The following is a 54116-nucleotide window of genomic DNA, read 5'->3' on the forward strand; positions in this document are numbered from 1 at the left end:
ATCCTGGTGATGGCGATCGTGGCCGTGTTGGCTTGCACCGTGGCAGTCGGGTTCTCGCTGGCGGCGATCTCGCCGTATGGCCTGGTGGTCTGCCTGATGCTGGGCGCCATCGTGGCGACGACGGATCCGGTGGCGGTGGTGGGGATCTTTCGCGAGGTGGGCGCGCCGCGCCGCCTGACTACGCTGGTCGAGGGCGAATCGCTTTTCAATGATGCGGCGTCCATCGCCCTGTATTCGGTGCTGCTCAGCATGCTGTTCGGGGGTGCCACCCTGTCGGTGACCGAGGTCGTGCGCAGCTTCCTGGTGAGCTTCCTGGGCGGCGGGCTGGCGGGGTTCGCCATGGGGCGGCTGACCGGGCTCCTGTTCCGCTGGCTGCGGGGCTGGCCGGCGGCCGAGATCACGCTCACCGTCGCGCTGGCTTACCTGACGTTCTTCGTGGCCGAACATTATCTGGGTGTCTCCGGTGTGGTGGCCACCGTGGTCGCCGGACTGGTGGTGGGTTCCACGGGCCGCACCCGCATGTCGCCCACGACGTTCGAACAGCTCGAGGGCACCTGGTCGCAATTCGGCTTCTGGGCCAATTCCCTGATTTTCCTGTTTGCGGCCATGCTGATTCCCCGCATGATGGCCGAGATCACCTGGATGGAGGTTCTGCTCATCCTGGTGGTTTTCATCGTGACCCTGTGTGCACGCGCCGTGATCGTCTATGGGCTGCTGCCGCTGCTGGGGCGGCTGCGGCTCAGCACCGAAGTCAGCCCTTCCTATCGCGTGGTGATGCTGGTGGGAGGGCTGCGGGGAGCCGTGTCGCTGGCGCTGGCGCTGGCGGTGACCGAGCAGCCGGCCGTGCCCCATGATGCGCGTCAGTTCATCGCGGTGGCGACCACGGGATTCGTGCTCATGACCCTGTTCGTCAATGGCCTGACGCTTCGGCCGCTGATCTACCGTCTGGGCCTGAATCAGCTGGCCCCAGTGGACCGGACGCTGCGGGATCAGGCCCAGGTCGTCGAGCTGGAGGCCTTGCGTCTGAAGATCGACGAGATTGCGCGCAACGAGCATATCGGCCAGGAGGTCATGGATCGCCTGCACGCCGTCTTCGATGCGGGCCAGGCGGGTGTGGGGGCGGGGCAGGTCCGCCTGCTCGCCGAAGAGCAGAAGGTGGCTGTCGGCATGGGCATTCTCGCCGGCCGCGAGGAAGAAATGTTCTTCGAGACGCTGAAGGCGCAGGTCGTGGACTGGCGCACGGCAGAGTCACTGCTGGCGCGCGCCGAGCGTCTAGGGGATGCTGTGCGGGTGGGTGGTTTGCCCGGTTTCGAGGCCGCCATCGAGCGGGATCTGCGCTATTCCCTGGGATTGCGGCTGGCGCTCCGGCTTCATGATCTGACTGGTTGGCAGTTCTGGCTGGGCCGTGAACTGACCCAGCGGTTCACGAACCTGATGTGCAAGTGGGCCGTGGCACGGCGCCTGATCCGCTTTGCCCGCAGCGACGTGCAGCCCTTGCTGGGGGCGGAGGTCACCGAGATCATCATCGAGGCCCACCAGCGGCGCCTGGACCGGCTCGAAGGCGCGCTGCAGGCGCTGGCGCTGCAATACCCCAGCTACGCCCAATATCTGCAGGAGGCCTATCTGGCGCGCATGGCGCGATCCATGGAGCGCATGCGGTACCGGGACATGCTGGCGCAGAACCTGATCAGCGGCGAGACCTACGCCGACCTGATCAACCAGGTCGACATGCGCTGGCAGTATCTGGAAAACCAGGGTGCGCTGGACATCACCCTGAGCGCCGAAACCCTGATCCAGCGGGTGTCGATGTTCGAGGGCGTGGACGAAACCACGCTGCATGCCATTCAGCAGGTGCTGAAGCCCAGGCTGGCCGTCCCGGGCCAGGAAATCCACACCAAGCTCGGGCGCAGCCACGCCATGTATTTCGTGGCTTCAGGCGCGGTGGTGCTGGATCTGCCGGACGGGACCACGGCGGAGTTGGGCAGCGGCCAGATCTTCGGTGAAATGGCGCTGGTGCTGGGGCATGATTTCCAGCCGCGGGTGCGGTCCCTGGGGTACAGCCGCCTGCTCATGCTGCACGAGCGCGACTTCAAGCGGCTGCTGCAGGATCTGCCGGTGCTGCGCGAGAAGATCGATGCCATCGTTGCCCAGCGCCTGCGCGCGGTCGAGGTCTGGCAGCAGTTCCAATCCGGCGAGCGGCAGCACGAGCCGCTGCCGTCATTGCGGCCTGATGCTCAGAGCAGCAGCTGAATGTCGTGCGCCATGGCCTGCGGCGTGGTGTTGGCGCTGATGAGTGCCCGGGCGTTGCCCGTGCGATCCAGCAGATAGAACGCCGACGAGTGGTTCATCGCGTATTGCTGCGGTGTCGGGCCTGGATCCTTTGAATAGGACGCCTTGAAGGAGCGTGCCGTGCGGGCCAGCTGTTCCTCCGAGCCTGTCAGGCCCATGAACGCGGGGTCGAAGGTCTGTACGTAGGCGCTCAGGATCTTCGGGGTGTCGCGCGCGGGGTCCACGGTGATCATGACGACCTGCACATCGTGTGCTTTCGCGCCCAGCAGCTGCATGGCCTGTGCCGCCATGGCCATGGAGGTGGGGCAGACGTCAGGGCACTGGGTATAGCCGAAATACACCAGCAGGACCTTGCCCTTGAAGTCGGCCAGCGTGCGGTGTCGGCCGGCCGTGTCGGTCATGTCCAGGTCGCTGCCCAGGTGGGTGCCGGTGATGTCGTTGCCGGCCTCGAAGGCCAGCGGCTGGTCGGATGCCTTGGACCCGCAGCCCGCCAGGGCAAAGGGCACGGCGGCGATGGCCGTGGCCAGGAGCGTCCTGCGGGTGCGGAAGAATGAATCGGTGGTGCAATGTGACGCGGTCATGCGGATCCTGCCAGGAACGCCGGGCCGCTCAGAACCAGACCGACCCAGTGATCCAACAACAGCGCCGCGAAAAGCAGCGCCAGATAAAGAATGGAATAGAAAAACAGCTTGCGCGCGCGCGCATCGCTGTAGTGACGATACAGCACCCAGGCCTTCCAGACAAAGCGGCCGCTCAACAGGCAGGCGGCAGCCAGATAGGCCGGGCCGCTCATGCGCACGGTATAGGGCAGGATGGACGCTGCGAACAACAGGATGGAGTAGAGCAGCACATGGAGCTGGGTGAAGTTCATGCCGTGGGTGACCGGCAGCATGGGCAGACCCGACTTTTCGTATTCATGGTGGCGGTAGAGCGCCAGGGCCCAGAAATGCGGCGGTGTCCAGATGAAGATGATGAGCACCAGTACCCAGGCCTCGGCGGGTACGGCGTTGGCCATGGCGGCCCATCCGAGCGCCGGCGGCATGGCGCCCGACAGGCCGCCGATCACGATGTTTTGCGGCGTGAGCGGTTTCAGGATGGCGGTGTAGATCAGGGCGTAGCCCACAAAGGTGGCAAACGTCAGCCACATGGTGAGCGCGTTCACCCAGACGTACAGGATCCACATGCCGGCCCCGCCCAGGATGCCCGCCATGAGCAGTACCTGTGGGGGTGTGATCTGGCCCGAGGCCGTGGCGCGGCGCGCCGTGCGCGCCATGCGGGCATCCGATTCCCGTTCGATCAGGCAGTTGATGGAAAAGGCGGCCGCCGCCAGCAGCCAGATGCCCAGCGTGGCTGTGGCCACGCGCCACAGATCTGGCAGTGCGGGCGTGGCCAGGAACATTCCGATGACGGCGCAGAACACGGCAAGCTGCGTCACGCGCGGTTTGGTCAGCACCAGGTATTGGTGCAGCAACGAGGGCGTGCGGGTGGCGGTTGTGCTCGTCATGGAGCGACTCCTGAGGGTTTGCCAGCTTGCGATAGGCGCCATAGCAGTGTGACGCTTACCAGGACCAGGCCTGCGGCTCCGCCATTATGCATGACGGCGATGAGAAGTGGCCATTGGAAGAAGATCGTGGTCAGCCCGGTGGCGAGCTGCAAGGCGAGCAGCGCCAGCAGCAGGCGCGCCGGTCCGGCCAGGCCCGGCGTATGGCGCCAATGCCAGCCGATGGCACCCAGCAGTGCGATGACGACCATGGCGAAATTGCGGTGTGTCCAGTGGATCGCCGTGAGCGCGTCCTGTGAAATGATGGCGCCGGACGACAGTTTGCCCAGGCCGCGCAGCAGCGCAAAGCCTTCGGAGAAGTCCATGTGCGGCAGCCACTGGCCGTGACAGGTCGGGAAGTCCATGCAGGCGAGCGCGGCGTAGTTGGTGCTGACCCAGCCGCCCAGGGCAATTTGCAGGAAGAGCACGGCCAGCCCCAGAATCATCCAGGCGCGGCCATGTCCGGCGGAGGCCGGCACCGGGTCGTGCGATTTTTCGCGGGCCGCCAGCCAGGTCATCAGGGCCAGCAGCGCGATGCCCAGCACCAGATGTGTGCTGACCACCAGCGGCATGAGCTTGTGGGTGACTGTCCACGCGCCGAAGGCCCCCTGCAGGCATACCATCGCAAGCAGCGTGGTCGCCAATGCCGGGCCGTGCGCCAGCGCGCGACGGTAGCGCCACGCCAGCACCGTGATCAGGATGATGAGCGTGCCCAGCGTCGCCCCCGCGTAGCGGTGGATCATCTCCATCCAGGCCTGGAAGACGCTGACCGGCCCATAGGGCATGGCGTGCAGCGCCTGCTGGATGCGGTCGCTGGCGCCCAGCGGGCTGAGGTGCCCGTAGCAGCCGGGCCAGTCCGGGCATCCCAGGCCTGAATCGGTCAGGCGCACGAAGGCACCGAACATGATGAGATCGAGCGTCAGGAACCAGGTCAGGAAGACCAGTTTCCGATAGCGTGGTACAGCGCGGGGCGTTTCAGACAGGCGGGACACGGGACTTATCCTATCCCCGAATTCTTCAGCAGGGTGCGAATGTCGTCGCGGACGCCTTCGGGATCATTGGTGTCCGGGAACTGCATCATCAGGTGGCCAAGTGGGTCGACGATCCACAGGCGCTGGTCCAGGGCGGCCATCGGGTCCGTGGCGTCGGGAGCCAGCCATGCGGCGAGTGCCTTTGGGTCGGCGCGCAGGATACGGGTGCCGACATAGGCATGGTGGACGACCGGCGCCACGGGGGCGTCATCGGTGACGAACCAGATGCGCTCGAGCCGCATGACATTCTTTCCCTGGCTCGCGTGCGAGTTACGCAGCACGAACAGGCCCTTTACGCAGGTGTCCGGACAAGCGCCCGGTCCGGCGCTGATGAGCAGCCATTTGCCCTTGAGTTGATTCAGATCGTAGGTCTGCCCCTGCTCGTCACGCGCATTGAGGTCGGTGGGGATGGGCCGCTGCGGTTCGATGATCTGGCCGTAGTGGGTCTGGACCGCTGAGCGCAGCCCCAGCGACGGCACGTAGTAGGCCAGGAACGCCAGGACCACCGGCGCCAGGCAGATGAACAGGATGGCGTAGACCTGGAAGAGGGAACGCCGGCGAGGAGCTGCAGTGGTCATGAATTCGTGGTGTCGGTGGATGGCGAAGAGGAGCGGCGCGGCCGCCAGATGCGCCAGGCCATGAAGCCCGCCGCCAGCAATGCAATGGTCGCGAAACTGAACCATTGTCCCGCATAGTTGTAATTCTGCCTGGCATTGAGCGATGGACCCGGCCATTCCTGGGTGAGTCCCGCGTCGTGGGTGGGATCCTGTTCCAGCACCACCGGCAGCAGGTTCAGTCCGGTGGCGTGCTGCAGATCCGATAATGCCAGATTCTGGACGCGCGGGGGCTGCCCGTCGGCGGGCGGCCAGGCGGACGGCAGCGCCGTGTCCAGGTGGCCTGTCAGGCTACCCAGGTCGAACATGCGGGGGACGTGGCCGAGCATGGTGCCCTGGACGGTGATCTCTCCGTGTGCCGCTTGCAGATCGGGCAGCGGCGCTCGCGTCAGCGGCCGGGCAATCCAGCCCCGCAATACCAGTAGAGCAGTGTGCGGTGCAGCCGTGAGCGCCAGCGGTGTCGCGACCCAGAATCCCGGCATCCCCTGGAGATTGCGATTGTCGAGGAGTACAGTGAATTGATTGAGCCAGTGACCGCTGGCGGTCGCCGGGTGCCAGTCGGGACCTTGGCGGTGTTCCGCGTCCAGCGTCATGCGTGGTGCGACCCGGCCTGCTGCGATAGCTGTCGACAGCGCCTCGCGTTCGCCCGCGCGCCGCAGCTGCCAGCGGCCCGCCTGGATGCAGACGGCGCCCAACAGGATCAGCAGGACGATAGCCACCATGGCTTTGGTGTGCGAGTGGGTCTGTGATTCGGTCATGGTGAGTCTGCGGATAGATTTCCAGGGAAAACCCATGAAAATCCTGATTATCGTGATGTTTCTGGCAGTGGTGGCCAGCCTGGCGTCTGCGTTGGTGTTCCTGATGGATGATCGTGGCGCCAGCGATCGCATGGTTTGGGCGCTGACCTGGAGGGTGGGTTTGTCGGTTCTGCTCGTCCTGTTTCTGCTGCTGGCGCACGGCCTGGGGTGGATTGATTCTACCGGGCTGCAGGTGGTGCGTTAGGCATCGTCAATACCGTGATGTCCATGGCGGGGCGCACGTGCCGCGGTCGCCCAAAAAGCCTGAATGGAACGGCCGGCGGTGAGCCGGCCGTGGCATGCCTTGCGTCGCTGCCTGTGCGCTACATCCAGTAGACGAAGACGTACAGACCCAGCCACACGACGTCCACGAAGTGCCAGTACCAGGCGGCACCCTCGAAGCCGAAGTGGTGGGTGGCGGTGAAGTCCCCACGCACAACGCGCCACCAGATGACCGACAGCACCGTGGCGCCGATGATGACGTGGAATCCATGGAATCCGGTCAGCATGAAGAACAGTGCGCCGAACGCGCCGGAGGTGAAGCGCAGGTTCAGTTCAGTATAGGCTTCGTGATATTCGTAGGCCTGACAGGCCACGAAGGCAAAGCCCAGCAGGATCCCCAGCCCCAGCCAGAAGATGGTGCGCGACCGATTGGCGGCGCGCAGGGCATGGTGGGCAACGGTGACTGCGGCCGCCGAAGACAGCAGCAAGGCCGTGTTGATCGTGGGCAGCCAGAAGGGGCTCACGGTCTTGAACGGCGCGATGGTGCCTGCCGGTCCCAGATTCGGCCAAGTGCCCGCGAAGCCCGGCCACAGCAGGGTTTGAGAGTCCAGCGTGCTGAGCCAGGGAGTGGAGACCTCGCGGGTGTACCAGAGCGCGCCGAAGAACGCGGAAAAGAACATGACCTCTGAGAAGATGAACCAGGTCATGCTCCAGCGGTACGAGACATCAATGCGCTTGCTGTTCAGCCCGCCCTCGGATTCGCCGATGGCATCGCCAAACCAGCCGTACAGCGTGACCAGCATGGAGATGATCCCGGCGATGCACAGGTAGGGGCCCACGGTGAAGTCGTTGACCCAAAGGGCCGCCCCCAGGAGCGTCGCCAGCATGCTCAGGCTACCCCGGATCGGGTAGATGGAATGCGGCGGGACGTAATAGTAGGGCGCCTCTGCGGCGCGTGCCATCTGGCCCGTGGTCATAAGTGTTCTCCTCATCATTATTTCAGCACTAGGCCGTCACCAGGTGCACAGCCAACATCAGCAACAATACGAAAACCAGACCGAGCAGCAGCCCTGCACAGATGACGTGGACCGGGCGGATGTGCGCCAGATCGTCGTCGTGGCCAGCGCGCTTGCGCAGCCCCAGAAATGCCCAAGCTGCGGTTCGGATCGAGCGCAAAAACGGGCTCGATCTCCTCAAGAACCGATCCCCCACAGATTGGCGCGCACGAAAGTCCATACGATGAGCGCGACCGCAACGAGCGCCAGAAGCCATCCGGTACGGCGATTGCGCCGACGCTGTTCGGGGGTCAATCTAGGGTCCATCAGTGGCTACCCTCTATCACGAGCGGCGTGCCGTCCAGGTCCGGCGGCGTAACGAAGGTGTGGTAGGGAGCGGGCGAGGGCACTGTCCATTCCAGGCCCTCGGCGCCTTCCCATGGGCAGGCCGGCGCCTTGGCACCCTGGCCGCGCACGGCTTTTACGACGATGTAGATGAGCAGCAGCTGCGAGAGCCCAAACCAGAAGGCGCCAATGGTCGCTATCTGGTGGAAGGTGGTGAACTGCGCGGGGTAGTCGGCGTAGCGACGCGGCATGCCGGCCAGACCCAGGAAGTGCATCGGGAAGAACGCGAGGTTGAACGAGAGCATGCTGGACCAGAAGTGAATCTTGCCCAGCCGTTCGTCGTACATGGTGCCGGTCCACTTGGGCATCCAGTAGTAGGCGGCGGCAAACATGCCGAACAGCGATCCAGCCACCATGACGTAGTGGAAGTGGGCCACGACGTAGTATGTGTCCTGAGCCTGGATGTCGATGGGGGCGGACGCCACGATCAAGCCCGTGAAGCCGCCGATGACGAACACGAAAATGAAGCCGATGGCGAACAGCATGGGTGTTTCAAAGGAGAGCGAGCCGCGCCATATGGTGGCCGTCCAGTTGAAGACCTTCACCCCCGTGGGGATGGAAATCAGCATCGTGGCGTACATGAAGAAGAGCTGCGCCGTCACCGGCATGCCCGTCGTGAACATGTGGTGGGCCCACACCAGGAACGACAGGATGCCGATGGCACAGATCGCGTACACCATAGAGGTGTAGCCGAAGAGCTTCTTGCGTGCGAAAGCCGGTATCACGTGCGAGATGATCCCGAACGCGGGCAGGATCATGATGTAGACCTCGGGGTGCCCGAAGAACCAGAACACGTGCTGGTACAGCACCGGGTCGCCGCCTGCGGCGGCGTTGAAGAAGTGGGTGCCGAAGTGGCGGTCGGTCAGCAGCATGGTGACGGCGGCGGCCAGCACCGGCATCACGGCCAGCAGCAGGTAAGCCGTGACCAGCCAGCCCCAGCAGAACAGCGGCATCTTCATCAGCGACATTTTCGGTGTGCGCATGTTCAGGATGGTGACGATGATGTTGATCGCCCCCATGATGGACGACGCACCCAGGATGTGGACGGCAAAGATCGCGAAGTCCATGCCTGGACCCATCTGGAGCGACAGGGGCGCGTACATGGTCCAGCCCGCCGCATTGGCGCCGCCCGGCACGAAGAACGACGCCGTCATCAGGATGGCGCCCACCGGCAGCAGCCAGAAGCTGAAGTTGTTCATGCGCGCGAAGGCCATGTCGGAGGCCCCGATCTGCAGCGGAATCATCCAGTTGGCGAAGCCCACGAAGGCCGGCATGATGGCCCCGAAGATCATGATCAGCCCGTGCATGGTGGTGAGCTGATTGAAGAACTGCGGCTGGAAGAACTGGATGCCCGGTTCGAACAATTCCGTGCGCAGCATGAGTGCCAGCGTGCCGCCCTCGAGCAGCATGCAGAACGAAAAGATCAGGTACATGGTCCCGATATCTTTGTGGTTCGTGGCAAACACCCACCGGCGCCACCCGTGCGGGATGGCGTGGGCGTGTTCTTCGTGCCCCACGTGGGGTGGGATGTGGTCAACTGCAACGCTGCTCATGACTGCCTCCTTCCTGGGTCGTGCCGCCTGTCGGCGGCGCGAGGAAATATCGTATTGGGTTCGTGGCCGAAATCAGTGGGATCCGCGCAAGGCCAGCACGTCCTTGGGCTGCACGACCGGGTCGGGGCCCTTGCCGGCGTTGTCCCAGGCGTTGCGGGTATAGGTGATGACGGCTGCCAGCTGGGTATCCGAGAGCTGGTCGCGGAATGCCGGCATGGCGGTTCCCGGGTGACCGTTGAGCTCAGTCAGGATCTGGCCTTTCATGGGTGCCAGCACGAACTTGGTGTTGCCGTTCAACGCCGGGAAGGTCCCCGGGATCCCCATCCCGTTGGCCTGGTGACAGGCGACACAGGTGGTGGTGAAGACGTCTTTGCCCTTGGCGATGAGCTCTTCCTTGGTCCAGGTCTTGTTCGGGTCTTCGGTGGCGGCAGCCATCGTGGACTTTTCCTGCTTGACCCACTTTGCGTAGTCTTCCGCGGACTTGACCTCGACGACGATTGGCATGTAGGCGTGGTTCTTGCCGCAGAGTTCTGAACATTGGCCGCGATAGGTACCCGTCTTTTCAGCCCGGAACCAGGTATCGCGCAGATATCCAGGGATCGCGTCCTGCTTGACGCCGAAATCAGGGACGGCCCATGAGTGGATCACGTCTTCAGCCGTGACCACGATCCGGACTTTCTTGTTGACCGGCACCACCAGCGGATGGTCGACTTCCATCAGGTAGGTGTTGCTCTTGGGGGCCAGGTTGTTGATCTGAGCCTCCGGTGTCGACAGATTGGACAGGAAGTGCACGCCCGCCGCCGGCCCGTCGAGATATTCGTAGCCCCATTTCCATTGGTAGCCGGTGACCTTCACGGTCAGGTCCGCGCTGCTGGTGTCTTTCATGGCCACCACCGTGCGCGTCGACGGAATGGCCATACTGACAATGATGAGGAAAGGTACGACGGTCCAGGTCAGTTCGACCGTCATGTTTTCGTCGAACTTCGCGGCCTTGTGGCCCTTCGACTTGCGGTGCATGACGATGGAGTAGAACATCGTGCCGAACACGCCGATGAAAATGATCGTACAGATGATCATGATCATCCAGTTCAGATCGTAGATATCGTGCGCAATCGGCGTGACGCCGAAGGGGAGGTTGAGTTGATCCACCCCCGGCCCGCCCGGCATGTCCTTTACTTCGGCGCCGGCAAGAGCCGCCCACGACAGTGCGACCATGCCCAACAACCCTCTGACCATCTTCATGCTGTCCCTCTGGTTATAGTGTGTCTCTGGCGGCGGGTTGGCTTTCGTCGGACAGCGGCGAAAGGGCGACGAGCCCAGGGCACACATCATCAGATCATCAGGCATTCGAGCGGGCGTTGGCGCCCGTGCCTGAGATTTCCTTATAAGCAGAGGGGATTATAGCGAAGGGACCCGCCTTGTACAGGCTGGCCAGACGCCCATTTGCAGGCTCTTCCGGGTTTTTACCAATCCCCTGTGGGCTTCCACTACAATCTTCCGATGGATTCAATCACTGCCGCATTCGCTCTTGACGACGTGCTCGCGCGCAGCGCACGCCTGGTGCGCCGCGCACAGCAGCTCCCGCCGGCAGGCGCCCGGCCCGTGACGATTTCAGGCCGCGTCGGGGGCTGGATTGCGCCGCGTGCACTCGAGGCCATCCGGGCGTTGCCGGGCGTGGATGTGGAAGACGAAGCCGTTCACATCCGCGCTGTTTCGACCCGTGGGCTGGGGCTGGAGGCCGTGCTGCAGGGTGTGGCGCAAACGCTGCAGGAGGCCGGTTGCATTCGCTCCTGGCGCGACGAGCGGGTGGACGTGGTGGCCGAGGGCCGCTGCTTTTCGCGGATCGAGCGCGGCGCTACGCGGCCGCTGGGGCTGCTCACGCAGGCCGTGCATCTGAATGCCTGGGCGCCGGACGGGCGGCTGTGGGTGGCCCGCCGTTCGCTCACCAAGCCGACCGACCCGGGGTTGTGGGATACGCTCTCCGGTGGGTTGGTCGCGGCCGGCGAAGACCCGGAGATGGCGCTGCTGCGCGAGACTCACGAAGAGGCCGGCCTGCCGGCCGTGGCGCTCGCAGCCCATGCGCCGTTGCGCACCGTGGTGCGGATGCACCGCCGGCTGCCCGATGGCTATCAGGTCGAGAACGTGCTGGTCAGCGACTGTGTGCTGGACCCGGGGACGGTTCCCAGGAACCTGGATGGAGAGGTCATGGAATTCCGGTGCGTGGCGGCCGCGCCGCTGCAGGAACTGCTGGCCCAGGGCGCGTTCACCCTTGAGGCCGAGATCTGTGTTCTCGACTCGCTGCGTCGCCGGCTTCAGATCCCCTCTGCGGCCGTTTCCCGCTAGACTTCTTCTATCGTGCCGGCATGGTGCCGGCGGAGGCGCTTCCCATGGCACAAGACAAGACCAATCCATTCGTGTTGCCCGGTTTTGGACAAAAGGGCGATGCCGCTCAGAACCCGCTGTTCGCGGGACTGGAAATGATGCGCCAGGCCTGGCAGAACATGGCGGGCGCCGGACATATGGATGCGGCCCTGATGCCGCCGCTGTCGCTTGAAGAGCTCGACCGCCGCATCCGCGAACTGCAGACGGTGCAGAACTGGCTGCAGCTCAACGCCACCATGCTGGCGAACACCATCCAGGGTCTGGAGATCCAGCGCAGTACGGTGAGGACGCTGAACTCCCTGGCCGGTCGGGGGCTGGCAGGTGCGGCGGCGGCGACCGATGCATCGGCCGGTGCCGGCGGGTCCGACTACACACAGGCGGCTGAAGACTGGTGGAAGCTGGTCCGCGAGCAGTTCGATGGCCTGGCGGCAGCCACTACGGCCAGCCTCCAGGGGGTGGCCGACGCGGCCAAGACTGCCTCGCAACCGGATCCCAGTCAGCAGGCCGCCGAAGGCAAGGCCTCTTCCTCCCGCAAGAAGACCTCGACCGGTACTCCGGCCAAGCGAACTCCCCGCCCGGCCGCCCGCAAGCCGCGCGCCTGATCCTGCTGCCGTCTGCGCGGTTGCCCGGTGGCCCGCGCGGGCGGCGTCTTACCGCCACTTTGTCGTGACCCTTTCATGCTGAACATCATCATTCTGGCTGCCGGCCTGGGCAAGCGCATGCAGTCCGATCTGCCCAAGGTCCTGCACCCGATCGCGGGCAAACCCATGCTGGCGCACGTCCTGGAAACTGCTCGTGCCTTGTCGCCCGATCGCATCGTGGTCGTGGTGGGCCATGGCGCCGAGCGTGTCCAGGCGTCCTTCGCGGACGCAGACGTGGCCTTCGCGCTGCAGCAGCCCCAGCAGGGCACAGGCCATGCCGTGATGCAGGCGTTGCCTCATCTGGTCGAAGGCGATTCCGACGATGCTTGCCTGGTGCTGTATGGCGATGTCCCGCTGGTGCAGGCAGAGACCCTGCGCGAACTGCTGCGGGCCCGTGGCGCAGGCCTGGCGCTGCTCACCGAGACGCTGGCTGATCCGACGGGGTACGGCCGCATCGTGCGGGATGCGGACGGGCGTGTCGCGCGGATCGTCGAGCACAAGGACGCGTCCGCCACGGAGCGTGCCATCACCGAGGTCAATACCGGCATCCTGGCAGCCCCCACGGCGGCGCTGCGCCGCTGGCTCGCAAGGATCGACAATCGCAATGCCCAGGGCGAATATTATCTGACCGATATCGTGGGGCTCGCGGTGCGCGACGGTGTGCCGGTGGCCCATGCCCAACCGGCCGCCTCGTGGGAGACTCTGGGCGTCAACAGCCGCATGCAACAGGCGCAGCTCGAGCGGATCTGGCAGGGCGAGCAGGCCCGCCGCTTGCTCGAACAGGGCGTGACACTCGCGGATCCGGCCCGCTTCGACTTGCGCGGCGAACTCATCTGCGGGCGTGATGTGTTCATCGATGTGGGGTGCGTGTTCGAGGGCCGCGTGCGGCTGGCGGACGGTGTGCGCATCGGGCCGCACTGCGTTCTGCGCGATGCCGACATGGGCGAGGGGACGCAAGTCGAAGCCTTCACACATGTCCAAGGCGCCCGGGCGGGCGCGGGCGCGCGGATCGGTCCCTATGCGCGCTTGCGCCCCGGCGCCGATGTGGGTCCAGAGGCCCATGTGGGCAACTTCGTGGAACTCAAGAAGACCACGCTGGGCCGCGGATCCAAGGCCAACCACCTGAGCTATCTGGGCGACGCGGTGATCGGCGACCAGGTCAACATCGGCGCGGGCACGATCACCTGCAATTACGATGGCGTCAACAAATTCCAGACCGTGATCGAGGACGGCGCCTTCATCGGTTCCGACACGCAGCTCGTGGCACCCGTGCGTGTCGGCCGTGGCGCCACGCTGGGCGCGGGGACGACGCTCACGCGCGACGCACCCGCCGGGGAACTGACCTTGTCGCGCTCGAAGCAGATGTCCGTTCCGGGCTGGAAACGTCCAGTGCGCAAGTCCTGACGGGCGCCGGGCGAATGCGGATCCTGCAGATCAATCTGGAGCGTGGGTGGCGTGGTGGCGAGCGCCAGACCCTGTTGACACTGCAGGGGCTGCGGGCAGCCGGCCACGAGGCCGAATTGCTGGCCCGATCGGGCGGGGTGCTTGCCGACCGTGCAGCGGCGTCGGGTATCCCGACCCATGTCTGTGGGGGCAGTCTCGGGATGTCGCGTTTTCTGCTGAGCACCTGTCGCGGCTACGACCTGTGGCATGCCCAGACGGCACAGTCCATGAGCATCTTGGCTGTGTGGCGGCCCTTGCTCAGGATCCCGGTGGTCTTCACGCGCCGGACGGCTTTTGCCCCGCATGGCGGCGACCGTCGGCGGCGCTGGAAATGGTCACGCGCCGATGCGTTGGTCGCCATCAGTCAGGCGGCGGCACATGCGCCCCGGGATCTGGGGTTGGCTGTGCAGATCATCCCCAGCGCCGTGGAGCCGATGGCGCCGGACCCGGCTCGTGTGCGGTCGCTACAGGATGCGTTTTCCCTGTCGGGACGGCGTGTCCTGACCACCGCAGCGGCGCTCACTCCCGAGAAGGACCCGCTGACCCTGATCGAGGCCGTGGCTCGCGTGCGCGAGTCGATCCCGGATGTCCTGTGCCTGCATTGCGGCGCCGATGGTTCGGCGGCTGCGGCGGCGCGTGCGCGAGTCGCGGCGTTGGGCCTGCAGGATCACTATCGTTTCGTCGGTTTCCAGCCGCATGTGGCGGATTTTCTGGCTGCTGCCGAACTCTATGTCAGCAGCTCGCAGGCCGAGGCGCTGGGCACCAGTGTGCTGGACGCCTGCCTGGCGGGCCTGCCGGTGGTTGCGACCGATGTGGGCGGGCACCGCGAGACGCTGGCGCCCGATCGCGGCCTGCTGGTGCAGCCCGGAGATGCCGTCGCCCTGGCGCACAAGATCCTCTGGGTGCTGACGCATCGCGATGTCGCGCAGGCCATGGCGCAACGCGCGCGGGCCCATGTGGCTCAAGCCTATTCGGTCCCTGCCATGGTGGCCGCTTATCAGGATCTGTATGCCGCGCTGATACGCGCGCGGCGATGAGTGCCGCTCAAAGCGCCTTTAGTGCCTTTCGGTAGCGCGCGGCGCGGGCTGAATAGTCCTGTGCGCTGTGTTCCAGGGCCTCGACCTCTTCGTCGCTGAGCGTCCGGGCGACCCTGGCGGGCGCACCCAGGATCAGCGACCGTTCAGGGAAGGTTTTACCCTCGGTGACCAGGGCGCCGGCGCCGACCAGGCAGTGGCGGCCGATCACGGCCCCGTTGAGCACGACGGCCTGAATGCCGATGAGCGATCCGTCCTGGATGGTGCAGCCATGCAGCATGGCTTGATGCCCGATGGTGACGTTGCGCCCGACACGCAGCGGCCGACCCCGGTCCACGTGCAGCACCGCGTTTTCCTGGACATTGCTGCCTTCGCCGACGGTGATGGGTTCATTGTCGGCGCGGATGACGGCCCCCGGCCAGACGCTGGCCCCTGCGTCCAGCGTGACAGCACCGATCAGTGTGGCTTCGGGAGCGACGAAGGCGGAAGGGTCGATGCTGGGTTCGATGTCGTCCAGCGAATAGCAGGTCATGGTGGGGTCTCCGGGGTGTTGACGTGCAACGCGGTTTTGATCGTAGCATGCCTATAATCGCGCCATGACGACCCGCATTCTCATCGTACGCACGTCCTCTTTAGGCGATCTGGTCCATCTGCTGCCCACCATGAGCGACATTGCCGCGCATGTGACCGATGCACAGATCGATTGGATTGCCGAGGAAAGTTTCGCCGAGATTCCTGCCTGGCATCCGGCGGTGCACGAAGTCATCCGCGTGGCTCATCGCCGCTGGCGCAAGCACTGGTGGTCCGCGCAGACCCGGCGTGAGCGCGCGGCGCTGCGCGAACGCCTGGGTGCTCGGCAGTATGACGTGGTGCTGGACATGCAGGCGCTTCTGAAGTCCGTCTGGCTGGTGCGCCAGACCCACGGGGTGCGCCATGGGCTGGACTGGCAGTCGGCCCGCGAGCCGCTGGCGTCTCTGTTCTACGATGTGCGCCATCGCGTGGAATTCTGGCAACCGGCCATCATCCGCCAGCGCACGCTGGCCGCGGCTACTTTCGGCTACACCGTCGAGGGTCCGCCCGACTTCGGTCTGGGGGCCTTCACCGACGGCGTGGCCATCGAGCCGACAGCGCTCATCATGCCCTCAGCCAGCCGGGACGACAAGCTGTGGCCGGCAACGGAGTGGCAGCAGGTGTTCGATGATCTGCAGTCGCGCGGGCTGGCACTGCGCCTGCTGGCGGGCAACGAGGCCGAACAGGCGCGGGCGCAGGCGCTGATCGCGGGCCGCGACGGCGCCGAGGTCCTGCCGCGCATGGGGCTGCGCCAGGTGGCGGAGCAATTGGCGCGTGCGCGGATCATGGTGGGGCTGGACAGCGGCCTCACGCACCTGAGTGCGGGGCTGGGCCGACCCACGATCGGCATTTACCGCGCGTCCACGCCCGTACGCACACCGCTGCAGGGACCGGCGTATGTGGCCAGCCTGGGCGAGCGCGGCCAGGCACCCGACGCGACGCGGGTGCGCGCGGCCATCGCCGAAGCGCTGGATGATGCCCGGGACGGCGGGATGGTTCATGCGGTCGGGTGACATGGTCCGCCGGATCTATTCGATTCTGCTGGTACTGGCCTCGCCGCTGTTGCTGGGCTGGATGGCATGGCGCGCGCGTCGAGCGGGCGGCGATTGGTCGGTCCTCGGGTGCGAGCGGTTTGGCCGGTACGCCCGCCGCCCTTCGGCGCAGCCAGGCGCGGTCTGGGTGCATGCCGTCAGTCTGGGTGAGACGCGTGCCGCGCAGCCGCTCATCCGGGCGCTGCTGGATCGCGGCCACCGCGTGCTGCTCACGCACCTGACCGCGACGGGGCGCGCCGAGGGGCGGCGCGCATATGCCGACGACATCGTCGCCGGCCGGCTGCGGCAGCTCTGGCTGCCCTACGATTTTCCGGGGGCGACCCGGCGGTTCATGCGCTGTCATCGCCCGGCCCTGGGGGTACTGATCGAACGCGAACTGTGGCCCAACCTGGTGCACGCCGCAGTCGCCGCACGCATCCCGCTGGTGTTGGCCAGCGCCCGCATGTCGCCGGCCTCGCTTCGCCAGAACCTGCGCCTGGCGCCGCTCTTGCGCCCGGCCTATGCGGGCCTGAGCCGTACCTATGCGCAGTCCGAGGCGGATGCGAAGCGTTTGAGACAGGTGGGCGCCACCAACGTCAGCGTCTTGGGCAATTTCAAGTTCGATCTTCGTCTGGATGCACAGCGCATCGCGCAGGGCCGGGAATTCGCGGTCCGCCTGGCGCGTCCGGTCGTCGTGATTGCCAGCACTCGCGAAGGAGAAGATCCTGGTTTCGTGGCGGCGATCCGCCAGCAGGCCGATCGCTGGGATACAGAGGGGCTGCCCTTGGAAAGGTGGCCGCTCTTCATGCTGATTCCCCGGCATCCGCAACGCTTCGATGCCGTCGCCGGGATACTGGAATCGGCCGGATTGTCGTTCGTGCGCCGCACCCATATCGCGGGTCTGGGGGAGGCCTCGGACCGGGTGGTTCAAGCCTGCCGGGAGTCCGCCGTGATATTGGGCGATACCCTGGGGGAAATGCCCTGGTATTACGCGTGCGCCCAGGTGGCGATCGTGGCGGGCAGCTTTGCCCCGTTGGGTGGACAGAATTTCATCGAGGCCAGCGCGTTGGGGTGCCCGGTGTTGGTCGGCCCCCATGTGGCCAATTTCGATCAGGCGGTTGCCGATGCCCTGCAGGCGGGTGCGCTGCGCCAGGTGCAGACACCCGAAGTGGCGCTGCAATGCGCCCTGCAGTGGCTGGGCGATGATGCGCTGCGGGCCCGCATGGGCGAGGCGGCCCTGCAGTGGATCAGCCACCACTCAGGCGCTGTGGCGCGCGTGGTGGCCGGCATCGAGGCGTTGCTGCGCGAAGACGTCAATCCAGACTGAGGTTGTGGTATTTGCGCCCGAAGGCGACGGTGGCGCGGAAGAAACCTTCCTTGCTGCCGCAATCGTAGCGGTCGCCCACATAGCGGTGCGCGAACACCGGACGATGGTTCAGCAGCCCGGAGATCGCGTCGGTGAGCTGGATTTCCTGTCCCACGCCGACCTGGGTGCGGCGCAGCACGTCGAAGATTTCGGGTTCCAGCACATAGCGTCCCACCACGGCCATGTCGGATGGCGCGTTTTCGGGGGCGGGTTTCTCGATGATGCGCTCCACCCGGGTGTTGCGGGCGTCGACGGGGGTGCCGGCGATGATGCCGTATTTTCGTGAGTCCTGGATGTCGATGGTCTGGATCGCGAGCACACTGCCGTTATGCTGGTGGGCCGCATCTACGAGCTGGCGCGTCACGGCGGTATCGGCATCGAGCAGGTCATCGGCCAGCAGGACTGCGAAGGGCTCGTTCCCCACGATGGGCGCAGCGCAGAGCACGGCATGCCCCAGGCCCAGCGGCTGCGGCTGGCGGGTATAGATGCAGCTCACATGGCTGGGCAGGACGCCGCGCACGGCTTCGAGCAGGACCTGCTTGCCCTTGGCCTCCAGATCGGCCTCCAGCTCGGGTGCGCGGTCGAAGTGATCCTCGATGGCGCGCTTGTTGCGGCCCGTGATGAAGATCAGCTCTGTGATGCCCGCTGCCAGCGCTTCTTCGACGGCGTACTGGATGAGCGGCCTGTCCACGATGGGCAGCATCTCCTTGGGCATGGCCTTGGTGGCCGGCAGGAATCGGGTACCCATTCCTGCGACTGGGAAGACGGCTTTGCGGATCGGTTTCATCGTTGAGTGGTGATGTCGGGGGGAAGCGGCGTGCCCAGCGTCAGTGCTTGCTGGTTGCGCTGTGACAGGGGGCGAACTTCGCGGCCTTGTTCGGCGGGGGGCGGGCCAAAGAATCCCTGTCCGTAGGCGAGCAGCGCTACGTTGGCAATGACGGCAAGACTGAGCAGGAATCGCATGGCCGAAGAGAGGTGGAACGATGCGTTGAGTATATCAATCCCGATGATTGGTCTGCCGGTCCAGCCACGCGAGCCCGTCCAGCACTGGGGCGTCCAGCCACTGGGGAGGCTGCTGGGGTAGTCCCAGATCGGCCTGGGTGTTGGCCAGAGCCTGGCTGACGTCATCGCGCACGGCGGGCCAGCCTCCGCCGCTTACATATGTATGGGGCGCGCGCCCTGTGATCCGCCGGGCAAGCCGCCATTGGCGCAGCAGTGCCCCGCCTTGGGCGGCTGCGATGCCGCTGGCGATGGCGCTGTGGGTGTCGGCGGGGAAGTCCTGGCAGGGTCCCGTGGCCAGCGGTAGTCGCGCCGTGCCGGTTGCCAGGCTTTGCGCCATCAGCGTCACGCCGGGCAGGATCAACCCGCCCAGGAAGGCGGCCGGCGGCTGCTGGCCGGTGGCGCGCCGCTGGAGCGTGTCCACCGTGGTGGCGGTTCCGAAGCTTGCCAGAATATATGGGGTGCCCGCCGTCCAGTCGGGGTCGTGCGCGATCTGCTGCTGCAGACCCAGCAAAGCCAGCCAGCGATCCGAACCCAGCTGTCCGGGCCGGGCATAGGGATTGTGCAGCAGCTCTGCGCCGTCATGTGCGTCTTTCCATTCGATCGCAAGGCCCCAGTGTTCCCGGCAGGCCTGCTCCAGCGGGCCGATGGCCTCGTGCCCGGCGACCTTCGAGCCCAGGATGCGCTGCGGCGGCTGTGGGGCCTCGCGGATCAGGCGCAGCGGGTCGGCGTAATCCAGCGGTTGCAGCGCGCCGCGGTGCGCGGTGGGATCGTCATCCAGCCAGGCAAATTTCGCGCGTGTATTGCCGGCGTCGATCAGCAGAATCATGGGCGGACCCGTACCGAGATTTCGCCCATGGAGATCGGGTGCAGGCCGCTCGCGTTGCGCAGCAGCAGCCGGCCCTGGGTGTCGATGCCGCATGCAGCGCCCGTCTGCAGCAGCCGGCCGTTGTCCAGCACGTCCAGCAGCTGGCCGCTCAGGCCGTCGACCTGTGCGTAGCGCGCCGGCAGGTTCTCGAAACCATACGCCGTCGCCCGGTTGATGGCCTGGAACCAGGCCATGGCGATGCAGGCCACGAGATCGGCCGGCGTCATGGCGGCGGCCTGGGGATCCTGAGACGCGATCTCGGCCCAGTCCGCAATGCGGCGGTTCAGCGCGGCGGACAGGGCGTGGGCGTCCCGCAGGTTCAATCCCATGCCGATGATGATGAGGTGGTGATCGGCCGCATTGGTTGTCCCCGATCGTGTGCTCTCGATCAGGATGCCTGCAAGCTTGGCCTGTTTCCACTGCAGATCGTTGGGCCATTTCATCGTCAGGTGCGCGCGTGCGGACGGATCAATCTGGCCGCGCAGCGCCTCGCAGCTCACCAGCCCGATCAGAGGCGCCAGCGTGGGTAGTTGCCGGGCGGGCAGGAAGATATCGAACGCGCAGGAGAACATCAGGTTGGTGTCGGTGCGGTTCTGCCATGTGCGGCCTGCGCGGCCGCGGCCCCGTGTCTGCAGGTGGCAGCCCAGCAGCCAGGGGCGTGTCATGGGGCCCGTGGGATCACGCGCCCGATCGAGCAGATCGCCATTGGTCGAGCCGGTTTCTGCCACCCAGTCGACTTGCGCAAAAAGGGGCAAGGCAGCCCGGAGGGTGCGGGTCATCTCTTCCGGCGGGGGCATGGGCCGGGCCGGATCGAAGGAGGAGTCGGACATGGGATGGGTAGAATGGAACCTGTCGGGCTTCGAAATGATCGCAGACATGAGTTTACGTACAGAACAGTGGGTCTGCCAGGGGTTGGCGGGTACCGTCGAATGCATCGTGGACCATCCGGACGGGGACCCGGTGGGCTGGGCGTTGGTGCTGCATCCACATCCGCTGTATGGCGGTACCCGCGACAACAAGGTCGTGACCACGATCAGCCGTGCCTGCGTGCAGCAGGGCCTGATGTGCGTGCGCCCGAACTTTCGGGGGGTGGGCGCATCCCAGGGTACGTTCGACCGGGCCGTGGGCGAGACGGCCGACATGGTGCGCTGTGTCGAGCAGATTCGCGCGGCCTGGCCGGCTGTCGCAGCCGGACCCTGGGTATTGGCCGGGTTTTCGTTCGGGTCGGCAGTCGCCGCCCAGCTCTATGCCGAGCTCGCCGATCGAGGCCTGCCATTGCCGGCTCGCCTGGCGCTGATTGGTTGCGCGGTAGAGCGTTTCCGCTACCGGCCGCTCACGATGCCCCCGCAGACGCTGTTGGTCCATGGCGAGACCGATGAAGTCGTGCCCCTGCCCGAAGGCATGGATTTTGCCCGCGCGCACCAGTTGCCCATGACGGTCGTGCCGGATGCCAGTCATTTTTTCCATGGCAAGCTGCTGATTCTGCGCCAGATCATCGAAGATTCACTGGCTGGCCTTCCGCGGGGCTGATGCTGGCTTTGGTTTCAGTTGCTTGCGTTTTGTCGCGATTTGCACTCAACAGCGCCCAGACTCGGATTTTCGTGCTGCCTATAATGAGCCCCTTACGCCTGTTCTTCCTGAGTTTCCGCTCATGACGCCATCCAAATCCCCCGCCCTGTCGTTCCGCCGTCGGCTTTCTGCCGTGGCGCTTGCCCTGAGCACCGCCTTGGTGCTGCCGGGGATTGCCTGGTCGCAAGCGGCGCCGGCTCCTGCCGCCGCGGGAGCATCGGCATCGGGTGCCCAGCCCGCCGCGCCACAGAAGGCCGAGCCCGATCTGGACATGGTCAGCGCGTTGTCCAACGTTCCGGCACCCACGCTGGGTGCCAAGGCCTGGCTGACGCTGGATGCCACCAGCGGGCAGATCATCGCAGCCCAGAATCCCCAGGAGGCCATCGAGCCGGCCTCGCTGACCAAGCTGATGTCCGACTATGTCATCTTCATCGCGCTCGACAGCGGCCGGCTGAAGCTCGACCAGCAGGTGCATATTTCAGAGAAGGCCTGGAAGACCGAAGGCTCGCGCATGTTCATCAAGCCCAACACGGACGTGGTGGTGGATGACCTACTGCAGGGCATGATCGTGCAGTCGGGGAACGATGCCACGGTGGCGCTGGCCGAGGCGGTGGCAGGCAGTGAATCGGCGTTTGCCGCGCTGATGAACCAGGAAGCCAAGAAGCTGGGGATGACGCATACCCACTACGTCAATTCCACTGGTCTGCCCGATCCCAACCACGTCACCACGGTGCAGGACCTTGCGATTCTCGCCCGCGCGCTGGTGCAGCGGTTCCCGCAGTACATGCATTACTTCAGCCAGAAGGATTTCACCTGGAACAAGATCAAGCAGAGCAACCGTAACCGGCTGCTGTGGGCGGATCAGACTGTGGATGGACTGAAGACTGGCCACACACAGGCGGCGGGCTATTGCCTGATCGCGACGGCGCTGCGCGATGGGCGCCGTGTGGTGTCCGTGGTCGTAGGGGCGGCCAGCGACGCAGCGCGTACTGAAAGCAGCCTGAAATTGCTGAACTGGAGCTTCAAGAACTTCGACACGGTGAAGCTGTTGGACAAGGCCAAGCCGGCCGTATCGGCGCGGGTCTGGGAAGGCGCGTCCGACAAGGTGGATCTGGGCGTCTCCAAGCCGCTGTGGGTCACGGTACCGCGTGGCAAGGCCGATGACATCAAGACCAAGGCTCGTTACACTCAACCGCTGATGGCGCCGCTGACCCAGGGCAACCAGGCCGGCACTCTGACCGTGAGTCTGGATGGCAAAGTCCTGCGCCAGGCGCCTCTCGTGGTCGAACAGACGGTGGGACAGGCCGGCTTCTTTGGTCGTATGATCGACAAGGTCCACCTGTTGTTCAAATGACGACGGGGCTCGCCGGCCGCCAGCACCTTGCCGCGGCCGGAAGGGGCCTCTCGATCGATTGCGCCATGCCGATTCCGCCTGCCACCGAGTCCCTGATCTCTTACCCCTGTGACTTTCCCATCAAGGTCATGGGACCTGCGCAGGACGGCTTTCAGGAAGCCATCGTACGGGTCGTGCGTGATTTCGATCCGGATTTCCAGGCGGATTCCGTAGAGGTCCGCCCCAGCTCGGGCGGCCGGTATCTAGGGCTCACGCTGACGGTCCACGTGCACTCGCGTACCCAGCTCGATAACTTGTACCGGGCCCTTCACGGACACGAAATGGTATCCGTGGTGCTCTAGTGTCCAGCAGCCAACCAGACGCAATGACCCTGCGGACCCGCTGGTGGGAGCGGCCCGCGCCCTATGCCCCGGTCTGGCAGGCCATGCAGGACTTCACCGAGCAGCGCACGGCGGAGACACCCGACGAACTCTGGCTGGTGGAGCATGCCCCGGTCTACACGTTGGGCCAGGCGGGGCTCGAGGAACACGTCCTGAACCCGCACGGTATCCCGGTGGTGCATTGCAATCGGGGCGGGCAAGTCACCTATCACGGGCCTGGGCAGGTCGTCCTGTATACGCTGGTGGATCTGCGCCGCCAGGGCGTTTTCGTCAAGGATTTCGTTCATCTGCTGGAGTCCGCCGTGCTGGAAGTGCTGGCGCAGGCCGGGATCCGCGGCGCCTGCCGCAAGCCTGGCGCACCGGGCGTCTATGTGCCGCAGACGGCGCTTTCCCGGCCCCAGGGCGACGCCTTGGCCAAGATCGCCGCGCTGGGGGTGAAGATCCGACGGGGCTGCGCCTACCATGGGGTGGCGCTGAACGTCGCGATGGATCTGGCCCCGTTTCTGGGGATCAACCCCTGCGGTTATGCGGGCCTGCAGACCGTGGACATGCGCTCGTGTGGCGTGACCGCCGATGTGGTGTCCACGGGCGAAGCGCTGGCGCGGGAATTCTCGGCCGCCTGGGCGGCGCATCACCGATCACGGGTGACCGGTTAGCGGCGCGGACCCTTCCAGAGCACGTCGGGGCAGCCGGCTGCACGGTTCAGGACGCGAGCCAGCACGAAACACAGGTCTGAGAGCCGGTTCAGGTAGTGCAGGACGGACGGGTTGACCGCTTCTTCGTGCGCCAGGGTCACGACAGAACGCTCGGCGCGCCGGGCGATCGTGCGGGCCATGTGGGCATGAGCCGCCGCCGGGCTGCCGCCGGGCAGAATGAACTCGGCCAGTGGGGCCAGTGTGGCGTTGTAATGCTTCAGCGCCTCATCCAGGCGCGCCACCTGGGACGGTTGCAGGAGCTGTGTTCCGGGGATGCACAACTCTCCCCCCAGGTCGAACAGATCCTGCTGGATCTGGTCCAGCAGGCTGTCCGTGTCGGCCGGCAGGCCCTGTGTTCGCCACAGGCCGATGGCGCAGTTGAGTTCGTCGACGTTGCCCAACGCCGCGATGCGCGGCGCGTCTTTGGGGACCCGGCTTTTATCGCCGAGGCCGGTGGTGCCGTCATCCCCTGTCCGGGTGCTGACGATGGAAACGCGTATCGACATGGCGGAGTGATCCTTGATCGGCGTTATGCTTGCATCAGCCAAGGAGTTTAGCTCATGCATTCTTCATTCATCGGTGTGCTCGCGGCAGCGGCTGTGGCGGTGCCCATGGTGGTGTCGGCCGCGCCGCCCGTTCAGGCCCACGCTCAGGGGACGGTCGTGCGCGTCAATGCGGCCCAGGGCAAGATCGCCATCCAGCATGGCCAGATCCCCGCCCTGGATCTGCCTGCCATGACGCTGGTTTATCACATTGCCCCGGCGCTGCTGCGGGGCATCGCGGTGGGCGATTCCGTCAGCTTCACGGCCGAGCGGGCGGGGGGGCAGTACCGCATCGTGGATCTGAAAAAATAAGGCCTGTGCGTGCAGCACAGGCCCTGTGGGGACAGATTGGCGGGGCGCGGCGAACTACAGCACGTAGCGCGCCAGATCCTGGCTGCTGGCCGTCTCCGACAGCTTTTCGTTGACGTACGCAGCATCGATCGACACGGTCTGCGCGCCGGGGCTGGCTGCTTCGAACGACAGGTCTTCCAGCAGCTTTTCCATCACGGTATACAGGCGCCGGGCGCCGATGTTTTCCGTGGTTTCGTTGACCTCGAAGGCCAGTTCGGCCAGGCGCCGGACGCCATCTTCACGAAAGTCCAGCGTCACGTCCTCGGTGGCCATCAGTGCCGCGTATTGCTTGGTGAGTGACGCATCGGTGGCGCTCAGGATGCGCACGAAATCTTCGGCTGTGAGCGAGTCCAGTTCCACCCGGATCGGAAAGCGCCCTTGCAGTTCGGGAATCAGGTCGGACGGGCGCGACAGGTGAAAGGCGCCCGAAGCGATGAACAGGATGTGGTCGGTCTTTACCGTGCCATACTTGGTGTTGACCGTCGTGCCTTCCACCAGCGGCAGCAGGTCACGCTGTACACCCTGGCGCGACACGTCGGCGCCGCCCTGTTCCTGGCGTGAGGCGATCTTGTCGATCTCGTCCAGGAACACGATGCCGTGCTGTTCGGCCAGCGTCACGGCCTGGGCCCGCAGTTCTTCCTCGTTGATGCGGCGTGCGGCCTCTTCGTCGGTGATGAGCCGGAAGGCTTCCTTGACCGTGATCCTGCGTGATTTGGTCTTGCCTTGCGACAGGCCGGCAAACATGCCGCGCAGCTGCTCGGTCATCTCTTCCATCCCCGGGGGCGCCATGATTTCCATTTGGGGCGCAGTCTGGGCGATTTCGATGTCGATCTCGGTGTCGTCCAGCTTGCCTTCACGCAACCGCTTGCGGAAAACCTGCCGGGTGGTGTTCTCTTCGCGATCGGGGTTGCCCTGGGCATTGCGCGGCGGCGGGAGCAACGCATCCAGGATGCGGTCTTCGGCCGCGTCCTCGGCCTGTGTGCGCACCTGGCGCGTTGCGTTCTCGCGCGTCTGTTTGACGGCGACCTCGATCAGATCGCGGACGATGGTGTCCACGTCGCGGCCCACATAGCCCACCTCGGTGAACTTGGTGGCCTCGATCTTGATGAAGGGCGCGTTGGCCAGCCGCGCCAGGCGGCGTGCGATCTCGGTCTTGCCCACGCCGGTGGGGCCTATCATCAGGATGTTCTTGGGCACGATTTCGTGGCGCAACGGCTCGGCGACCTGCTGGCGGCGCCAGCGGTTGCGCAGCGCCACGGCGACGGATCGTTTGGCACGTTCCTGACCGACGATGTGCTTGTCCAGTTCCGAGACGATTTCCTTGGGGGTCATATTGGTGGCGGACATGGCAGGCGGCCTATAGCGTTTCGACGATGTGGTTCTGGTTGGTGTAGATGCACAGATCGCCGGCGATCTCCAGGGACTTCTTCACGATCTCGGCGGGCGGCATCTCGGTGTATTCGAGCAGGGCCCGGGCGGCGGATTGGGCGTAGGCGCCTCCGGAACCGATGGCGGCGATACCGTGCTCAGGTTCCAGCACGTCGCCGTTCCCGCTCAGGATCAGGGTGTGTTCCTGGTCGGCCACGATGAGCATGGCCTCGAGCCGGCGCAGCACCCGGTCGGTGCGCCAGTCGCGGGTCAGCTCCACGGCGGCGCGCATCAGGTGCCCCTGGTGCTTTTCGAGTTTGGCCTCGAAGCGTTCCTGCAGCGTGAAGGCATCGGCTGTGGCGCCGGCGAATCCGGCCAGCACCTTGTCGTGGTAGAGGCGGCGGATCTTGCGGGCGGTTCCCTTGATGACGATGTTGCCCAGCGTGACTTGACCGTCTCCCCCCAGGGCGACCGTATCGCCGCGGCGCACGCAGACGATCGTGGTGGCGTGAAATTGTTCCATAGGGCTCTCGAGTGTTGAGAACAACATATGGAGGCGCAATGTGGGAATTCAAGGGGCGCGAAGACGGGCCCCGTCTGTCCGCGAATGCGGCGCGGCGGCCACCAGGGGCCGCCGCAGTGGCGATTTACCCGGAGCGCGGAGGTCAGTCGCCGTAAAGTTTCTGGCGCATCTCGCGGCGTTCCTGGGCTTCGAGCGACAGGGTGGCCGTGGGCCGTGCGAGCAGCCGTGCGATGCCGATGGGTTCGCCAGTTTCTTCGCAGTAGCCGTATTCGCCCCCGTCGATGCGGGCAATGGCCTGCTGGACCTTTTTCAGCAGCTTGCGCTCGCGGTCACGCGTGCGCAGTTCCAGCGCGTGCTCTTCCTCGATGGTCGCGCGGTCGGCTGGGTCCGGAACGTATTGGGTCTCGCGCAGGTTCTCGGTCGTGGCACCCGCATTGGTGAGGATTTCGTGTTCGAGCTGGTGCAGGCGTTCCCGGAAGAACGTGAGCTGGGCATCGTTCATGTAGTCCTTCTCCGGCATCGCCAACAGTTCCTTTTCGGTCAACACCCGGACCGGAGATTTTGTACTGGATTTGCTAGCCATGTTGCGTCCCTCTTGGTTTGCCTGGCTCAGTCAGGCCAGGCATTGTTCGAGCCCCTGGGTGAAGATGTCTCGGGGCAGTTTACGGCCGATGAAGACCATGCGGGTATTCGGTTTTTCACTGGCTTGCCAAGGCTTGCCGGGTTCGGCACCCATCAGCATGTGCACGCCCTGGAAGACCATGCGGCGCTTGATGCCCTTGATGTAGAGGATACCTTTGTAACGCAACAGATCCGTGCCGTAGACCTGGACGATCCCGGACAGGAAATCTTCCAGACGCTCGGGGTCGAACGGACGATCCGAGCGGAACAGGAATGAGCCGATCGCGTCGTCGTGGTGGGCGTGATGGTGGTCGTGGCTGCAGTTCGGGCCGCATTCGTGACCGTCTTCGTCGTCTTCGTGATCATGGTGGTGATGCCCATGATCATGTTCATGATCATGATCGTGGTCCTGTTCGCTCAGGAACTCCGGGTCGATGGTGAGGATGTCGTCGATGTTGAAGCCGCTTACGTCCAGCAGCGTGTTCAGGTCGGTCTCGCCAAAGTGCACTGGTGCGATGGAGGCGCGCGGGTTGATGTGCATGAGACGCGAGCGCAATGCCTCGTAGTCGGCCTCGTTGACCAGATCCTTTTTCGAGATCAGGATGCGGTCGGCAAAGCCGACCTGGCTCTGGGCCTCTTCCTGGCGGTCCAGCGTGGACATGCCATGTTTGGCGTCCACCACGGTGATGACGGCGTCCAGCTTGTAGGTGTCGGCGACGTCGTCGTCCATGAAGAAGGTCTGGCACACCGGTCCCGGGTTCGCCATGCCGGTGGTCTCGATGATGACGCGGTCGAAGTGCAGCGTGCCAGCCTCGTGCTGCAGGGCCAGATCGTTCAGGGCCCGCACCAGGTCGCCCCGCACGGTGCAGCAGACGCAGCCGTTGCTCAGCTGTACGATCTGTTCTTCGCTGTCCTGCACCAGCACGTCGTTGTCGATGTTTTCTTCGCCGAACTCGTTTTCGATCACCGCGATGCGCTGGCCGTGATATTCCGTGAGAATGCGGCGCAGCAGCGTGGTCTTGCCTGCGCCCAGAAATCCCGTGAGCACCGTCACGGGAATCAGTTTGTCAACGGAAGGGGAAGGATTTGCGGCGTTCATGACGGATCTCTGCGTCGCACTCAGGCAGACGGCTTCGACCGAAGCGGTCCGGGCGCGACAAAATCAAGCAGATGATTACATCATAGCCTGGGGTTTTGGGCAAACTTGCTGTAAGTTCGTGTCTGTTTGACGCCTCATGTCCACCGTCTGACGGATGGTGCAGCAGCGATTCCTCAGTCAGTTTGTGGCTGTTCCGACCGAGCGGCCAACAGCTCTAAGCGTCGTCCCGACACGGCAAGAGTTCCTGCGGCTTGCAGCCGCCTTAAGGCTCGATACAGGGCTTCGTGGGTCAACCCCAGTTCAGTTGCCCAAGCCTTCTTGGCAATTTGTAATTCGATCACTCCCGCGACTCCCTCGGCCTCGATGTAGTGGACGATCCGTTCTTCTGCGGTTCGTAGGCATAGGCGCTCGCATTGGGCGCGAAGCTTGCGCACTTCATTGGCGAGGATGGACTGCCAACGCCTGGAAAAGGCCGAGTCTTCCGTGAGGCTTCTCTTGAATGCCTCTGCGGGGAAGGCCAGCAGGTCGGAGGCGGCCGTCGCCACAGCGTCGCAGTGGTAGACCTTCGAGTCCAAGCTTGCCTCGGCGATGAACCCTCCGCGGGATCGCTGCAAAGTAACCTCAACTCCTTGGAATCCAATCCTCGCGAGGCGCACCTCTCCCGACAGCACGAGGAAGGCCGCGCGAACGTGGTCGCCGACGCGAAACAGGCAAGAATCCTGCGCGAGGTGGACCGCACTGGCCTGGCGCCGCAGTCCCTCGGGAATTGACTGTAAGAGCACTCGCGTGGAGTGCAAGGAGGACTCTGGAACGTTTATTTCCATATGATTCAAATCATATGCGAATAACGAGTGCAAACCCTAGCATTCAGTCTGATAGTCTTAACCCGAGAGAGATTCATGCGCCTGATGATGATCCCCCTGATGCTGGCCGCCGTGGCAACGGCATCGCACGCCCAATCGACCGCCAGCCCGACCTCACCCATAGAGGGGATGGATCACATGCACATGGGTCATGCGGCGCACATGGCGGCTATGGCCAAGGCTCAGCGCCAGCAGCAGGTCTCCGAGCTCGGAAAGGATGTGATGCCGTTCAGCCTCGCGGCGACGTTGCACGTGTTCACCAAGGATGCGGAGGGGGGTGTCCAGCAAGTGATCGCTCGGGACAAGGCCGACGCCAAGCAGACCAGCTTGATCAGACGGCACTTGCAGGAGATCCGAGAGCAGTTCCTCGCAGGCGACTTCTTGGGCCCGAGCCATATCCACGGTGCTCAAATGCCAGGGCTCGCCGAACTGTCTGTTGCAAAGCCTGGGCAGATCTCGATTGGCTATGAGGACGTTACTGGCGGTGCGGAGCTGGCTTACAGGACGTCCGATCCAGCGCTGGTTGTGGCGATCCACAGGTGGTTCGACGCCCAGGTGTCCGACCATGGCAAGGACGCCATGGTCGGACATGCTCACTAAGACAGGGGTCCACTTGTCGCTATCTGAATTGAAGGGGGTCAGTTCCCGACTTGCTGCTCGGCCTTGTCGGGCAGTGTGCTGGTCGAGGGTTTGGAGTGCGCTCCGAGCGTCACGCCATTCACGGTCTGGCCGTATAGGTCATATTTGCCGCCGTGGTGTGCCTTGGTGGTCGCCGCCAGGTTGCCGGCGAAGTGAGGATCTTGCGGGCGCTCATGTGCGTCGACGAAGTAGGCCACGTCCCAGGCTTCCTGTTCGCTCAGGGTGCCGCCCTGGCTCAGCGGCATGTTGGCGTGGATGAAGGCCGCTGCCGTCTTGATGGAATGCATGCCGGCGCCCCAGTTGTAGGAATCATCGCCCCACAGCGCCGGAAACACCGTGTGCTCGGTGGCGTCCTGCCGGCCCTTGCCCTGGGCGTCGTGACACAGCGCACAGTGTTCGGTGTAGACCTTCTGGCCGCGGACATAATCCGGTGTTTGCTGCGGCTCAGCCAGTTCGGGAAATCCCTGTCCGGCCAGTTTCACGCCGGTGGGCGCGCCCTTGGCCATCCAGTACATATAGCTTTCGAGGGCCACGATGGTCTTGCTGTCGGCTGGCGGCATGCGGCCGTTCATGCTGTAGATGAAGCAGCCCTGGAGTCGTTCGGCCAGTGTGTTGACATGGCCGTTCTTCGACCGGTAGGCCGGATACAGGACGTACGCTGCCCACAGGGGCGCCGAACCCGCCCGGCGGCCGGCATCCAGGTGGCAGCTCACGCAGGCCATGGAATTCCCGACGTACTGTTTAGCGAATTTCTGCGGATTCAGAAAGATGTCCTGGCCCCGGCGCACGGCTTCGCCAAACGGGCCGCTGGGAATTGCATCGGCAGCGGGCGGCGTGAAGGCGGGGACATCCGGTGATGCGGCCCGGGCAGTCCCCAGGGCCAACGCCAACATCAGCGCACTGGCAGCGGCCGCAGCCGGAGTGGGTCGTGTGCTCATTGTTTTTTCGCTCCTTCGAGGGACGTGGCCTGGGGCAGGGCAGAGAAGTAACCGGCGACGGCCGCAATCTGCCCGTCGTTCATGCGCTTGGCGATATTGCCCATCAGGTTCTGGGGACCCCCTGCGCGCTGGCCTGATCGCCATTGGGTGAACTGCTCGACGATATAGGTCTTGCTCAGGCCCGCAATGGCTGGAAAGTTCGGCACCACCCCGATGCCGCCGGCCGCGTGGCATTGGATGCAGGCAGGGATGTCGTGAGCCCAATCGCCGCGATTGGCGATCCAGGCGCCAGTGTCCTGTGCATCGGGCAGTGTATTGGCCTGTGCCGCGAGCTTGCCGGCGTCCCATGGTGCTGGCAGCGTCCGGATGTAGGCCACGACGGCCTGGCGCTGTTCAGGCGTCAGCGCACTGGCGATGGGTTTCATGATCGGATTGGCACGTGTGCCGTCGCTGAACATCTGGAGCTGGGCCGCCAGATAGTTTGCGCCCTGGCCCGCCAGAAATGGGAAGTTGGCGGCCGCCATGCCTTGCCCCTGGGCCCCGTGACAGGTGATGCACGCCGTGATGCCCGGGCCGCCCTGGGTGAAGATTTGCTTGCCCGCGTCCGTTGGCGAGGCAGCCTGGGCCAGCCCCGTGCCCAGCAGGGACATGGTGCTGATCCATAACGCACGTCGGTATTTGTTTGAGAAAAACATGTCCCGTCTCCCCGTGTGGTTGGGCCATTATCGGACAAGTGGTCCCGCTGCATCAAACATTCGGTGCTGCACTGCTGGGGCGGGTTATCACCCTGGCGGGCGCCAGCCTGGGCTGCCCAGCCAAGCTGGTGCCGCCGGTCAATCCTTGCTCGTGCGGCGGGCGCGTGGGTGTGCCTGATCGTAGGTCGCCGCCAGGTGCTGAAAATCCAGTCGCGTGTAGATCTGGGTGGTTGAGATGTTGGCGTGGCCCAGGAGTTCCTGGACGGCCCGCAGATCGTGGGCCGATTGCAGCAGGTGGCTGGCGAAACTGTGGCGCAGGCTGTGGGGATGCACGTGCAGCGGCAGACCGACTTTTTGTGCCAGCGCCTGGAGCTGGAGTTCGACCACGCGCGGGCTGACGCGCCGGCCGCGAGCACCCAGGAACAGCGCGGCGCGCGTGTCGGCGTCCGGTTCGGGCGGCAGCAGTTGCGCCCGGACTTCCAGCCAGGCCTGGAGCGCAGTGATGGCGTGCCGCCCCAATGGCACGGTCCGGGTCTTGTGGCCCTTGCCCGTGACGGTGGCTTCGGCCTCGGCGATCTGGATCCAGCTTTGCGAGGCGTATCCCGATTCGCGCAGCGGTTGCCAGTCCAGGCTGACCAGTTCCGACAGGCGCAGCCCGCTGGAATACAGAACCTCGAACATGGCCATGTCGCGCCGCTCTACGGGCGTCTCGGCGGGTGGGAGCTGGGTGCGGTCCAGCAGCGCCTGCGCCTGATCGACCGATAGGGCCTTGGGCAGGCTGCGCGGGATCTTGGGGGCGCGCACGCCATGGGTCGGGTTGCGGGGCAGCCCGGCGGCGGGTGCCCGCCATTCGTAGAAGCTGCGCCAGGCCGAGAGTGCCCGCGCCAGGCTGCGGGGTTCGTGGCCTTGAGCGTGCAGGCGCGCCAGCGCCTGGCGGATGTGCAGTTCGGACCGCGTGTCCAGCGATTCCCCGGGGAAACAGCCTTGCAGCGCGTGCAGGTCACGCCGGTACGCCGCGACGGTGTGCTCTGAGTAGCGTTGTTGTGCGCCGAGTTCCGTCAGCCAGGATTCCACGAGCTGGGCATCGGATGCCATGCCAGTAGGCTGGGCCAGCGGGTTTGCGGCCGTGCCTTCCGGTGGGTGGCGACGGCCTCTGGTCGGGGTTTCCGGTCCGGACACTAGGCGGCCTCGGGATCCAACGTGGCCAGGCGGCCCAGGGCGGCACCCGCCAGGGTGGCGATCAGCTCCAGGAACGCGGTGCCCATGTCCGGCGTGAAGCGCTGCGCGTCGTCCGAGCCCATCACGAGCAGCCCGACGGGATCCGCACCGACTGGCGTGCGCAACGGAAGGATGGCCAGCGACGCGGGCTCTGACCCCAGCCAGGTTGCGGCCTCTTGTTGCTGGTTCGGCCCGCAGAAAGGCTGCTGCAGATCGTCGGCAAACGCGCGGATCGATGGCGTGACGTCCTCGGCGAATTCACTGTTCGTGAGTCTCGGCAAGTCCCAGAGTCGTAGTGCGATCGCGGTCAGATCGAACTGGTCGCCCAGGCTGCGGATGATGTGAGCCGGAATCTGGCTGGCGTCAGGCTCTGCCAGCATGCGTGCACACCATTGCAGCAGGTCCAGGTTGATGCGTTCATTGCTGCCCGCGTTCTGCAGCAGTTGCCTCAGACGCAGTTCGTGTTCGCGCAGGCGGGTCCGCAGCGTCAGGATCTGGCGTTCACCCAGCGAGATGGCCCGGGCCTGGTTGGGGTGCGGCACGCTCAGATTGGCGAACACATCGGCGTGCGCTTCAAAGAAATCAGGGTTCTGGGTCAGGTAGTCTGCGATGGTCTGAGCGGTCAGGGCATCCTGGGTCATGAGGCTTCCATGTGGTGAAGAGGGCACAAGTCGGGGCGCGGCGCGGTCCCCGATACATGCTGGCTGATGCAGGAATTATCCGGCAAAGTGCGGGGCGGAGCCAGTGACGGGTCGCAAGGGTCGCCCTGCCGGGCTGCGGGGGCAACCCCATGGAGCAGCGGGGCTGCTACACCGAAAGATACCGGTGTTGCGTCTCCGTGTCCCGCAACAGGTCCTGGCTGTCGGCTGTGTGGACGATGCGGCCTTTTTCCAGGATGTAGGCGCGGCGGGCGTGGCGCAGCGCGAAGTGCACGCTCTGGTCGGTGAATAGAATGGTCGCGGTCTTGGACAGATCGTCGATCAGTTGACCGATTTGCTGGACGATGACGGGGGCCAGGCCTTCGTTGGGCTCGTCCAGCAGCAGTACGCGTGGCTCGCTCATGAGCGAGCGGGCCACGGCCAGCATCTGCTGCTGGCCGCCCGACAGATGGCCGCCGTCCCGGTCGGCCAGTTCCGCCAGCATGGGGTATTGGTCGAAGATCCGTTCCACGGTCCAGGTGCGCGCAGCGCCAGGCCGGTGGTATTCGCTGATTTCCAGGTTCTCGCGCACGCTCAGCGTGGGAAAGATGCGCCGGTCTTCGGGGACCAGGCCGATGCCCGAGCGGGCAATGCGCCAGGTGGGGGCACCGGCGATGTCCTGGCCGTCGAACAGGATCTGTCCCTCGCGGGGCGGGGTGAGTCCCATGATGCTGCGCAGGGTCGTGCTTTTGCCCGCACCGTTGCGCCCCAGCAGGCAAACGGTCTCGCCCGCTTCCAGCGACAGGGAAACGCCCTGCAGGGCGTGGCTTTCACCGTAGTAGGTGTGAATGTTCCGGACGTCCAGGATCATGCCGGCTCCATCATGTCGGCGGCTTCGTCGCCCAGATAGGCGCGGCGCACTTCGGGATCGGCGCGCACGACTTCGGGTGCATCCAGGATCAGGCGGCTGCCGTGGTGCATGACCAGGATGCGGTCGGCCAGATCGAACACCACCCGCATGTCGTGTTCCGTGACCAGGAAGGTGTAGTGGCCGGTGCGCGCCAGCGTGCGGACCAGTTCGATGATCCGGCCGGTCTCGTCGGGTGTCATGCCGGCGGTGGGCTCGTCCAGCAGCACCAGTTCCGGGCGAGTGGCCAGCACCATGGCGATTTCCACCAAGCGCTTGTCACCATAGCTGATGGTGCCCGCCACGCGGTCGGACAGATGGGCCAGCGACAGTTCCGCGAGCAGCGCGTCCGCGTCCTGCTGGACGGCCTTGTTCGCGGCGGCCCGATTGGCCCAGCGCCAGCTTTCACGGCGCTGCGCGGTGACGGCGACCTCTACGTTCTCGCGCACCGTCATTTCCGTGAAAATATTGTTGAGCTGGAACGACCGCGAGATCCCGAGCCGGCTGATGACATGAGGTGGCAGGCCCGTGATGTCGTGGTCCTTGAACTGGATGCTGCCGCTGCTGGGCACCAGACGCCCGGAGAGCAGGTTGTAGAAAGTCGTCTTGCCGGCACCGTTGGGGCCGATGATGGCCAGAGTCTCGCCGGTGTGGACCTCCAGGTCGATCCCGGTCACCGCTTTGACCCCGCCAAAGTGCTTGCTCAGGCCCTGGACGAGCAGGATGCAGTCGGGCGTCATGGCTCTGTCCTGCGGCGGCGCGTTTTCAGGACGTCGATGAGGGTGCCCAGGGCGCCGCCCCTGAAGAACATCACCATCAGCGCGAGGATGATGCCCAGAAACAGCATCCAGGCCTGGGTAAGACTGGTGATCCAGGTCTCCAGCAGGACGAAGATTCCGGCGCCCAGGAACGGCCCCAGGAAGTAGCCGCTGCCGCCCAATATGGTCATGAGTACGGGTTCGGCCGACATGGTCCAGTGGGCGAGTTCAGGGCTGGCAATGCGCAGGAAGGGGGCCATCAGCCCGCCCGCGAGACCTGCGAACCCACCGGCGATGGTGAATGCCGCGAGCCGATAACGGCGCACGTTGAGGCCGCAGAACGCCACCCGCTCCGGGTTCTGGCGGATGGCGCGCAGAATCATGCCGAAGGACGAGCCGCAGATCCGGTACAGGACGAGTCCGGCAATCACCACGATGGCAAGCACCACGTGGTAGTACACGGCGGGGTTGCCCAATGTGAGCTTGATCCCCAGACCCAGCGAACCCACCGTGAAGCCCGAGATCCCGTCGCTGCCGTTGGTGACGGAGCGCCACTGGTGCACCACGCCGAACACCATCATGCCGAAGGCCAGGGTCAGCATGGCGAAGTACACCTGGTCCAGGCGAACGCAGAAAAAGCCGATGACGAGCGCCAGAATCGTGCCGGCCAGGAAAGATACCAGCAGGCACGCCAGCAGCGGCCAGTGCATCGATTGCAGAAGCATGGCCGTTGCATAGGCGCCAATGCCGTAGAACGCAGCGTGGCCGAAGCTCAGCATCCCGGTGTAGCCGAAGATCAGGTTGAAGCTGGCGGCAAGCAGTCCCAGGATCAGGATCTGGGTGGCGATGAAGATGTAGAAGAAGGGGGCGATCCAGGGAAGCGCGATCAGCACCGCCAGCAGGGCCGCCAGCCAGATCCGGCCGCCGAGCGTGTTCATGTCGACCTCCCCGGGCCCATCAGGCCGCGAGGCTTGATGAGCAGCACCAGCGCCATGCCGATGAAGGGCAGCACCAGATTGACTTCGGGCAGATAACGCCCGCCCAGGCCGTGGATGAGGCCCAGGATGATGGCACCGAGCAGTGCGCCGGGGAAGCTGCCCAGGCCGCCAATCACCACCACGATGAAGCTTTCGATGATGATCTTGTCGCCCATGCCTGGGTCGATGGCGCGCATGGGAGCGGCCACCACGCCGCCCACTGCGGCGAGCCAGGCACCGAATGCGAACGCGCCGGTGATGACCAGGCGTGTGTTGATGCACAGTACCTGGGCCATTTCGCGGTCCAGGGCGGCAGCGCGCATGATCTTGCCGATCCGCGTGCGGTTGAACAGCAGCCACAAGCCGAGCAGTGTCAGAACCCCGACGACCATCACGAAGGCGCTGTAGCGCGGGTAGCTGAGTTCACCGCCCAGGTGGATCGCGCCCTGCAGCAGTGCGGGTGGATCAATGATGTGGATGCCCGGCCCCCAGATGAGTCTTGTGGATTCATTCAGGATGAGCAGCAGGGCAAAGGTCAGCAGCAAGCTGTCGGTGACTTCGCGCTGGTAGATGAAGCGCAGCATGCCCCGATCGATGGCGACCGCCAGGGCGGCCACCACCAGCGGTGCCAGCAGCAGCGTCAGCCAGAAGGGCATCCCCAGGCTGACGATGCAGGCATACGCCAAGTACGCGCCCAGCATGTAAAGCGAGCCGTGCGCGAAGTTGATGACGTTGAGGACGCCAAAGACGATGTTCAGGCCCACTGCAATGATGAAAAGCAGCAGGCCGATGTCCAGGCTGTTCAACAGCGCCAGGCCGAGACCGCCCATGTCACATCTTGCAGGCGGGGTCGACGGGCGGCGTGACTTTGGTGCCGTCGAAGTTGTGGACCTGCGTGAGCGAGCGGATCTTGTCGGCGGCGTTCATGGCGCCGGTCAGGCCCCAGGTCGGTCCAATGAGCGCCTGATGGTCTTCCTTGCGGAAGGTCAGGTCGCCTGTGGGCGCCTGGAACGTCATCCCGGCCAGTGCGTTGATGACCTTGTCGCTGTCCACGGACCCGGCTTTTTCGAGGGCGGCCTTGTATGCATAGATCGCGGTGTAGGCGCCTTCGGCGTTATAGCTGGGCGGGTGGTTGTAGGCCTTTTTGTAGGCTTCGACGAAGTGCTTGTTCATGGGGGTATCCCACGAGGCATACCAGTAGCGCGTGCCCAACCAGACGTTCTCGGGCATCTGGTCACCCAGGGCGGTCAGGACCTCGGTCGCGGCGCCCACGTTCATGAAGACCTTGTAGCCCTGCTTGAAGAAGCCGCGTTCGTTGGCCTGGCGCACGAAGTTGACCAGGTCACCGCCCCAGAGCGAAATCAGCACCCCGTCGGGTTTGCTCTGCATGACGCTGCTGATGAACGGTGTGTAGTCCTCGGCACCGAAACGCGGGAAGGCAAGCTGGTCGCTCATGAGCACGACCTGGGGATTGTGCGCCTTCAGGTTGTTGCTGAAGTATTCCCAGGACTGGTGGCCGAAGGCGTAGTCCGGCCCGATGGTCGTCCATTTGATCGCGCCGGTCTTGGCGGCGATTTCCGCGCCGCCCGCCATCATCTGCGCCACGTTCACGCTGTCACGGAAGGTGTATTTGTTGCAGAGCTTGCCGGTCACGTCGGGTGTGGCAGCGTGCGTAATGATGAAGGGCTTGCCCAGTTCGGGCAGCACCGGGACCAGACCCTGGGCCACGCCCGAGCTGTCCAGCCCCATCATCAGGTCGACCTTGTCCTGGTAGACCATCTTGCGTGCGACCTGGATTGCGGTGGCCGCCTTGCCCTGGCCGTCTTCGAGCTGGAGATGCAGTTGGCGGCCGAGTACGCCGCCCTTGGCGTTGATCTCTTCGATCGCGAGCGTCGCACCCTGCTTGGCGAATTCGCCATAGGTGGCCGCGCTGCCGGACATCAGGTAGATGCCGCCGATGCGGATGGGATCCTTGGCGTGGGCGGGGGCGCTCGCCAGCAGACCCACGATGGCGAGCGCGCCTAGCACCCGGGTTGGTGAAAGCTTGTTCATGGTTGTCTCCTCGGACTTTGCACTGGCGGTCGGCAGGTGCCGGCCGAGTTGTGAAAGGGGGCCGCTGTGGCTGCGGCCTCATATTGTGGGAAAAATGTAAAACAGTTGTTCGATAAAGTCAAAGATTCAGGGTGGACCTTGCAGATAGGACTCCAGCAGGTCGCAGACGGACTGTGCGTAGGTATTCACGTCGATCTCCTGGCGGCGGTATTTGCTGCGTTTGAGATACCAGTCCTGCATCAGGGCCTTGGTCAGCGATGCGAGCAATCTCGCGTCGACGTGGCGGAAGGCGCCGGCCGCCATGCCCTCTTGCAGGATGTCGAAGAAAATGTCTTCGATCTCGCGCGCGGCTTGCACCGCCTTCTGCCTTTCGGGGGGCGGCAGGTGGCGGGCTTCCATGAAGGAAAAGCTGAACCAGTCGGGCATCATCTCGCTCAGGAACAGGTGCGTGCGCACGGCGGCCCGCAGTTTTTCCACGCCAGGCGCGGCGTCCTGAGTGCGGGTGCGCAGGGTCCGTCGGGTGAGCAGGAATCCGTAGTCCTGGATCAGGTGGATCAGGTCCTCCTTGTTCTTGATGTAGGCGTAGATTCCCCCGATGCTGAAGCCCGACTCGGCGCACAGGTCGCGCAGCGACATGGCATGAAAACCCTTGGAGCCGGCCAGGCGCAGCGTGGCTTCCACGATGCTCGCCAGGCCCTGGATGGCCACCGCCGGCTTCTTGATGCGGATGTGGTGGTGGTTTTCCTGCAGCAGCGCGCTGTAGATGTCGTCTCTGGACAGGCTCAGCCCGGCCTTGAAGCGCTCGAAGTCCTCCGGCATGCTAGTGCCCCGAGCGAGCCTGGTCCCGCAGGATGTTCTTGCGGATCTTTCCCGTGGAGGTCTTGGGTAGCGGCCCGAAGACCACGGCCTTGGGGATCTTGTACGACGCCATGCCGCTACGGCAGAAGTTCACGATATCTTGTTCGCTCACCGCCGGCGCCCCCTCTTTCAGACACACGAAGGCACAGGGCACTTCGCCCCAACGCTCGTCTGGGCGCGCGACCACGGCCGCTTCCAGAACCTGGGGGTGGCGGTAGAGGACGTCTTCGACTTCTTTGCTGGAGATGTTTTCGCCGCCGGAGATAATGATGTCCTTGGCCCGGTCCTTGACCTCGGCGTAGCCGTCGGGGTGCATCACCGCCAGATCGCCCGTGCGGAACCAGCCGTCCTGGAAGGCCTTCGCGGTGCTGGCGGGGTTCTTCAAGTAACCCTTCATCAGGGTATTGCCCCGGTGAGCCAGCTCGCCCAGGGTCTGGCCGTCGGCCGGGACAGGGAGGCCCGTTTCCCGGGACAGCACCTGCACGTCGTCCATGGCGTAGAGTCCCACGCCCTGGCGCGCCATCTTTGCGGCCAGATCGTCCAGTTCCAAGCCCTCCCAGTCGGTCTGCCAGACGCATACCGTCGAGGGGCCGTAGCTTTCCGTCAGGCCGTACAGGTGGGTGATCTGGAACCCGACCGGGCCAGCCTTGGCGATGATGACATTCGGGGGGGCCGCGCCGCCCACGGCGAACTGAACCTTCGTGGGCAGTTTGACGCCGGCTTGGCTGAAGTCGTTGACCAGCAGGTTCAGCACCACCGGCGCCCCGCACATGTGCGTGACGTGGTCCTCGCGGATGCGTTCCAGCACCGCTTGGGACTGGACCTTGCGCAGGCACACGTGTGTACCGCCCACAGCTGTGATGGCCCAGGTGTAGCACCAGCCGTTGCAATGGAACATGGGCAGGGTCCAGAGATACACGGTGTCCGGCGTCATGTTGAAGGCCATGGCATTGCCCATGCCCGACAGGTAGGCACCGCGATGGTGGTAGACCACGCCCTTGGGGTCGCCCGTGGTGCCCGAGGTGTAGCACAGCGAGATGGCGTCCCATTCGTTGTGCGGCTTCTGCCAAGCGAAGTTCGGGTCGCCCGAGGCGATCAGGGACTCGTAATCATAGGCCGCCATGCCTGGTGTCGCGGGATGTTGGTGCGCGATGGCGATGCGCAGCGGCGGGTGTTCCAGGCCTTTCACCGCCTCGGCCACCAGGGGCTCGAATTCGGTGTCGTAGAGCAGCGCACGGGCTTCACCGTGCTGCAGGATGAAGCGGATGGAAGCGGCATCCAGCCGGGTGTTGAGGGCATTCAGCACGGCGCCAGCCATGGGGACCGAGTAGTGGCTCTCCAGCAGTTCGTGGCTGTTGAAGCACAGCACCGACACGGTGTCGTTGCGTCCTATGCCTAGCGACTGCAGTGCGCTCGCCATGCGTCGGCAGCGTTCGTAGAACTGGGCGTAGGTGAATTCACCGTCGTCATCCTTCACCGCGATCTTGTGGGGAAAGACCCAGGCCGATCGCTTCAGGAAGCTCAGCGGTGTGAGCGGCGAGTAGTTGGCGGCCTGCTGCTCCAGATCGGTGTCGAATTTGTCGGATGCCATGAAAATCGCCTCCTTGGAGGGCTTCAGGATGGAAACCTGGGGTTGCTGAGCGCAAGCTTGCGCCGTGTCAGTGCCATGAGCAACTCGGCGAGCGCCGGCTGGTCCTGTTCGGACAGTCGCCGTTCACGGATCAGTCGGTCGAGCGTCCGTTCGTCGGCGGGCAGATCTCCGAGGCCAGCTTGCTGAAGGAACCGGGCAATGGCGGAAGCGGTGTCGGTGTGGTAGGCCGGGCCCTGCTGCAGCTCGCGCGCCGCGATGCCCATGGCACGTGCCACCATGCGGGCTGCGTAGGCTTCGTCGGGCGGGAGCACCGGTAGCAGCTGCTCCATGAGCGTGCGCCGGGCCACGTCCAGCAGGGCTGCGCCGTCGGGCTGGTTGATCATGAGGCGGCCTCCGGTTGCCGGTGTTGCGGGTCATGGGTGAGGTGCCCGATCTGGTCCAGCAAGTCGAACTCCATTTCGGGCAGCATGCGCCCGGTGAGCGCCAGTTCCAGCGAGGGCTCCTCGCCGGACAGATGCCGCTGGGCCTGCTGCAGGGCGATGACCGACCAGCGCACCAGGCCCATGATCTCCCAGTATTCGACGGCGCAGGCATCCACCGGGCGTCCCGAGGCAGCCGAGTATCCGGCGAAAAGGTCGGCCTTGTCCCCCAGTCCGCCCACTTCGCGTTCCCGGACACCGAAGCGCCAGCTTCGGCAGCACAGCCAACCCAGATCTTCGTAAGGGTCGCTCCACGCGGCGAATTCCCAATCGAGCACAGCGCTGAGCTGCCCATCGCGCACCATGTAATTTCCGGTCCGGAAGTCGCAGTGGCACAGCACGGGGCTGTGGGCGGTGGGCGCGTGGTCGGCCAGCCAGGTCAACGCCCAGTCCAGCACGGGGTGAGGGTCGTCGATCTGTTGCAGGGCGTGCTGGTAGGTGCGCACGCGGTGCAGTGACGGCGGACCGGCGGGCAGCTCCAGGAATTTCAGGTCGGGGTGTGGAGGCCTGACGCGGTGCAGGAGCGCGAGTTCTTCGCCCAGGCGGCGCGTCAGGGCCCTGGTTTGGCCAGGGTCCAGCGCGCCCTGCAGGAAGGTGCGGGGGGCGCTGGTGCCTTCCGCCCTTTGCATGATGAAGAAATTGCGCCCCAGCACGGCTGGGTCCGTGCATAGCCAAAGCGGCTGTGGCACCGTAAGCCCGGCTTCGTGTGCGACCTTCAGGACATGGAATTCCTGGCTTCGGTCCAGGCTGGCAGCGATGCGCGAAGGAGCATCGCTGCGCAGCACGAAACGGTGTTCGCCAGGGTGGGTGCCACCCGCCATGCGCACGGTCAGGGCGTGGTTGTCCTGGATGGCGCCGCCGGTCAGCCGCGAGAATTCCAGGATCTCGACGGATTGCGCACGGCATTCGCGCCGGAGGTAATCGGTCAGCGCGGCCTCAGGGGCGGTCATGGTCGGGTCCCCAGCGCCAGAAGCCGTCGTCGTGCAGCAGCCGCTGCGCCAGAACCATTTTGTGGACCTCGGAAGCCCCATCGACCAGCCGGGCCTGACGGGCGTAGCGGTAGATCCATTCCAGCGGCGTGTCGCGCGAATAGCCGTGCGCGCCGCATAACTGGATGGCGGTATCGACCGCCTTGTGCAGGGCATCGGCCACCGCGACCTTGGCCATCGAGACCTCGGCCCGCGCGAAGTCGCCCTGGTCCAGCTTCCAGGCGGCGTGCATGGTGAGCAGGCGACCGGTGCGGATCTGCAGCGCTGCTTCGCCCAGCATCCATTGCACGCCTTCGTGGTCGGCCAATGCCTGGCCGAAGGCCTGCCGTTGCGTGACATAATCCCCCGCGATTTCGAGCGAGCGGCGCGCCAGTCCCAGCCAGCGCATGCAGTGCGTCAGCCGTGCCGGCCCCAGGCGGATTTGCGTGACCTTGAGCCCGTCGCCGATTCCCATGAGGCGGTTCTCGTCCGGGATGCGCAGTCCGTCAAAGCGCAGCTCGCAGTGCCCGCCGTGTTCCTCCGGCCCCATGATGGGGATGCGGCGCACGACTTCCCAGCCCGGGTCGTCCCGATGGAACAGAAAGGCCGTCAGGCCCTTGCGGGCATCGTCCGAGGTGCGCGCGATCAGGATGAAGTGTTCCGCCACCCCCGCGCCGGTGATGAAATGCTTGGTGCCTTGGATGCGCCATTGATCGCCCTCGCGCGTGGCGCTTGTCAGCATCATGGCGGGGTCCGATCCGGAGCCTGGTGCCGGTTCCGTCATGGCGAAGGACGAGCGCACGGCGCCGTCGATGATGGGCTGGAGCCAGCGGTCCTTCTGGGCTGGCGTGGCGATCTTGTTCAGCACCATCATGTTGCCATCGTCCGGCGCGGCGGAGTTGAACACGACCGGCCCGAAGATCGAGCGGTTCATCTCCTCGTAGCAGGCGGCCATGTCCGCCATGGACAGACCCTGTCCGCCGCGTTCCCGGGGCATCTGCAGGCACCACAGGCCCTGGGCGCGGGCCTTCGTGCGCAGCACTTGCAGACGGGTAGGGTCCAGGTTTTCATGGGCGTCGTAGGTCTGCGGATCCGCTTCCAGCGGAATGAGCTCGGTGGCGACGAATTGGCGGATCCGGGCGCAAAAGTCCTGGGCGGTGCGAGATAGGGTGAAATCCATGTCGTGGAGCTCCTTACAGCGTGGATTGCAGGTGGCCGCCATCGACCACCAGCGAACTGCCGGTCATGTAGGCCGAGGCGTCCGAGGCGAGCAGCAGCAATGGGCCGTCCAGGTCCTGGGGCTGGCCCAGATGCCGCTGCGGAATGCGGCGAATCAGCGTCTGGCCGGCGTCCGAGGCGAAGAATTCCTGGTTCAAATCCGTTTCGATGTAGCCGGGGGCCAACGCGTTGACGCGGATGCCGTGGCGCGCCCATTCCAGCGCCAGCGCGCGTGTCATCTGTTCCAGCCCTGCTTTGGAAACCGTGTACGGCAGCACGTTTCCGGCGACGCGATGACCGAGGATCGAGGACACCAGGATCAGCGAGCCGGGGCGCCTGGCGGCCACGAGCCGGTGTGCGATCTCGCTCGCGGTGATCCACGCGCCCCTGAGGTTGACGGCGATCACCCGGTCCCATTCTTCGGTGGACAGCGAAAGGGCCGGTTTGTTGGTGGCGATGCCCGCTGCACAGACGGCGATGTCGATCATGCCCGCGCGCGCTTGCACCTCGTCCAGCCCGAGGCGGACGCTGTCTGCGTCGGCCACGTCCATGGGCTGGGCCGTGGCGGTGATGCCCGATGCGGCCAGCCCTTCGGCGAGCCGGACCAGCGGGTCGCGGTGGCGCCCGGCAAGGATGACGGCCGCCCCTGCCAGACCCAGCGTGCGTGCGAAATGCGAGCCCAAGCCGCCGGAAGCACCGGTGACCAAAGCGGTTTTGCCTGCCAGGCTGAATCTGTCGTCCATACGCTGATCCTCTCTCGTGGTTTGAGTGTAGAGCGATCGTTCGATTTTCTCAATTTGCCGGTGCGATGATGCGCTACTATGACTGAGAATGGGTGCCGCGACAGGCGGCGTCCGCCATCGGAGAGGCAGTCATCATGCAGGATATCGTCGTCGTGGGGGCGTGCCGGACGGCCGTCGGGGATTTTGGCGGGGGCCTGAAGGACGTGCCGCCATGTGAGCTGGGTGAAACGGTGGTGCGCGCGGTGCTGGAACGCACGGGTGTGTCGGCGGCCGACGTGGGCCACGTCGTCTTTGGGCACGTCATCAACACGGAGCCGCGCGACATGTACCTGTCACGCGTGGCAGCTCTCAACGCCGGCATCCCTGACAGTGTGCCGGCATTCAATGTGGATCGGTTGTGCGGCTCGGGTCTGCAGGCCATCGTGTCGGCAGCCCAGTGCCTGATGCTGGGCGATGCGGAGGTCGCAATCGGCGCCGGCGCCGAGAACATGAGCCGGGCGCCCTACGCGGCGGTGGGACAGCGCTGGGGATCGCGCATGGGGGATTCGCGCCTCATCGATATGATGACCGGGGCGCTGTCCGATCCGTTCGATCATTGCCACATGGGCGTCACGGCCGAAAACGTGGCCAAGAAATACGGCATCAGCCGCGAGGAACAGGACGCGCTGGCGCTGGAATCCCACCGCCGGGCGGCACATGCCATCGAGCACGGGTATTTCAAGGAACAGATCGTTCCAGTGGTGCGCAAGACACGCAAGGGCGATGTGGTGTTCGACCGCGACGAGCATGTGCGGTCCGATGTGGATGCGGCGAGCTTCAGCAAGCTCAAGCCCGTGTTCCAGAAGGAAAACGGTACCGTGACGGCCGGCAATGCGTCGGGCATCAACGATGCAGCGGCCGCGGTGCTGCTCATGACGGCGGACGCTGCCAAAGCACGCGGCGTGAAGCCCATGGCGCGCCTGGTGTCGTACGGGCATGCCGGGGTGGACCCGAAGTACATGGGAATCGGCCCCGTTCCGTCCAGCCGCATGGCGCTCAAGCGCGCCGGGTTGTCGCTGGAACAGATGGATGTGATCGAAGCCAACGAAGCCTTTGCCGCCCAGGCTTGCGCCGTGGCGCACGAGCTAGGATTCGACCCGGCAAAGGTCAACCCGAACGGCAGCGGGATCAGCCTGGGGCACCCCATCGGCGCCACGGGCGCCATCCTGACGGTCAAGGCGCTGTACGAGCTGCAGCGCACCCAGGGCCGCTATGCGCTGGTCACCATGTGCATCGGCGGCGGCCAGGGAATCGCGGCGATATACGAGCGGATCTGATCAGCGCCGGGCTCAGGCCCGGTTGATCAGCGCGTCCACGTCGATCGCGCCCTGGAAGACCGTCGTGGCGGGACCCTGCAGCCGCAGGGTGTCACCGTCCCATTCGATGCGCAGGGTGCCGCCGTGCATGTCCACACGGACCGGGCTGTCCAGCACCCCGCAGCGGATGCCTGCCGCCACGGCGGCGCAGGCGCCCGTACCACAGGCCAGGGTTTCGCCGGCGCCGCGCTCGTAGACGCGCAGGTGGATGTGATGCCGGTCCAGCACCTGCATGAATCCCGCGTTGACCCGGTTTGCGAACCGCCGGTGACTTTCGATCAGGGGACCGATGCGGCTGACCGGGTACGCTTCGACGTCCTCGACCTGGACGACGGCGTGGGGGTTGGAGATTGCCACCAGCGAGCACCAGATTGGCGCTCGCTCATCGTTCACGTCCAGCCCGTACTGTGTATCGTCGCCGCAGGCGCGGGTGGGCAGCCCCTGCGTGTCGAACGCCACCCCGTCCGGGGTGAAGGTCGTGCGTCCCATGTCGACCGACACCTCGCCGTCGTCGGATGCGCTGAGGACGATGACCCCTGTTGCGATCTCCGCCCGCAGCGGGTTGCGCTGCGACAGACCCTGCTCGTGCACGAAGCGCACGAAGCACCGCGCACCGTTGCCGCAGTGCTCGACTTCGCCGCCGTCCGCATTGAAGATGCGGTAGCGGAAATCGGTATCGGGCCGGGTTGCCGGTTCCACCAGCAGGATTTGGTCGGCACCGACGCCGAAATGCCGGTCGGCCAGTGCTCGGGCGCGTTCGGGGGTGATGTCTATCGATTGGCGCACGCCGTCGAGCATGACGAAATCATTGCCCGCACCGTGCATTTTGGTGAAGTTCCAGATCATGGACTGACCATTCCTCAATAAAATCCAGCTTCCCCTTCCGGCCGTGTCTTGAATCGGCGGTGTACCCAATAGTACTGTGCAGGATCCTGGGATACCGCATTTTCGATCAAAACGTTCAGGCGGGCAGTGGCGGCTTCAGGGGTATCGTCCCCGGGGAAGTTTTCCACCGCTGGTCCGACGTCCACCCGGTAACGCCCGGTGTCCGGGTCCAGGCGGCTGATGACCGGCACGACGACGGCTCCCCAGGCTTTGGCGATCTGGGCGGCCGAGAGCAGGGTCGCTGCGGGTACGCCGAAAAACGGGATGAAAGCACTGCCCTGGCGGCCGAAGTCCATGTCGGGCAGGTAGTACACGGGAATGCCCTTGCGCAGATAGCGGATCAGACCGCGCACCCCGTCGTGGCGGCTGACCAGATGCACCTGGTTGAAGCGTCCCCGGCCCAGGCGCACGATTTCGTCCACGTCGGCGTCGCTTTGCCGGGTGTAGAGGGTGGCCGACTCCTTGAGAAACAGGGTGAGCCGTGTGGCGGCCGCGTCCAGCGCGATGAAGTGGGGTGCGAACATCAGGATGGGGCGTTGCTGATCCATCACGTCCTGCAGGAGCTGTTCACCGTGCAGTTCGACGGTGTCCAGTATCCGTTCGCGCGACCCGAACCAGCACAGGCCCCGGTCCACGAAGGATTGGGCCAGCAGCCGGAAGTGGCGGCGTGCCAGGGCGTCGCGTTCCTGTTGCGTGCGGTCCGGAAAGCAGCGGGCCAGGTTGACCTGAACGATGTGGGCGCGAGATCGCAGCAGCCTGGGCGTGAGCCACCCCAGGACTCGGCCCCAGCGCAGGCGTGTGTGGTCGGAGCAGCGCCCGAAATATCCCATCACGGCGTGCAGCAGCGGTTTTTTGTCGAAGGCCATATCGGGTGGATTTTAATGTGCCGCGTCGTCGGGATGGGGTGGTGCGTCGTCGGGCCGTTTGTAGCGGTTGTAGCTCCACAGGTATTGTTCCGGAAAACGGCGGATCAGCGTTTCCATCGCCTGGTTGATGGCGGCGGCCAGCGTTTCCGTGGTGGCCGGCAGGGGGTCGGGCAGCCGCAGGTAGTGCATGCGCCAGCCGCGTCCGTGCGGCAGGCGCTCGCCGGCCGTCAGGATCACGGCCACGCCGGTTTGCAGTGCGATGCGCGCTGCCAGCGTCATGGTCAGGGCGGGGCGGCCGAAAAATGGCAGCCAGATGCCGTCGCCTTCACGCGGCACCTGGTCGGGCAGCATGCCCACGGCCTCGCCGCGCTTGAGTGCGCGCACGAATTCCCGCACGCCCTGGCGGTTGGCGGGAACCGCCCGCAGGTTGTGCATGTCGCGGGCCGATTCGACGATGGGGTCCAGCAGCGGGCTGCGCGAAGGGCGGAACATCACGGTGAGCGGCCCGTACTGAGTCAGGTGCCGAGCGGTGATCTCGAAGCAGCCCAGGTGCGGCGTGAGGTAAAGCACGCCGCGCCCTTGGTCGACGGCAGCCCGCACCACGGGCTCCTCGTCGCTGTGGGTGCGCGCCAGGCACAGGGACGTGCGCCACCAGACCTTGGGGATCTCCAGAATCATGGCGCCCGACTCGGCGGCGGCGCGGCGGGCGAATGCCGGGTCGTCGTAGCCGGCCTGTCGCGCGTTCTGCCGCAGTCGCCGCCGGTAGCGCCCCGGAAAGGCGTAGATGAACCGTCCGATTCCGCGCCCCAGGAACTGGAGCCAGGAGAGCGGCAGGACGGACAATGAGCGGACGAGAAACAGCAACATTCGGTGTGGAAAATCCCTGTCTGTCAAGGAGGTTTGACCATGGAGCCGCCATTTTCGCTTAAAATGATGAGGATCGCTGAGTTAACCGACAACTTGCGGAGCGATCTCCGTGCCGGCATCGGCACGCCAACAATCCGCTAAAGCGTCGCGCCCCGACTGAGGTGCAACGCGAATCGTTCAACCTCGCACCGGGCGGCCCGGTGCTCCTAAAGGACGCATCGCTGTGGCAAACAACGATTTTCTCTTCACCTCTGAATCTGTCTCCGAAGGTCACCCCGACAAGGTCGCTGACCAGATCTCGGACGCCATTCTCGACGCATTGCTCGAACAGGACCCCAATTCCCGGGTTGCCGCCGAGACGCTTTGCAATACCGGGCTGGTGGTGCTGGCTGGTGAAATCACCACCCGCGCGAACGTGGACTACATCCAGGTCGCGCGCGACACCATCCGCCGCATCGGCTATGACAATACCGAATACGGCATCGACTACAAGGGCTGCGCGGTTTTGGTGGCCTATGACAAGCAGTCTCCGGACATCGCCCAGGGCGTGGACCGCACCCCCGAGGAAATCCTGAACCAGGGCGCCGGCGACCAGGGCCTGATGTTCGGCTACGCTTGCGACGAGACGCCGGATCTGATGCCGGCCCCCATCTGGTATGCCCACCGCATCGTGCAACGGCAGTCCGAGCTGCGCAAGGACGGCCGCCTGCCGTGGCTGCGCCCGGATGCCAAATCCCAGGTCACCTTCCGCTATCTCGACGGCAAGCCGGCCGAGGTCGATACGGTCGTGCTGTCCACTCAGCACCACCCCGATATTTCGCAGGCCGAGATCCGCGATGCGGTGATCAAGCACATCATTCGCCCCGTGTTCCCGGCGGGCCTGCTGACCGACCACACGAAATTCCTGGTCAATCCCACTGGCAAGTTCGTGGTGGGCGGCCCGCAGGGCGATTGCGGCCTGACCGGGCGCAAGATCATCGTGGATACCTACGGCGGCGCCTGCCCGCACGGCGGTGGCGCGTTCTCCGGGAAGGACCCGTCCAAGGTCGACCGCTCGGCCGCCTATGCGGCGCGCTACGTGGCGAAGAACATCGTGGCGGCGGGTCTCGCGCGCCAGTGCCAGATCCAGATCAGCTATGCCATCGGCGTGGCGGAGCCCATCAACATCACGGTCTACACCGAAGGCACGGGCGTGATCCCCGATGACCAGATCGCGCGTGTGGTGCGCGAGCATTTCGATCTGCGTCCGCGCGGCATCATCGAAATGCTGGATCTGCTGCGTCCCATCTATACCAAGTCGGCCGCTTATGGCCACTTTGGCCGCAGCGAGCCTGAATTCAGCTGGGAGGCGACCGACAAGGTCCAGGTCCTGAAGGCAGCTGCCTGACCGTCTTCGGACAGTCTGTTGCGGCGGGATCGGCTGGCAGGCTGGTCCCGCCGCTTCGTTTATAATGTCCCCCTTCTCCTGAGGGGCGCTGCACCGGCCCCGCCGCCCGTTCATTGGGCGCTGCAGCGGGCCGCCAGGCTCAGGAACCTTCTTCATGAACGGCGCCCATCATTGCCCCGCGCGGGTATGGTGGGTCGCTCATCATCTCTGACGTGGGCTCTACAGGAACGACATGAGCACTGCACACGATTACGCTGTCGCCGATATCACGCTGGCCGATTGGGGTCGCCGCGAGATCGCCATCGCAGAAACCGAAATGCCCGGCCTGATGGCCACCCGCGAAGAATACGCTGCGCAGCAGCCGCTGAAGGGCGCGCGCATTGCGGGCAGCATTCACATGACCATCCAGACGGCGGTCCTGATCGAAACGCTGAAGGCCCTGGGCGCCCAGGTCCGTTGGGCTTCCTGCAACATTTTCTCCACCCAGGATCACGCAGCCGCCGCGATCGCCGCCGGCGGCTCGCCGGTGTTTGCCGTCAAGGGCGAGTCCCTGGAAGACTACTGGCAGTACACGCACCGCATCTTCGAATGGCCAGGCGAGCCTGCCAACATGATTCTGGACGATGGCGGCGATGCGACCCTGCTGCTGCATCTGGGCGCGCGTGCCGAGACCGATGCTTCGGCGATCGCCAATCCGACCAGCGAAGAAGAGCGCGTGCTCTTTGCCGCCATCAAGGCGCATCTGGCCAAGGACCCCAAGTGGTATTCCAGCCGCCTGTCGCACATCAAGGGCGTGACCGAGGAAACGACCACGGGCGTACACCGCCTGTACCAAATGTCCAAGCGGGGCGAACTCAAAATCCCGGCGATCAACGTCAATGATTCGGTCACCAAGTCCAAGTTCGACAACCTTTACGGTTGCCGTGAATCGCTGGTGGACGGCATCAAGCGCGCCACCGACGTGATGGTGGCGGGCAAGATCGCCGTCGTCTGTGGCTTCGGCGATGTGGGCAAGGGTTGCGCCCAGGCGCTGGCGGCCCTGCGGGCCCAGGTCTGGGTGACTGAAGCTGATCCCATCTGCGCGCTGCAGGCGGCGATGGAAGGCTATCGCGTGGTTGACTTGGGCGACGCTGGCGTGGTGGAACAGGCCGATATCTTCGTCACGGCTACCGGCAACTATCACGTGATCGGGCGGGACCACCTGTACCGCATGAAAGATCAGGCCATCGTCTGCAACATCGGGCACTTCGACAGCGAAATCGACGTGGCCTCGGTGGAAGATCTGAAGTGGGAAGAGATCAAGCCCCAGGTCGATCACATCATCTTCCCGGACGGCAAGCGCGTCATCCTGCTGGCCAAGGGCCGGCTGGTGAACCTGGGCTGCGCGACGGGCCACCCGTCCTTCGTGATGTCGGCATCCTTCACCAACCAGACCATGGCGCAGATCGAGCTGTTCACCCGGGGCGGGCATTACGCCACGGGCCAGGTCTATGTGCTGCCCAAGCACCTGGATGAGAAGGTCGCCCGTCTGCATCTGAAGAAGCTGGGCGCACGCCTGACGACCATGACGCATAAGCAGGCCGATTACATCGGCGTTCCGGTCGAGGGCCCGTACAAGTCCGACATGTATCGTTATTGATCGGTCGGTGGCACCGCAACCGTCTTTCTGGAGCCGTTCATGATGTTATTGCTCGTCTGGATCCTGAATGCCGTGGCCTTGCTGGTCGTGGCGTATATCCTGCCCGGAATCACCGTGGCTTCCTTCGGATCGGCTCTGATTGCGGCGCTGGTGCTGGGGCTGCTGAACGCGGTCGTCAAGCCGCTGCTGATCCTGCTCACATTGCCGCTCACGGTGGTGACGCTGGGGCTGTTCCTGTTCGTACTCAACGCCCTGGTCTTCTGGCTGGCCGGCTCCATCCTGCGCGGCTTTCAGGTGGACGGGTTCTGGTGGGCCGTGATTGGCGCCATCGTCTACAGCATCGTGTCCACGGCGCTGACGGGGCTGCTGGTTTCATGAATCCCGCGCAGACGGTCAGCCTGGAGTACTATCCGCCGCGCGACATTGCGGCTCAGGAACGCCTGGTGCGGTCCGCCAAGCGCTTGTCCGCCCTGAATCCGGCGTACGTCAGTGTCACGTTCGGCGCGGGCGGCTCGACGCGCGCCGGTACGGTGGATACGGTCCAGATGCTGCAGAACCTGGGGTCCGAAGTGGCGCCTCACCTGTCCTGCATGGGAGCGAGCCGCGCGGATCTCCAGGCAATCCTGGACGACTACCAGGCGCGTGGCATCCGCCGCCTGGTGGCCTTGCGCGGCGACATGCCCTCCGGCATGGGCGGGGACACGGGTGACCTGCACCATGCCAGCGAACTGGTTGCCTTTGTGCGCGAGCGCTACGGCGACCAATTCCACATCGAGGTGGCGGCCTACCCCGAAATGCACCCGCAGGCGCAGAGTAGCGAACACGACCTGCAGCACTTCGTGGACAAGGTCCGCGCCGGTGCCGACGGCGCCATCACACAGTATTTCTACAATCCGGATGCGTATTTCCACTTCGTGGACAGGGTACGGGCCCGGGGCCTGGATATTCCGGTCACACCCGGCATCATGCCCATCACCAATTACACGCAACTGGCGCGGTTCTCCGAGATGTGCGGCGCGGAGATCCCTCGCTGGATGCGCCTGCGGCTGCAGGGATTCGGCGACGACAAGGCCTCGATCCGCGCCTTTGGCGTGGACGTGGTGACCCAGCTGGTGGCCCAGTTGCTGGAGCAGGACGCGCCGGGCGTGCACTTCTATACGCTGAACCACGCCGACGCGGTGGCGCAGATCTGCGCCAATCTGGGGGTGCGTTAGGCGGCGGATGGGCGGCGGATCGGTGCGCACCCGTGCGCGCGCCGGGGGTTTACAGTTCCCGCGCGGGTACCGCCCAGCCCATGTCCGTCAGGATGGAATCCAGCCGTACGTCGTGCGTCGCCGGCGTGTAGGGCTGGCTGCCCAGATCCCCGCAGGCCCAGGCGATGCCCAGGCTCGTGAACGGGTGGCCAGCGGTCTTCAGCGCGGCCAGGGTGCGGTCGTAGTAGCCGCCACCGTATCCCAGGCGGTCGCCCTGGCGGGTATACCCCAGGGTAGGGACCAGAACGATGTCGGGCGCCGAGACCTCGGGGCCGTCCGGCTCCTGGATGCCGTAGGGGCCGGCGTGCAGTGGGGTGTCCGGATCCCAGCGTCGGAACGCCAGGGGCTCGTCCTTGCCCCTCACGACTGGCAGTGAGATCGTCAGGGTGTCGTCCGTCGCCCACTGGGTCAGCAGCGGTTGCAGCTCAGGTTCTTCGTCCATGGACCAGAAGGCGGCGATGTGGCGGACGTCGGGGCGGCCAGACTTGCGCAGGCGCGTGCGGTTGGTGGCCAGCCAGGTGTAGAGACGGCCGCGGATGAGCAGTGCGCCCCGGTCCCGGTCCTGGGGCGACATCTGGCGGCGTAGCTGTTTCAGTCGCCCTCTCAGGGGGAGTGCGGTATCCTGTGCGTTCTGAATCATGGTGGGCCGTTTGGTGGTGTTCATATGGGGTTTCTGGACATTCTAAGGGATTGTGACGCGGTGGACCCGACCCCCTCGGCGGCCCCGAAGATGCGCCGCCATCCCCTGATCTGGAGCTTGCTGGGCCTGACGCTGGGCCTCACGGGCTGCGCGGGCGCGCAGGCGCCCACGGCCTCCGAACAGCAGGCCGGCGAGGCGCCTGTTGCCGAAATGGCGCCGGTCGCTTCTGCAGCCCCGACCGCTGCGACTCCGGCTACTGCGGCGTCGACGCCCACCGCGCCCGTTGCACCTGTGGTGGCGGCGCCGGCCGCTCCTGTGGTGCCAGCCGTCACGCCCTATGTGGCCCCGTCCGTTCCGCCGGCGGCCCGCCAGGCCGTCCTGGATGCCTACGATGCTGTGCAGAAGAACCGCTGGTCGGATCTGGATGCCCTGGTGCCAGCCGCCAGTGCGGACCCAGTCTTGGGCATGTATCCGCGCTACTGGTCGCTGCAGCATCAGCTTCAACTGGGCACGGCGCCTGTTCCGCAGGCTGCGCTGCAGCAGTTTCTGACCGACTACCCTGGCACCTATCTGTCCAGCCAGCTTCGTGACCAGTGGATCATCGCCGCCGCGCGCAGTGGCGATTATGCCCAGGCGCTGCGCCTGGATCCCGGGCCCGACCCATCGTCCCGCGTCCAGTGCTCGCAACTGTTGTCGCGGCAACTCACTGGCCAGAAAATCCGTTCCACCGATTTCCTCAGCGCCTATCAGCCGAATTCGGACTGCTGGGATCTGCTGGACCAGTTGGCGGCGGCTCATGTGCTCAGCCGCAAGGAACTCAATGGCCTGTTGCGCGACACGTTGGAGACCGGGAAGTCGGGGCAGATCAGCCGGGTGGCGGCGGCCGTATTTGACGACCAGGGCATGGTGCAGTTCGCTGCGCTCATGAAGAATCCCCGCCACTGGCTGGAGTCGCGTTCGCAGCCGCGCGCAGCCATCGACTTCGAGTTGGCCGAGGTCGCACTGGCGCGCCTGGCGCGCAGCGACGACCGGGCCGAAGCTGCGCAGTACGTCCGCGACCATTGGGCACGCTGGATTCCGGCAGCCGACATGCAATGGGTCTGGGGGCAGTTTGGCCTGGTGTCGGCGTTAAGCATGGACCCGGACGCCGCGCGCTGGTATCGGGATTCTGGCTATGTTCCCATGACCGATTTCAATCATGCCTGGGAAGTCCGTGCAGAGCTGCGGTCTTCGCCGATTCATTGGGATCGGGTGGCCATCGCGATTCGCAAGATGACGGCTCGCCAGGCGGACGAGCCAGTCTGGCGTTACTGGTACGGCAGGGCGCTGCAGGCCCAGGGCAATCAGAAGGCGGCACGCCAGTATTTTGGGTCCATCACCACGGACCTCGGTTTTTACGG

Annotated in this window: 60 protein-coding genes and 1 riboswitch (2 of these 61 cut by a window edge); of the genes, 20 read left to right on the plus strand and 40 right to left on the minus strand. The window is 65.1% G+C overall.

The window, feature by feature from the left end; all coding sequences use genetic code 11:
- Window positions 1-2250 carry the 3' portion of a cation:proton antiporter gene (locus tag EPN31_RS08070; RefSeq protein WP_291771687.1) on the plus strand. It extends 300 nt beyond the left edge of the window, so only the last 2250 of its 2550 coding nucleotides appear in the window; its start codon lies beyond the left edge, outside the window; its stop codon occupies window positions 2248-2250.
- On the opposite strand, the gene EPN31_RS08075 is transcribed toward EPN31_RS08070, so the two are convergent.
- The 5 genes from EPN31_RS08075 to EPN31_RS08095 are packed head-to-tail and all read right to left on the minus strand — an operon-like array spanning window position 2235 to window position 6232.
- Window positions 2235-2870, minus strand: coding sequence for an SCO family protein (locus tag EPN31_RS08075; RefSeq protein WP_291771689.1), 636 nt, complete (start codon window positions 2868-2870; stop codon window positions 2235-2237). The two genes, EPN31_RS08070 and EPN31_RS08075, sit on opposite strands and share 16 nt — an antisense overlap.
- Entirely contained in the window at window positions 2867-3793 is a 927-nt protein-coding gene (gene cyoE, locus EPN31_RS08080; protein WP_291771692.1) for a heme o synthase, read from the minus strand. Before cyoE ends, EPN31_RS08075 begins: the two co-directional genes overlap by 4 nt.
- Window positions 3790-4812 (minus strand): heme A synthase, encoded by a 1023-nt coding sequence (locus EPN31_RS08085; RefSeq protein ID WP_291771899.1) that lies wholly within the window; start codon window positions 4810-4812, stop codon window positions 3790-3792. Before EPN31_RS08085 ends, cyoE begins: the two co-directional genes overlap by 4 nt.
- Window positions 4813-4826: 14 nt before the next feature.
- A complete protein-coding gene (locus EPN31_RS08090; protein ID WP_291771694.1) occupies window positions 4827-5438 on the minus strand; it encodes a hypothetical protein in 612 nt (203 codons plus the stop codon).
- Entirely contained in the window at window positions 5435-6232 is a 798-nt protein-coding gene (locus EPN31_RS08095; RefSeq protein ID WP_291771696.1) for an SURF1 family protein, read from the minus strand. Before EPN31_RS08095 ends, EPN31_RS08090 begins: the two co-directional genes overlap by 4 nt.
- A gap of 34 nt (window positions 6233-6266) precedes the next feature.
- Between EPN31_RS08095 and EPN31_RS08100 the strand changes: the two genes are divergently transcribed.
- Window positions 6267-6476, plus strand: coding sequence for a twin transmembrane helix small protein (locus tag EPN31_RS08100; protein ID WP_291771699.1), 210 nt, complete (start codon window positions 6267-6269; stop codon window positions 6474-6476).
- Between the two features lie 118 nt (window positions 6477-6594).
- Here the strand turns inward: EPN31_RS08100 and EPN31_RS08105 are convergent, their stop codons facing one another.
- From EPN31_RS08105 to coxB, 5 genes are all read right to left on the minus strand, one after another.
- Complete coding sequence (locus EPN31_RS08105; RefSeq protein ID WP_291771702.1) at window positions 6595-7470, minus strand: cytochrome c oxidase subunit 3; 876 nt, start codon at window positions 7468-7470, stop codon at window positions 6595-6597.
- 28 nt (window positions 7471-7498) lie between these two features.
- The gene (locus EPN31_RS08110; RefSeq protein ID WP_291771704.1) at window positions 7499-7669 is read right to left on the minus strand and encodes a DUF2970 domain-containing protein; all 171 of its coding nucleotides are present in this window, start codon (window positions 7667-7669) and stop codon (window positions 7499-7501) included.
- Window positions 7670-7686: 17 nt separating this feature from the next.
- Complete coding sequence (locus tag EPN31_RS08115) at window positions 7687-7803, minus strand: cytochrome oxidase small assembly protein (RefSeq protein ID WP_291771901.1); 117 nt, start codon at window positions 7801-7803, stop codon at window positions 7687-7689.
- Window positions 7804-7814: 11 nt separating this feature from the next.
- Window positions 7815-9446: a cytochrome c oxidase subunit I gene (gene ctaD, locus EPN31_RS08120; RefSeq protein WP_291771707.1), complete on the minus strand. Its 1632-nt coding sequence runs from the start codon at window positions 9444-9446 to the stop codon at window positions 7815-7817.
- 72 nt (window positions 9447-9518) lie between these two features.
- A complete protein-coding gene (gene coxB / locus EPN31_RS08125) occupies window positions 9519-10688 on the minus strand; it encodes a cytochrome c oxidase subunit II (RefSeq protein WP_291771710.1) in 1170 nt (389 codons plus the stop codon).
- 258 nt (window positions 10689-10946) lie between these two features.
- Here coxB and EPN31_RS08130 point away from each other — a divergent pair, with 258 nt between their 5' ends.
- From EPN31_RS08130 to EPN31_RS08145, 4 genes are all read left to right on the plus strand, one after another.
- Entirely contained in the window at window positions 10947-11789 is an 843-nt protein-coding gene (locus tag EPN31_RS08130) for an NUDIX hydrolase family protein (RefSeq protein WP_291771713.1), read from the plus strand.
- Between the two features lie 44 nt (window positions 11790-11833).
- On the plus strand, window positions 11834-12430 hold the full coding sequence (locus EPN31_RS08135) for a PhaM family polyhydroxyalkanoate granule multifunctional regulatory protein (protein ID WP_291771716.1): 597 nt from the start codon (window positions 11834-11836) through the stop codon (window positions 12428-12430).
- Between the two features lie 75 nt (window positions 12431-12505).
- Window positions 12506-13873: a bifunctional UDP-N-acetylglucosamine diphosphorylase/glucosamine-1-phosphate N-acetyltransferase GlmU gene (gene glmU / locus EPN31_RS08140; RefSeq protein ID WP_291771719.1), complete on the plus strand. Its 1368-nt coding sequence runs from the start codon at window positions 12506-12508 to the stop codon at window positions 13871-13873.
- 14 nt (window positions 13874-13887) lie between these two features.
- The gene (locus EPN31_RS08145; RefSeq protein WP_291771720.1) at window positions 13888-14949 is read left to right on the plus strand and encodes a glycosyltransferase family 4 protein; all 1062 of its coding nucleotides are present in this window, start codon (window positions 13888-13890) and stop codon (window positions 14947-14949) included.
- A 7-nt stretch (window positions 14950-14956) separates the two neighbouring features.
- On the opposite strand, the gene EPN31_RS08150 is transcribed toward EPN31_RS08145, so the two are convergent.
- Window positions 14957-15478, minus strand: coding sequence for a gamma carbonic anhydrase family protein (locus EPN31_RS08150; RefSeq protein ID WP_291771723.1), 522 nt, complete (start codon window positions 15476-15478; stop codon window positions 14957-14959).
- Window positions 15479-15542: 64 nt separating this feature from the next.
- Between EPN31_RS08150 and waaC the strand changes: the two genes are divergently transcribed.
- Both waaC and EPN31_RS08160 read left to right on the plus strand, forming a co-directional pair.
- Window positions 15543-16529 carry a lipopolysaccharide heptosyltransferase I gene (gene waaC / locus EPN31_RS08155; protein ID WP_291771726.1) on the plus strand — a complete coding sequence of 329 codons (987 nt, stop codon included), beginning with the start codon at window positions 15543-15545 and terminating at the stop codon, window positions 16527-16529.
- Window positions 16516-17874 carry a 3-deoxy-D-manno-octulosonic acid transferase gene (locus EPN31_RS08160; protein ID WP_367188307.1) on the plus strand — a complete coding sequence of 453 codons (1359 nt, stop codon included), beginning with the start codon at window positions 16516-16518 and terminating at the stop codon, window positions 17872-17874. Before waaC ends, EPN31_RS08160 begins: the two co-directional genes overlap by 14 nt.
- Here the strand turns inward: EPN31_RS08160 and galU are convergent.
- From galU to EPN31_RS08180, 4 genes are read right to left on the minus strand one after another with little or no spacing between them, the layout of a single operon-like run.
- Window positions 17861-18700: a UTP--glucose-1-phosphate uridylyltransferase GalU gene (galU, locus tag EPN31_RS08165; protein ID WP_291771728.1), complete on the minus strand. Its 840-nt coding sequence runs from the start codon at window positions 18698-18700 to the stop codon at window positions 17861-17863. The two genes, EPN31_RS08160 and galU, sit on opposite strands and share 14 nt — an antisense overlap.
- Window positions 18697-18876 (minus strand): hypothetical protein, encoded by a 180-nt coding sequence (locus EPN31_RS08170; protein ID WP_291771731.1) that lies wholly within the window; start codon window positions 18874-18876, stop codon window positions 18697-18699. The genes galU and EPN31_RS08170 overlap by 4 nt, the downstream gene beginning before the upstream one ends.
- 34 nt (window positions 18877-18910) lie before the next feature.
- The gene (locus EPN31_RS08175; RefSeq protein ID WP_291771734.1) at window positions 18911-19741 is read right to left on the minus strand and encodes a type III pantothenate kinase; all 831 of its coding nucleotides are present in this window, start codon (window positions 19739-19741) and stop codon (window positions 18911-18913) included.
- Entirely contained in the window at window positions 19738-20559 is an 822-nt protein-coding gene (locus tag EPN31_RS08180) for a biotin--[acetyl-CoA-carboxylase] ligase (RefSeq protein ID WP_291771736.1), read from the minus strand. Before EPN31_RS08180 ends, EPN31_RS08175 begins: the two co-directional genes overlap by 4 nt.
- A 97-nt stretch (window positions 20560-20656) precedes the next feature.
- On the opposite strand from EPN31_RS08180, the gene EPN31_RS08185 reads away from it, so the two are divergent.
- The 4 genes from EPN31_RS08185 (at window position 20657) to lipB (ending at window position 23739) form a co-directional block, all read left to right on the plus strand.
- Window positions 20657-21310 carry an alpha/beta hydrolase gene (locus tag EPN31_RS08185; protein ID WP_291771907.1) on the plus strand — a complete coding sequence of 218 codons (654 nt, stop codon included), beginning with the start codon at window positions 20657-20659 and terminating at the stop codon, window positions 21308-21310.
- Between the two features lie 121 nt (window positions 21311-21431).
- The gene (locus EPN31_RS08190) at window positions 21432-22703 is read left to right on the plus strand and encodes a D-alanyl-D-alanine carboxypeptidase family protein (RefSeq protein WP_291771738.1); all 1272 of its coding nucleotides are present in this window, start codon (window positions 21432-21434) and stop codon (window positions 22701-22703) included.
- Window positions 22704-22768: 65 nt separating this feature from the next.
- Window positions 22769-23044 (plus strand): DUF493 family protein, encoded by a 276-nt coding sequence (locus EPN31_RS08195; protein ID WP_291771741.1) that lies wholly within the window; start codon window positions 22769-22771, stop codon window positions 23042-23044.
- Between the two features lie 23 nt (window positions 23045-23067).
- Window positions 23068-23739: a lipoyl(octanoyl) transferase LipB gene (gene lipB, locus EPN31_RS08200; protein ID WP_291771744.1), complete on the plus strand. Its 672-nt coding sequence runs from the start codon at window positions 23068-23070 to the stop codon at window positions 23737-23739.
- On the opposite strand, the gene EPN31_RS08205 is transcribed toward lipB, so the two are convergent.
- Window positions 23736-24284: a cob(I)yrinic acid a,c-diamide adenosyltransferase gene (locus EPN31_RS08205; RefSeq protein WP_291771747.1), complete on the minus strand. Its 549-nt coding sequence runs from the start codon at window positions 24282-24284 to the stop codon at window positions 23736-23738. The two genes, lipB and EPN31_RS08205, sit on opposite strands and share 4 nt — an antisense overlap.
- A 54-nt stretch (window positions 24285-24338) precedes the next feature.
- Between EPN31_RS08205 and EPN31_RS08210 the strand changes: the two genes are divergently transcribed.
- Entirely contained in the window at window positions 24339-24632 is a 294-nt protein-coding gene (locus tag EPN31_RS08210) for a copper-binding protein (protein WP_291771750.1), read from the plus strand.
- 54 nt (window positions 24633-24686) lie between these two features.
- Here EPN31_RS08210 and hslU read toward each other — a convergent pair whose 3' ends face one another.
- The 5 genes from hslU to EPN31_RS08235 form a co-directional block, all read right to left on the minus strand.
- Complete coding sequence (hslU, locus tag EPN31_RS08215; RefSeq protein ID WP_291771753.1) at window positions 24687-26018, minus strand: ATP-dependent protease ATPase subunit HslU; 1332 nt, start codon at window positions 26016-26018, stop codon at window positions 24687-24689.
- Window positions 26019-26028: 10 nt separating this feature from the next.
- Window positions 26029-26562 carry an ATP-dependent protease subunit HslV gene (gene hslV, locus EPN31_RS08220; protein WP_291771756.1) on the minus strand — a complete coding sequence of 178 codons (534 nt, stop codon included), beginning with the start codon at window positions 26560-26562 and terminating at the stop codon, window positions 26029-26031.
- A 142-nt stretch (window positions 26563-26704) separates the two neighbouring features.
- The gene (gene dksA / locus EPN31_RS08225; RefSeq protein WP_291771759.1) at window positions 26705-27145 is read right to left on the minus strand and encodes an RNA polymerase-binding protein DksA; all 441 of its coding nucleotides are present in this window, start codon (window positions 27143-27145) and stop codon (window positions 26705-26707) included.
- Window positions 27146-27175: 30 nt separating this feature from the next.
- A complete protein-coding gene (locus EPN31_RS08230) occupies window positions 27176-28282 on the minus strand; it encodes a GTP-binding protein (protein WP_291771762.1) in 1107 nt (368 codons plus the stop codon).
- Between the two features lie 173 nt (window positions 28283-28455).
- Complete coding sequence (locus EPN31_RS08235; RefSeq protein WP_291771765.1) at window positions 28456-29106, minus strand: Crp/Fnr family transcriptional regulator; 651 nt, start codon at window positions 29104-29106, stop codon at window positions 28456-28458.
- 75 nt (window positions 29107-29181) lie between these two features.
- Here EPN31_RS08235 and EPN31_RS08240 point away from each other — a divergent pair, with 75 nt between their 5' ends.
- Window positions 29182-29745: an aspartate carbamoyltransferase gene (locus EPN31_RS08240; protein WP_291771768.1), complete on the plus strand. Its 564-nt coding sequence runs from the start codon at window positions 29182-29184 to the stop codon at window positions 29743-29745.
- A gap of 38 nt (window positions 29746-29783) precedes the next feature.
- Here the strand turns inward: EPN31_RS08240 and EPN31_RS08245 are convergent, their stop codons facing one another.
- The 15 genes from EPN31_RS08245 to EPN31_RS08315 all read right to left on the minus strand — a co-directional run bounded on the left by EPN31_RS08245 (window position 29784) and on the right by EPN31_RS08315 (window position 43824).
- Entirely contained in the window at window positions 29784-30722 is a 939-nt protein-coding gene (locus tag EPN31_RS08245; protein ID WP_291771770.1) for a c-type cytochrome, read from the minus strand.
- On the minus strand, window positions 30719-31417 hold the full coding sequence (locus tag EPN31_RS08250) for a c-type cytochrome (protein WP_291771774.1): 699 nt from the start codon (window positions 31415-31417) through the stop codon (window positions 30719-30721). The genes EPN31_RS08245 and EPN31_RS08250 overlap by 4 nt, the downstream gene beginning before the upstream one ends.
- A 138-nt stretch (window positions 31418-31555) precedes the next feature.
- A complete protein-coding gene (gene xerC / locus EPN31_RS08255) occupies window positions 31556-32512 on the minus strand; it encodes a tyrosine recombinase XerC (protein WP_291771777.1) in 957 nt (318 codons plus the stop codon).
- A gap of 83 nt (window positions 32513-32595) precedes the next feature.
- On the minus strand, window positions 32596-33276 hold the full coding sequence (locus tag EPN31_RS08260) for a DUF484 family protein (RefSeq protein WP_291771780.1): 681 nt from the start codon (window positions 33274-33276) through the stop codon (window positions 32596-32598).
- Window positions 33277-33442: 166 nt separating this feature from the next.
- Window positions 33443-34144, minus strand: a complete 702-nt coding sequence (locus EPN31_RS08265) for an ABC transporter ATP-binding protein (RefSeq protein WP_291771783.1) — start codon at window positions 34142-34144, stop codon at window positions 33443-33445.
- Window positions 34141-34920, minus strand: coding sequence for an ABC transporter ATP-binding protein (locus tag EPN31_RS08270; protein WP_291771786.1), 780 nt, complete (start codon window positions 34918-34920; stop codon window positions 34141-34143). Before EPN31_RS08270 ends, EPN31_RS08265 begins: the two co-directional genes overlap by 4 nt.
- Window positions 34917-35876 (minus strand): branched-chain amino acid ABC transporter permease, encoded by a 960-nt coding sequence (locus EPN31_RS08275; protein ID WP_291771789.1) that lies wholly within the window; start codon window positions 35874-35876, stop codon window positions 34917-34919. The genes EPN31_RS08270 and EPN31_RS08275 overlap by 4 nt, the downstream gene beginning before the upstream one ends.
- Window positions 35873-36745 carry a branched-chain amino acid ABC transporter permease gene (locus EPN31_RS08280; protein ID WP_291771792.1) on the minus strand — a complete coding sequence of 291 codons (873 nt, stop codon included), beginning with the start codon at window positions 36743-36745 and terminating at the stop codon, window positions 35873-35875. The genes EPN31_RS08275 and EPN31_RS08280 overlap by 4 nt, the downstream gene beginning before the upstream one ends.
- Before the next feature lies 1 nt (window position 36746).
- Window positions 36747-37967 carry an ABC transporter substrate-binding protein gene (locus EPN31_RS08285; RefSeq protein WP_291771794.1) on the minus strand — a complete coding sequence of 407 codons (1221 nt, stop codon included), beginning with the start codon at window positions 37965-37967 and terminating at the stop codon, window positions 36747-36749.
- Between the two features lie 126 nt (window positions 37968-38093).
- Window positions 38094-38786, minus strand: coding sequence for a TetR/AcrR family transcriptional regulator (locus tag EPN31_RS08290; RefSeq protein WP_291771797.1), 693 nt, complete (start codon window positions 38784-38786; stop codon window positions 38094-38096).
- 1 nt (window position 38787) lies between these two features.
- Window positions 38788-40416 carry an AMP-binding protein gene (locus EPN31_RS08295; RefSeq protein ID WP_291771798.1) on the minus strand — a complete coding sequence of 543 codons (1629 nt, stop codon included), beginning with the start codon at window positions 40414-40416 and terminating at the stop codon, window positions 38788-38790.
- 23 nt (window positions 40417-40439) lie between these two features.
- Window positions 40440-40799, minus strand: a complete 360-nt coding sequence (locus EPN31_RS08300; RefSeq protein ID WP_291771801.1) for a DUF6285 domain-containing protein — start codon at window positions 40797-40799, stop codon at window positions 40440-40442.
- Complete coding sequence (locus EPN31_RS08305) at window positions 40796-41845, minus strand: phosphotransferase family protein (RefSeq protein WP_291771804.1); 1050 nt, start codon at window positions 41843-41845, stop codon at window positions 40796-40798. Before EPN31_RS08305 ends, EPN31_RS08300 begins: the two co-directional genes overlap by 4 nt.
- The gene (locus EPN31_RS08310) at window positions 41832-43043 is read right to left on the minus strand and encodes an acyl-CoA dehydrogenase family protein (protein ID WP_291771807.1); all 1212 of its coding nucleotides are present in this window, start codon (window positions 43041-43043) and stop codon (window positions 41832-41834) included. The genes EPN31_RS08305 and EPN31_RS08310 overlap by 14 nt, the downstream gene beginning before the upstream one ends.
- 13 nt (window positions 43044-43056) lie before the next feature.
- Window positions 43057-43824, minus strand: a complete 768-nt coding sequence (locus EPN31_RS08315) for an SDR family oxidoreductase (protein WP_291771809.1) — start codon at window positions 43822-43824, stop codon at window positions 43057-43059.
- 134 nt (window positions 43825-43958) lie between these two features.
- On the opposite strand from EPN31_RS08315, the gene bktB reads away from it, so the two are divergent.
- Window positions 43959-45140, plus strand: coding sequence for a beta-ketothiolase BktB (gene bktB / locus EPN31_RS08320; RefSeq protein ID WP_291771812.1), 1182 nt, complete (start codon window positions 43959-43961; stop codon window positions 45138-45140).
- Window positions 45141-45152: 12 nt separating this feature from the next.
- On the opposite strand, the gene dapF is transcribed toward bktB, so the two are convergent.
- The 3 genes from dapF to EPN31_RS08335 are packed head-to-tail and all read right to left on the minus strand — an operon-like array spanning window position 45153 to window position 47797.
- Complete coding sequence (dapF, locus tag EPN31_RS08325; RefSeq protein ID WP_291771814.1) at window positions 45153-46025, minus strand: diaminopimelate epimerase; 873 nt, start codon at window positions 46023-46025, stop codon at window positions 45153-45155.
- 14 nt (window positions 46026-46039) lie between these two features.
- Complete coding sequence (locus EPN31_RS08330) at window positions 46040-46930, minus strand: acyltransferase (RefSeq protein WP_291771816.1); 891 nt, start codon at window positions 46928-46930, stop codon at window positions 46040-46042.
- Between the two features lie 12 nt (window positions 46931-46942).
- The gene (locus EPN31_RS08335) at window positions 46943-47797 is read right to left on the minus strand and encodes a lysophospholipid acyltransferase family protein (protein ID WP_291771819.1); all 855 of its coding nucleotides are present in this window, start codon (window positions 47795-47797) and stop codon (window positions 46943-46945) included.
- Between the two features lie 223 nt (window positions 47798-48020).
- On the opposite strand from EPN31_RS08335, the gene metK reads away from it, so the two are divergent.
- The 4 genes from metK (at window position 48021) to metF (ending at window position 52037) form a co-directional block, all read left to right on the plus strand.
- The gene (gene metK, locus EPN31_RS08340) at window positions 48021-49184 is read left to right on the plus strand and encodes a methionine adenosyltransferase (RefSeq protein ID WP_291771820.1); all 1164 of its coding nucleotides are present in this window, start codon (window positions 48021-48023) and stop codon (window positions 49182-49184) included.
- 74 nt (window positions 49185-49258) lie between these two features.
- Window positions 49259-49358: riboswitch (S-adenosyl-L-homocysteine riboswitch) on the plus strand.
- Window positions 49359-49416: 58 nt separating this feature from the next.
- Window positions 49417-50823, plus strand: a complete 1407-nt coding sequence (ahcY, locus tag EPN31_RS08345) for an adenosylhomocysteinase (RefSeq protein WP_291771824.1) — start codon at window positions 49417-49419, stop codon at window positions 50821-50823.
- Window positions 50824-50862: 39 nt separating this feature from the next.
- Window positions 50863-51201 carry a phage holin family protein gene (locus tag EPN31_RS08350; protein ID WP_291771826.1) on the plus strand — a complete coding sequence of 113 codons (339 nt, stop codon included), beginning with the start codon at window positions 50863-50865 and terminating at the stop codon, window positions 51199-51201.
- Window positions 51198-52037, plus strand: a complete 840-nt coding sequence (gene metF, locus EPN31_RS08355) for a methylenetetrahydrofolate reductase [NAD(P)H] (RefSeq protein WP_291771831.1) — start codon at window positions 51198-51200, stop codon at window positions 52035-52037. The genes EPN31_RS08350 and metF overlap by 4 nt, the downstream gene beginning before the upstream one ends.
- Window positions 52038-52086: 49 nt before the next feature.
- Here metF and EPN31_RS08360 read toward each other — a convergent pair whose 3' ends face one another.
- Entirely contained in the window at window positions 52087-52740 is a 654-nt protein-coding gene (locus EPN31_RS08360) for a 5-formyltetrahydrofolate cyclo-ligase (protein ID WP_291771834.1), read from the minus strand.
- A gap of 66 nt (window positions 52741-52806) precedes the next feature.
- Here EPN31_RS08360 and EPN31_RS08365 point away from each other — a divergent pair, with 66 nt between their 5' ends.
- Window positions 52807-54116, plus strand: partial view of a lytic transglycosylase domain-containing protein gene (locus EPN31_RS08365; RefSeq protein WP_291771837.1) — the 5' portion only. It continues 829 nt past the right edge of the window; the window shows 1310 of its 2139 coding nt (coding positions 1-1310); it begins with the start codon at window positions 52807-52809; its stop codon lies beyond the right edge, outside the window.

It is taken from the genome of Castellaniella sp. (assembly GCF_004321985.1).
Lineage (GTDB): Bacteria > Pseudomonadota > Gammaproteobacteria > Burkholderiales > Burkholderiaceae_B > Castellaniella.

Coding starts and splice junctions, on each gene's coding strand:
- EPN31_RS08075 (WP_291771689.1), bottom strand. CDS start 2,870: ATGACCGCGTCACATTGCACCACCGATTCATTCTTCCGCACCCGCAGG.
- cyoE (WP_291771692.1), bottom strand. CDS start 3,793: ATGACGAGCACAACCGCCACCCGCACGCCCTCGTTGCTGCACCAATAC.
- EPN31_RS08090 (WP_291771694.1), bottom strand. CDS start 5,438: ATGACCACTGCAGCTCCTCGCCGGCGTTCCCTCTTCCAGGTCTACGCC.
- EPN31_RS08095 (WP_291771696.1), bottom strand. CDS start 6,232: ATGACCGAATCACAGACCCACTCGCACACCAAAGCCATGGTGGCTATC.
- EPN31_RS08100 (WP_291771699.1), top strand. CDS start 6,267: ATGAAAATCCTGATTATCGTGATGTTTCTGGCAGTGGTGGCCAGCCTG.
- EPN31_RS08105 (WP_291771702.1), bottom strand. CDS start 7,470: ATGACCACGGGCCAGATGGCACGCGCCGCAGAGGCGCCCTACTATTAC.
- ctaD (WP_291771707.1), bottom strand. CDS start 9,446: ATGAGCAGCGTTGCAGTTGACCACATCCCACCCCACGTGGGGCACGAA.
- coxB (WP_291771710.1), bottom strand. CDS start 10,688: ATGAAGATGGTCAGAGGGTTGTTGGGCATGGTCGCACTGTCGTGGGCG.
- EPN31_RS08130 (WP_291771713.1), top strand. CDS start 10,947: ATGGATTCAATCACTGCCGCATTCGCTCTTGACGACGTGCTCGCGCGC.
- EPN31_RS08135 (WP_291771716.1), top strand. CDS start 11,834: ATGGCACAAGACAAGACCAATCCATTCGTGTTGCCCGGTTTTGGACAA.
- glmU (WP_291771719.1), top strand. CDS start 12,506: ATGCTGAACATCATCATTCTGGCTGCCGGCCTGGGCAAGCGCATGCAG.
- EPN31_RS08145 (WP_291771720.1), top strand. CDS start 13,888: ATGCGGATCCTGCAGATCAATCTGGAGCGTGGGTGGCGTGGTGGCGAG.
- EPN31_RS08150 (WP_291771723.1), bottom strand. CDS start 15,478: ATGACCTGCTATTCGCTGGACGACATCGAACCCAGCATCGACCCTTCC.
- waaC (WP_291771726.1), top strand. CDS start 15,543: ATGACGACCCGCATTCTCATCGTACGCACGTCCTCTTTAGGCGATCTG.
- EPN31_RS08160 (WP_367188307.1), top strand. CDS start 16,516: ATGCGGTCGGGTGACATGGTCCGCCGGATCTATTCGATTCTGCTGGTA.
- galU (WP_291771728.1), bottom strand. CDS start 18,700: ATGAAACCGATCCGCAAAGCCGTCTTCCCAGTCGCAGGAATGGGTACC.
- EPN31_RS08170 (WP_291771731.1), bottom strand. CDS start 18,876: ATGCGATTCCTGCTCAGTCTTGCCGTCATTGCCAACGTAGCGCTGCTC.
- EPN31_RS08175 (WP_291771734.1), bottom strand. CDS start 19,741: ATGATTCTGCTGATCGACGCCGGCAATACACGCGCGAAATTTGCCTGG.
- EPN31_RS08180 (WP_291771736.1), bottom strand. CDS start 20,559: ATGACCCGCACCCTCCGGGCTGCCTTGCCCCTTTTTGCGCAAGTCGAC.
- EPN31_RS08185 (WP_291771907.1), top strand. CDS start 20,657: ATGAGTTTACGTACAGAACAGTGGGTCTGCCAGGGGTTGGCGGGTACC.
- EPN31_RS08190 (WP_291771738.1), top strand. CDS start 21,432: ATGACGCCATCCAAATCCCCCGCCCTGTCGTTCCGCCGTCGGCTTTCT.
- EPN31_RS08195 (WP_291771741.1), top strand. CDS start 22,769: ATGCCGATTCCGCCTGCCACCGAGTCCCTGATCTCTTACCCCTGTGAC.
- lipB (WP_291771744.1), top strand. CDS start 23,068: ATGACCCTGCGGACCCGCTGGTGGGAGCGGCCCGCGCCCTATGCCCCG.
- EPN31_RS08205 (WP_291771747.1), bottom strand. CDS start 24,284: ATGTCGATACGCGTTTCCATCGTCAGCACCCGGACAGGGGATGACGGC.
- EPN31_RS08210 (WP_291771750.1), top strand. CDS start 24,339: ATGCATTCTTCATTCATCGGTGTGCTCGCGGCAGCGGCTGTGGCGGTG.
- hslU (WP_291771753.1), bottom strand. CDS start 26,018: ATGTCCGCCACCAATATGACCCCCAAGGAAATCGTCTCGGAACTGGAC.
- hslV (WP_291771756.1), bottom strand. CDS start 26,562: ATGGAACAATTTCACGCCACCACGATCGTCTGCGTGCGCCGCGGCGAT.
- dksA (WP_291771759.1), bottom strand. CDS start 27,145: ATGGCTAGCAAATCCAGTACAAAATCTCCGGTCCGGGTGTTGACCGAA.
- EPN31_RS08230 (WP_291771762.1), bottom strand. CDS start 28,282: ATGAACGCCGCAAATCCTTCCCCTTCCGTTGACAAACTGATTCCCGTG.
- EPN31_RS08235 (WP_291771765.1), bottom strand. CDS start 29,106: ATGGAAATAAACGTTCCAGAGTCCTCCTTGCACTCCACGCGAGTGCTC.
- EPN31_RS08240 (WP_291771768.1), top strand. CDS start 29,182: ATGCGCCTGATGATGATCCCCCTGATGCTGGCCGCCGTGGCAACGGCA.
- EPN31_RS08245 (WP_291771770.1), bottom strand. CDS start 30,722: ATGAGCACACGACCCACTCCGGCTGCGGCCGCTGCCAGTGCGCTGATG.
- EPN31_RS08250 (WP_291771774.1), bottom strand. CDS start 31,417: ATGTTTTTCTCAAACAAATACCGACGTGCGTTATGGATCAGCACCATG.
- xerC (WP_291771777.1), bottom strand. CDS start 32,512: ATGGCATCCGATGCCCAGCTCGTGGAATCCTGGCTGACGGAACTCGGC.
- EPN31_RS08260 (WP_291771780.1), bottom strand. CDS start 33,276: ATGACCCAGGATGCCCTGACCGCTCAGACCATCGCAGACTACCTGACC.
- EPN31_RS08265 (WP_291771783.1), bottom strand. CDS start 34,144: ATGATCCTGGACGTCCGGAACATTCACACCTACTACGGTGAAAGCCAC.
- EPN31_RS08270 (WP_291771786.1), bottom strand. CDS start 34,920: ATGACGCCCGACTGCATCCTGCTCGTCCAGGGCCTGAGCAAGCACTTT.
- EPN31_RS08275 (WP_291771789.1), bottom strand. CDS start 35,876: ATGAACACGCTCGGCGGCCGGATCTGGCTGGCGGCCCTGCTGGCGGTG.
- EPN31_RS08280 (WP_291771792.1), bottom strand. CDS start 36,745: ATGGGCGGTCTCGGCCTGGCGCTGTTGAACAGCCTGGACATCGGCCTG.
- EPN31_RS08285 (WP_291771794.1), bottom strand. CDS start 37,967: ATGAACAAGCTTTCACCAACCCGGGTGCTAGGCGCGCTCGCCATCGTG.
- EPN31_RS08290 (WP_291771797.1), bottom strand. CDS start 38,786: ATGCCGGAGGACTTCGAGCGCTTCAAGGCCGGGCTGAGCCTGTCCAGA.
- EPN31_RS08295 (WP_291771798.1), bottom strand. CDS start 40,416: ATGGCATCCGACAAATTCGACACCGATCTGGAGCAGCAGGCCGCCAAC.
- EPN31_RS08300 (WP_291771801.1), bottom strand. CDS start 40,799: ATGATCAACCAGCCCGACGGCGCAGCCCTGCTGGACGTGGCCCGGCGC.
- EPN31_RS08305 (WP_291771804.1), bottom strand. CDS start 41,845: ATGACCGCCCCTGAGGCCGCGCTGACCGATTACCTCCGGCGCGAATGC.
- EPN31_RS08310 (WP_291771807.1), bottom strand. CDS start 43,043: ATGGATTTCACCCTATCTCGCACCGCCCAGGACTTTTGCGCCCGGATC.
- EPN31_RS08315 (WP_291771809.1), bottom strand. CDS start 43,824: ATGGACGACAGATTCAGCCTGGCAGGCAAAACCGCTTTGGTCACCGGT.
- bktB (WP_291771812.1), top strand. CDS start 43,959: ATGCAGGATATCGTCGTCGTGGGGGCGTGCCGGACGGCCGTCGGGGAT.
- dapF (WP_291771814.1), bottom strand. CDS start 46,025: ATGATCTGGAACTTCACCAAAATGCACGGTGCGGGCAATGATTTCGTC.
- EPN31_RS08330 (WP_291771816.1), bottom strand. CDS start 46,930: ATGGCCTTCGACAAAAAACCGCTGCTGCACGCCGTGATGGGATATTTC.
- EPN31_RS08335 (WP_291771819.1), bottom strand. CDS start 47,797: ATGTTGCTGTTTCTCGTCCGCTCATTGTCCGTCCTGCCGCTCTCCTGG.
- ahcY (WP_291771824.1), top strand. CDS start 49,417: ATGAGCACTGCACACGATTACGCTGTCGCCGATATCACGCTGGCCGAT.
- EPN31_RS08350 (WP_291771826.1), top strand. CDS start 50,863: ATGATGTTATTGCTCGTCTGGATCCTGAATGCCGTGGCCTTGCTGGTC.
- metF (WP_291771831.1), top strand. CDS start 51,198: ATGAATCCCGCGCAGACGGTCAGCCTGGAGTACTATCCGCCGCGCGAC.
- EPN31_RS08360 (WP_291771834.1), bottom strand. CDS start 52,740: ATGAACACCACCAAACGGCCCACCATGATTCAGAACGCACAGGATACC.